This window comes from uncultured Comamonas sp. (assembly GCF_964277875.1).
GTDB classification, from domain to species: Bacteria; Pseudomonadota; Gammaproteobacteria; order Burkholderiales; family Burkholderiaceae_C; genus Comamonas; species Comamonas sediminis.
Map to the genome: position 1 here is coordinate 112280 of NZ_CAXYJV010000041.1, position 56700 is coordinate 168979.

50 protein-coding genes and 1 tRNA gene (2 of these 51 only partly in view) are annotated in these 56700 nt (G+C 64.5%); 30 read left to right on the plus strand and 21 right to left on the minus strand.

What is annotated here, in order from left to right; translation table 11 throughout:
• The 9 genes from ACHWUQ_RS16015 to ACHWUQ_RS16055 all read left to right on the plus strand — a co-directional run.
• Positions 1-843 carry the 3' portion of an IscS subfamily cysteine desulfurase gene (locus ACHWUQ_RS16015; protein ID WP_312408985.1) on the plus strand. 378 nt of this gene lie to the left of the window's left edge, so the window shows 843 of its 1221 coding nt (coding positions 379-1221); its start codon lies beyond the left edge, outside the window; the stop codon is at positions 841-843.
• Between the two features lie 36 nt (positions 844-879).
• Entirely contained in the window at positions 880-1278 is a 399-nt protein-coding gene (iscU, locus tag ACHWUQ_RS16020) for a Fe-S cluster assembly scaffold IscU (protein WP_021025849.1), read from the plus strand.
• A gap of 6 nt (positions 1279-1284) precedes the next feature.
• The gene (iscA, locus tag ACHWUQ_RS16025; protein ID WP_021025848.1) at positions 1285-1608 is read left to right on the plus strand and encodes an iron-sulfur cluster assembly protein IscA; all 324 of its coding nucleotides are present in this window, start codon (positions 1285-1287) and stop codon (positions 1606-1608) included.
• Between the two features lie 115 nt (positions 1609-1723).
• Complete coding sequence (gene hscB, locus ACHWUQ_RS16030) at positions 1724-2242, plus strand: Fe-S protein assembly co-chaperone HscB (RefSeq protein WP_394681836.1); 519 nt, start codon at positions 1724-1726, stop codon at positions 2240-2242.
• Between the two features lie 123 nt (positions 2243-2365).
• Positions 2366-4231: a Fe-S protein assembly chaperone HscA gene (hscA, locus tag ACHWUQ_RS16035; protein ID WP_394681734.1), complete on the plus strand. Its 1866-nt coding sequence runs from the start codon at positions 2366-2368 to the stop codon at positions 4229-4231.
• A 29-nt stretch (positions 4232-4260) separates the two neighbouring features.
• A complete protein-coding gene (fdx, locus tag ACHWUQ_RS16040) occupies positions 4261-4599 on the plus strand; it encodes an ISC system 2Fe-2S type ferredoxin (protein WP_239811831.1) in 339 nt (112 codons plus the stop codon).
• Between the two features lie 71 nt (positions 4600-4670).
• Complete coding sequence (gene dnaQ / locus ACHWUQ_RS16045) at positions 4671-5387, plus strand: DNA polymerase III subunit epsilon (protein ID WP_312408987.1); 717 nt, start codon at positions 4671-4673, stop codon at positions 5385-5387.
• Between the two features lie 58 nt (positions 5388-5445).
• Positions 5446-5520, plus strand: a tRNA-Val gene (locus ACHWUQ_RS16050).
• Positions 5521-5870: 350 nt separating this feature from the next.
• Positions 5871-6842 carry a hypothetical protein gene (locus tag ACHWUQ_RS16055; RefSeq protein WP_394681735.1) on the plus strand — a complete coding sequence of 324 codons (972 nt, stop codon included), beginning with the start codon at positions 5871-5873 and terminating at the stop codon, positions 6840-6842.
• 42 nt (positions 6843-6884) lie between these two features.
• Here ACHWUQ_RS16055 and ACHWUQ_RS16060 read toward each other — a convergent pair whose 3' ends face one another.
• From ACHWUQ_RS16060 to ACHWUQ_RS16085, 6 genes are all read right to left on the minus strand, one after another.
• Positions 6885-8306 carry a TolC family outer membrane protein gene (locus ACHWUQ_RS16060; RefSeq protein ID WP_394681736.1) on the minus strand — a complete coding sequence of 474 codons (1422 nt, stop codon included), beginning with the start codon at positions 8304-8306 and terminating at the stop codon, positions 6885-6887.
• Between the two features lie 80 nt (positions 8307-8386).
• Positions 8387-8722 carry a rhodanese-like domain-containing protein gene (locus ACHWUQ_RS16065; protein WP_394681737.1) on the minus strand — a complete coding sequence of 112 codons (336 nt, stop codon included), beginning with the start codon at positions 8720-8722 and terminating at the stop codon, positions 8387-8389.
• A 53-nt stretch (positions 8723-8775) separates the two neighbouring features.
• Complete coding sequence (locus ACHWUQ_RS16070) at positions 8776-9489, minus strand: protein-L-isoaspartate O-methyltransferase (RefSeq protein ID WP_230776831.1); 714 nt, start codon at positions 9487-9489, stop codon at positions 8776-8778.
• A 59-nt stretch (positions 9490-9548) separates the two neighbouring features.
• Entirely contained in the window at positions 9549-12713 is a 3165-nt protein-coding gene (locus tag ACHWUQ_RS16075; RefSeq protein WP_394681738.1) for an efflux RND transporter permease subunit, read from the minus strand.
• Between the two features lie 3 nt (positions 12714-12716).
• A complete protein-coding gene (locus ACHWUQ_RS16080) occupies positions 12717-13922 on the minus strand; it encodes an efflux RND transporter periplasmic adaptor subunit (protein ID WP_394681739.1) in 1206 nt (401 codons plus the stop codon).
• Entirely contained in the window at positions 13919-14593 is a 675-nt protein-coding gene (locus ACHWUQ_RS16085) for a TetR/AcrR family transcriptional regulator (RefSeq protein ID WP_394681740.1), read from the minus strand. Before ACHWUQ_RS16085 ends, ACHWUQ_RS16080 begins: the two co-directional genes overlap by 4 nt.
• Positions 14594-14796: 203 nt before the next feature.
• On the opposite strand from ACHWUQ_RS16085, the gene msrA reads away from it, so the two are divergent.
• The gene (msrA, locus tag ACHWUQ_RS16090) at positions 14797-15348 is read left to right on the plus strand and encodes a peptide-methionine (S)-S-oxide reductase MsrA (protein ID WP_230776847.1); all 552 of its coding nucleotides are present in this window, start codon (positions 14797-14799) and stop codon (positions 15346-15348) included.
• A gap of 76 nt (positions 15349-15424) precedes the next feature.
• A complete protein-coding gene (locus tag ACHWUQ_RS16095) occupies positions 15425-15922 on the plus strand; it encodes a Fur family transcriptional regulator (protein WP_394681741.1) in 498 nt (165 codons plus the stop codon).
• Between the two features lie 2 nt (positions 15923-15924).
• On the opposite strand, the gene ACHWUQ_RS16100 is transcribed toward ACHWUQ_RS16095, so the two are convergent.
• Positions 15925-16875: a DMT family transporter gene (locus tag ACHWUQ_RS16100; protein WP_394681742.1), complete on the minus strand. Its 951-nt coding sequence runs from the start codon at positions 16873-16875 to the stop codon at positions 15925-15927.
• Positions 16876-17173: 298 nt separating this feature from the next.
• Between ACHWUQ_RS16100 and ACHWUQ_RS16105 the strand changes: the two genes are divergently transcribed.
• Together ACHWUQ_RS16105 and ACHWUQ_RS16110 are read left to right on the plus strand one after the other, a co-directional pair.
• Positions 17174-18562, plus strand: coding sequence for a phosphomannomutase/phosphoglucomutase (locus ACHWUQ_RS16105; protein ID WP_230776853.1), 1389 nt, complete (start codon positions 17174-17176; stop codon positions 18560-18562).
• A gap of 15 nt (positions 18563-18577) precedes the next feature.
• Positions 18578-19927: a 3-deoxy-D-manno-octulosonic acid transferase gene (locus ACHWUQ_RS16110; RefSeq protein WP_394681743.1), complete on the plus strand. Its 1350-nt coding sequence runs from the start codon at positions 18578-18580 to the stop codon at positions 19925-19927.
• 13 nt (positions 19928-19940) lie between these two features.
• On the opposite strand, the gene ACHWUQ_RS16115 is transcribed toward ACHWUQ_RS16110, so the two are convergent.
• A complete protein-coding gene (locus ACHWUQ_RS16115; protein WP_394681744.1) occupies positions 19941-21209 on the minus strand; it encodes a purine-cytosine permease family protein in 1269 nt (422 codons plus the stop codon).
• A 159-nt stretch (positions 21210-21368) separates the two neighbouring features.
• Between ACHWUQ_RS16115 and ACHWUQ_RS16120 the strand changes: the two genes are divergently transcribed.
• Positions 21369-22301 (plus strand): pseudouridine synthase, encoded by a 933-nt coding sequence (locus tag ACHWUQ_RS16120; protein ID WP_312835979.1) that lies wholly within the window; start codon positions 21369-21371, stop codon positions 22299-22301.
• A gap of 55 nt (positions 22302-22356) precedes the next feature.
• Here the strand turns inward: ACHWUQ_RS16120 and asd are convergent, their stop codons facing one another.
• Positions 22357-23205 carry an archaetidylserine decarboxylase gene (gene asd, locus ACHWUQ_RS16125; RefSeq protein WP_394681745.1) on the minus strand — a complete coding sequence of 283 codons (849 nt, stop codon included), beginning with the start codon at positions 23203-23205 and terminating at the stop codon, positions 22357-22359.
• A 229-nt stretch (positions 23206-23434) separates the two neighbouring features.
• On the opposite strand from asd, the gene ACHWUQ_RS16130 reads away from it, so the two are divergent.
• Positions 23435-24631, plus strand: a complete 1197-nt coding sequence (locus ACHWUQ_RS16130) for an HPP family protein (RefSeq protein ID WP_394681746.1) — start codon at positions 23435-23437, stop codon at positions 24629-24631.
• Positions 24632-24800: 169 nt separating this feature from the next.
• On the opposite strand, the gene lptG is transcribed toward ACHWUQ_RS16130, so the two are convergent.
• Together lptG and lptF are read right to left on the minus strand one after the other, a co-directional pair.
• A complete protein-coding gene (gene lptG, locus ACHWUQ_RS16135) occupies positions 24801-25895 on the minus strand; it encodes an LPS export ABC transporter permease LptG (RefSeq protein WP_239811846.1) in 1095 nt (364 codons plus the stop codon).
• On the minus strand, positions 25892-26992 hold the full coding sequence (gene lptF, locus ACHWUQ_RS16140) for an LPS export ABC transporter permease LptF (RefSeq protein ID WP_239811847.1): 1101 nt from the start codon (positions 26990-26992) through the stop codon (positions 25892-25894). Before lptF ends, lptG begins: the two co-directional genes overlap by 4 nt.
• Before the next feature lie 23 nt (positions 26993-27015).
• On the opposite strand from lptF, the gene ACHWUQ_RS16145 reads away from it, so the two are divergent.
• The 7 genes from ACHWUQ_RS16145 to ACHWUQ_RS16175 all read left to right on the plus strand — a co-directional run bounded on the left by ACHWUQ_RS16145 (position 27016) and on the right by ACHWUQ_RS16175 (position 33868).
• The gene (locus tag ACHWUQ_RS16145; RefSeq protein ID WP_394681747.1) at positions 27016-28590 is read left to right on the plus strand and encodes a leucyl aminopeptidase; all 1575 of its coding nucleotides are present in this window, start codon (positions 27016-27018) and stop codon (positions 28588-28590) included.
• 14 nt (positions 28591-28604) lie between these two features.
• Positions 28605-29057, plus strand: a complete 453-nt coding sequence (locus ACHWUQ_RS16150; RefSeq protein ID WP_239811849.1) for a DNA polymerase III subunit chi — start codon at positions 28605-28607, stop codon at positions 29055-29057.
• Between the two features lie 3 nt (positions 29058-29060).
• Positions 29061-29798: a hypothetical protein gene (locus ACHWUQ_RS16155; protein WP_394681748.1), complete on the plus strand. Its 738-nt coding sequence runs from the start codon at positions 29061-29063 to the stop codon at positions 29796-29798.
• 161 nt (positions 29799-29959) lie between these two features.
• Complete coding sequence (locus ACHWUQ_RS16160) at positions 29960-31012, plus strand: methionine ABC transporter ATP-binding protein (RefSeq protein ID WP_239811851.1); 1053 nt, start codon at positions 29960-29962, stop codon at positions 31010-31012.
• A gap of 20 nt (positions 31013-31032) precedes the next feature.
• Positions 31033-31698, plus strand: coding sequence for a methionine ABC transporter permease (locus ACHWUQ_RS16165; protein ID WP_239811852.1), 666 nt, complete (start codon positions 31033-31035; stop codon positions 31696-31698).
• A 141-nt stretch (positions 31699-31839) separates the two neighbouring features.
• Positions 31840-32958 carry a DUF6817 domain-containing protein gene (locus ACHWUQ_RS16170; RefSeq protein ID WP_394681749.1) on the plus strand — a complete coding sequence of 373 codons (1119 nt, stop codon included), beginning with the start codon at positions 31840-31842 and terminating at the stop codon, positions 32956-32958.
• Between the two features lie 112 nt (positions 32959-33070).
• Positions 33071-33868, plus strand: coding sequence for a MetQ/NlpA family ABC transporter substrate-binding protein (locus ACHWUQ_RS16175; RefSeq protein ID WP_133856038.1), 798 nt, complete (start codon positions 33071-33073; stop codon positions 33866-33868).
• A 79-nt stretch (positions 33869-33947) separates the two neighbouring features.
• Here ACHWUQ_RS16175 and ACHWUQ_RS16180 read toward each other — a convergent pair whose 3' ends face one another.
• On the minus strand, positions 33948-34772 hold the full coding sequence (locus ACHWUQ_RS16180) for a PP2C family protein-serine/threonine phosphatase (RefSeq protein WP_394681750.1): 825 nt from the start codon (positions 34770-34772) through the stop codon (positions 33948-33950).
• Positions 34773-34946: 174 nt separating this feature from the next.
• On the opposite strand from ACHWUQ_RS16180, the gene ACHWUQ_RS16185 reads away from it, so the two are divergent.
• Entirely contained in the window at positions 34947-37010 is a 2064-nt protein-coding gene (locus ACHWUQ_RS16185; protein ID WP_394681751.1) for an ATP-dependent DNA helicase, read from the plus strand.
• Positions 37011-37085: 75 nt separating this feature from the next.
• Here ACHWUQ_RS16185 and ACHWUQ_RS16190 read toward each other — a convergent pair whose 3' ends face one another.
• Positions 37086-37895: an outer membrane protein assembly factor BamD gene (locus tag ACHWUQ_RS16190; protein ID WP_239812684.1), complete on the minus strand. Its 810-nt coding sequence runs from the start codon at positions 37893-37895 to the stop codon at positions 37086-37088.
• A gap of 228 nt (positions 37896-38123) precedes the next feature.
• On the opposite strand from ACHWUQ_RS16190, the gene dnaE reads away from it, so the two are divergent.
• The 5 genes from dnaE to sbcB all read left to right on the plus strand — a co-directional run bounded on the left by dnaE (position 38124) and on the right by sbcB (position 47640).
• Positions 38124-41669 (plus strand): DNA polymerase III subunit alpha, encoded by a 3546-nt coding sequence (dnaE, locus tag ACHWUQ_RS16195; protein ID WP_394681752.1) that lies wholly within the window; start codon positions 38124-38126, stop codon positions 41667-41669.
• A 113-nt stretch (positions 41670-41782) separates the two neighbouring features.
• Entirely contained in the window at positions 41783-42157 is a 375-nt protein-coding gene (gene clpS / locus ACHWUQ_RS16200; protein WP_021025816.1) for an ATP-dependent Clp protease adapter ClpS, read from the plus strand.
• Positions 42158-42220: 63 nt separating this feature from the next.
• The gene (gene clpA, locus ACHWUQ_RS16205) at positions 42221-44563 is read left to right on the plus strand and encodes an ATP-dependent Clp protease ATP-binding subunit ClpA (protein ID WP_312409004.1); all 2343 of its coding nucleotides are present in this window, start codon (positions 42221-42223) and stop codon (positions 44561-44563) included.
• Between the two features lie 111 nt (positions 44564-44674).
• Positions 44675-46129, plus strand: coding sequence for a cardiolipin synthase (gene cls / locus ACHWUQ_RS16210; RefSeq protein WP_394681753.1), 1455 nt, complete (start codon positions 44675-44677; stop codon positions 46127-46129).
• Positions 46130-46182: 53 nt separating this feature from the next.
• Entirely contained in the window at positions 46183-47640 is a 1458-nt protein-coding gene (gene sbcB / locus ACHWUQ_RS16215) for an exodeoxyribonuclease I (protein ID WP_394681754.1), read from the plus strand.
• A gap of 60 nt (positions 47641-47700) precedes the next feature.
• Here sbcB and ACHWUQ_RS16220 read toward each other — a convergent pair whose 3' ends face one another.
• Positions 47701-48930 (minus strand): nucleoside recognition domain-containing protein, encoded by a 1230-nt coding sequence (locus tag ACHWUQ_RS16220; protein WP_239811861.1) that lies wholly within the window; start codon positions 48928-48930, stop codon positions 47701-47703.
• Positions 48931-49183: 253 nt separating this feature from the next.
• Here ACHWUQ_RS16220 and ACHWUQ_RS16225 point away from each other — a divergent pair, with 253 nt between their 5' ends.
• Positions 49184-51088, plus strand: a complete 1905-nt coding sequence (locus ACHWUQ_RS16225; protein ID WP_394681755.1) for a propionate--CoA ligase — start codon at positions 49184-49186, stop codon at positions 51086-51088.
• Positions 51089-51327: 239 nt separating this feature from the next.
• Entirely contained in the window at positions 51328-51828 is a 501-nt protein-coding gene (locus tag ACHWUQ_RS16230; RefSeq protein ID WP_239811863.1) for a pyridoxamine 5'-phosphate oxidase family protein, read from the plus strand.
• A gap of 65 nt (positions 51829-51893) precedes the next feature.
• Here the strand turns inward: ACHWUQ_RS16230 and ACHWUQ_RS16235 are convergent, their stop codons facing one another.
• From ACHWUQ_RS16235 to ACHWUQ_RS16265, 7 genes are all read right to left on the minus strand, one after another.
• Positions 51894-52244: an antibiotic biosynthesis monooxygenase family protein gene (locus ACHWUQ_RS16235; protein WP_394681756.1), complete on the minus strand. Its 351-nt coding sequence runs from the start codon at positions 52242-52244 to the stop codon at positions 51894-51896.
• Between the two features lie 109 nt (positions 52245-52353).
• The gene (fdxA, locus tag ACHWUQ_RS16240; RefSeq protein WP_230776950.1) at positions 52354-52683 is read right to left on the minus strand and encodes a ferredoxin FdxA; all 330 of its coding nucleotides are present in this window, start codon (positions 52681-52683) and stop codon (positions 52354-52356) included.
• A gap of 117 nt (positions 52684-52800) precedes the next feature.
• The gene (locus ACHWUQ_RS16245; RefSeq protein WP_394681757.1) at positions 52801-54162 is read right to left on the minus strand and encodes a sulfate adenylyltransferase subunit 1; all 1362 of its coding nucleotides are present in this window, start codon (positions 54160-54162) and stop codon (positions 52801-52803) included.
• Positions 54162-55094 (minus strand): sulfate adenylyltransferase subunit CysD, encoded by a 933-nt coding sequence (gene cysD, locus ACHWUQ_RS16250; protein ID WP_239811866.1) that lies wholly within the window; start codon positions 55092-55094, stop codon positions 54162-54164. The genes ACHWUQ_RS16245 and cysD overlap by 1 nt, the downstream gene beginning before the upstream one ends.
• A 37-nt stretch (positions 55095-55131) precedes the next feature.
• Positions 55132-55770, minus strand: coding sequence for a phosphoadenosine phosphosulfate reductase family protein (locus ACHWUQ_RS16255; RefSeq protein WP_394681758.1), 639 nt, complete (start codon positions 55768-55770; stop codon positions 55132-55134).
• Positions 55767-56168, minus strand: a complete 402-nt coding sequence (locus tag ACHWUQ_RS16260; RefSeq protein ID WP_230776971.1) for a DUF934 domain-containing protein — start codon at positions 56166-56168, stop codon at positions 55767-55769. Before ACHWUQ_RS16260 ends, ACHWUQ_RS16255 begins: the two co-directional genes overlap by 4 nt.
• 18 nt (positions 56169-56186) lie before the next feature.
• Positions 56187-56700, minus strand: partial view of a nitrite/sulfite reductase gene (locus ACHWUQ_RS16265; RefSeq protein WP_394681759.1) — the final stretch only. Its footprint extends 1286 nt past the window's final position; 514 of the gene's 1800 nt are visible here — the last part of the coding sequence; its start codon lies beyond the right edge, outside the window — the gene reads right to left on this strand; its stop codon occupies positions 56187-56189.

Sequence of the window (56700 nt, forward strand, 5' to 3'; positions counted from 1 at the left end):
GACGTCAAGGAAGATGGTCTGCTGGACCTGGACGTGTTCAAGGCGGCCATTCGTCCCGACACGATTCTGGTCAGCGTCATGTTCGTGAACAACGAAACCGGCGTGATCCAGGACATCGACACCATCGGGAACATCTGCCGCGAAAAGGGCATCATTTTCCACGTGGATGCGGCGCAAGCCACCGGCAAGGTCGAGATCGATGTCACCGCGCTGAAGGTGGACCTGATGAGTCTGGCCTCGCACAAGACCTATGGTCCCAAGGGCATTGGTGCGCTGTACGTGCGCCGCAAGCCACGTGTGCGCATTGAAGCGCAGATGCACGGCGGTGGCCATGAGCGCGGCATGCGTTCGGGCACGCTGGCTACGCACCAGATCGTCGGCATGGGCGAGGCTTTCCGCATCGCCAAGGAAGACATGGCCAAGGACTACGCCCATGCCAAGGCGCTGCAGCAGCGCATGCTCGACGGCCTGCTGGACATCGAGCAGGTGTTCGTCAACGGCGACCTGACCCACCGCGTGCCCCACAACCTGAACATCAGCTTCAACTTCGTCGAAGGCGAATCGCTGATCATGGGTATCAAGGGCCTGGCCGTGTCCTCGGGTTCTGCTTGCACCTCCGCCAGCCTGGAGCCCAGCTACGTGCTGCGCGCGCTGGGCCGCAGCGATGAGCTGGCGCACAGCAGCCTGCGCATGACGTTTGGCCGCTTCACGACGAATGAAGACATCGACTACGCCGTCGCATCGATCCGTGAGAACGTGACCAAGCTGCGCGAGTTGAGCCCCCTGTGGGAAATGTACAAAGACGGTGTTGATCTGAGCACCATCCAGTGGGCTGCCCACTAAAGCCGGCGCAGCCGATAACTGTTAAGAGGTACCAAGATGGCATATTCCGACAAAGTGATTGATCATTACGAGAACCCCCGTAACGTGGGCTCTTTTGACAAGGGTGATGAATCCGTGGGCACCGGCATGGTCGGCGCTCCGGCCTGCGGCGACGTGATGAAGCTGCAGATCAAGGTCAATGCCGACACCGGCGTGATCGAGGATGCTCGCTTCAAAACCTACGGTTGCGGCTCGGCGATTGCATCGTCGTCGCTGGTGACCGAATGGGTCAAGGGCAAGACGCTCGATGAAGCCGCTGCGCTCAAGAACGCCCAGATCGCCGAAGAGCTGGCTCTGCCACCGGTGAAGATCCACTGCTCGATCCTGGCGGAAGACGCGATCAAGGCTGCAGTCAACGACTACAAGGCCAAGCACACCGCCAAGGCGGAGGCTTAAGGCGCCATGGCTGTCACGCTTTCTGAATCGGCTGCGCGCCATATCAACCGCTACCTGTCACGCCGTGGCCACGGCGTGGGTGTGCGTCTGGGCGTGAAGACCACCGGCTGCTCGGGCCTGGCCTACAAGCTCGAGTATGTGGACGAGGCAGCGCCCGAAGATGTGGTGTTCGAGGACCACGGCGTCAAGGTGCTGGTCGATCCCAAGAGCATGGCCTATATCGACGGCACCGAGCTGGACTTTGTGCGTGAGGGCCTCAACGAGGGCTTCAAGTTCCACAATCCCAATGAGCGCGATCGCTGCGGTTGTGGCGAGAGCTTCAGAATCTGAGGCCTCAGGTTCAGGCGCCCGGTTGGCCATCCCTGGCCGGTCTGGCCTTGTTTGTCGGCATCGCTGATGCCAAAACTGCAAACCGCCTGCGCTTTTGCCAGGCGGTTTTTTCATGATGATTCTGCAATCCAACGATTTCGAACTGTTCGCCGTGCCGCTGCAGTTTGCGCAAGACGCCCAGCAATTGGCCGAGCGCTGGAAGGCCTTGCAAAAGCAGGCCCATCCGGACCGCTTTGCGTCGCAAGGTGCTGCTGCCCAGCGCGTAGCGATGCAGTGGTCGGTGCGCATCAATGAGGCCTACCAGCGCCTCAAGGACCCGCTCAAGCGCGCCGCCTATCTGTGCGAGCTGCATGACGCACCCATCCGTGCCGAAGACAACACCGCCATGCCCACCGCTTTTCTGATGGAGCAGATGGAGTGGCGCGAGGCGCTGGAAGAGGCGCAGTCCCAAGCCGATGTGGACGCGCTGGACGACCAGGTGGCCAGTGCCCGCCGCGCGATGCTGGAGCGCTGCCAGCGACTGCTGGATGTGGAGCGTGACTACGCACAGGCGGCCCAGCAGGTGAGAGCCCTCATGTTTGTTGCGCGATTTAGCGGCGACATCGACCGCCGCCGCGAGCAACTGGGACAATAGGCTTTTGACCAAGGCAGGGTGGCCCACCAGGCCGCACAGCATGCCTTGGCGCCCCCCGTTGAGACCGCTGCGCCCGCATCCCTTGCGGGCCGCAGGCAAGAGAACACAAGATAGATCGCATCCATGGCATTGCTCCAAATTTCAGAACCTGGCCAATCTCCCGATCCCCACCAGCGCCGCATCGCCGTGGGCATTGATCTGGGCACCACGCATTCCCTGGTCGCTGCCGTACGCAACGGCGTGGCCGAATGCCTGCCGGATGATGAAGGCCGGGTGCTGCTGCCATCGGTGGTGCACTACCACGCCAATGGCAAGCGCGACATCGGTCATGCGGCGCTCGCCCATCCCGGTGTGGATGCCGCCAACACCATTGCCTCGGCCAAGCGCCTGATGGGCCGCAACCTCGCCGATATCCACGCGCCCGAGCAACTGGCCTATGCGCTGGTGCAACCCGAGGGCAGCGGCATGGTGGCCATCGAGACGGTGGCCGGCCGCAAGACCCCGGTGGAGATCAGCGCCGAGATCCTGGCCACCTTGCGCTACCGCGCAGAAGACACTTTCGACAATGACCTGTATGGCGCGGTGATCACCGTGCCGGCCTATTTTGACGATGCACAGCGCCAGGCCACCAAGGATGCGGCCCAGCTTGCCGGTATCAAGCTGCTGCGCCTGATCAACGAACCCACGGCTGCGGCCATTGCCTATGGCCTGGACAATGCCTCTGAAGGCATCTACGCCGTCTATGACCTGGGCGGCGGCACGTTCGACATCTCTGTGCTGCGCCTGGCGCGCGGCGTGTTCGAGGTCATTGCCACCGGCGGTGACTCGGCGCTCGGCGGGGACGACTATGATGCGGCGCTGGGCCAATGGGTGCTGGAGAAAACCGGCGCCGCGGTGCAGACCGCGCAGGACAAGGCGGTACTGCGACTGGCCGCCAAGGCCGCCAAAGAAGCACTGACCGATGCCGAGCAGGTCATCTTCTCGGCGCAACTGTCGGGCCAGACCATCTCGCTGCCCCTGAGCCGTGCCGATTTTGATGTGGCCACCCAGGCCTTGACCGCCCGGACCCTGACGGCCGTGCGCCGTGCGCTGGCCGATGCCCAGCTCGCCAAGGACGAGGTACAAGGCGTTGTGATGGTGGGCGGCTCCACGCGCATGCCCCAGGTGCAGACGGCTGTCGGCAACTTCTTTGGCAAGCCGCCGCTGACCAACCTGAACCCCGACGAGGTGGTGGCCCTGGGTGCAGCGATCCAGGCCAACCAGCTGGCCGGCAATGACACCAATGGCGACTTGCTGCTGCTCGATGTGATCCCGCTGTCGCTGGGCATCGAGACCATGGGAGGCCTGGTCGAGCGCATTGTCAGCCGCAACGAAACCATTCCGACCGCACGCGGCCAGGACTTCACGACCTACAAGGACGGCCAGACGGCCCTGGCCATCCATGTGGTGCAGGGCGAGCGCGATCTGGTGGCCGACTGCCGCAGCCTGGCGCGCTTTGAGCTGCGCGGCATCCCGCCGATGGCCGCGGGCGCGGCGCGCATCCGCGTGTCCTTCACCATCGACGCCGATGGGCTGCTGAGCGTGGGCGCGCAAGAACTGGTGAGCGGTGTAGAGGCGCATATCGATGTCAAGCCCTCGTATGGCCTCTCGGACGAGCAGATCGCGAACATGCTGCGCGACAGCTTCAGCACCGCCCAGGCCGATATGCAGGCACGCGCGCTGGTCGAGGCGCGGGTCGATGGCGACCGCCTGCTGATCGCCACCCAAAGCGCGCTGGACGCCGATGGCGACCTGCTGGCCGACGCCGAGCGCAGCCAGGTCGATGCGCTGATGGACCAGCTGCGCCATGCGCTGGCCAACAGCGAAAGCGCCGCCGAGATCGAGGCCAGCACCGACGCGCTGGCCAAGGGCACCGAGGCCTTTGCCGCCGAGCGCATGAACCGTGGCATCCGCCAGGCCCTGGCCGGCAAGAACGTGCAATCCATTTAACCGACTACAGCAAGAAGAACCACACTCCCATGCCTATCATCAAAATCCTGCCCCATGCCGAATACTGTCCCCAAGGCGCCGAGATCAAGGCGCCTACCGGTACATCGATCTGCGAGGCGCTGCTGGACAATGGCATCAACATCGAGCACGCCTGCGACATGAGCCGTGCCTGCACGACTTGCCATGTGATCGTGCGCCAGGGTTTCGATTCCATGGAGCCTTCCGAGGAGGAAGAAGACGATTTGCTCGACCGTGCCTGGGGCCTGGAGCCGCAGTCCCGCCTGTCCTGCCAGGCCATTCTGGCGCGCGAGGATGTGACCGTGGAGATTCCCAAGTACTCGATCAACCACGCCAAGGAAAACCACTGAGCATCTGCCGGGCCGGGCGTATCGAAGCGCCCGGCTTTTACAATCGCTGTTTTGAGTCGAGGAAGTTGTAGATGTCGCGCCAAATTGTTCTGGATACGGAAACCACGGGTCTGTCTGTCGTCGATGGTGACCGTGTCATTGAGCTGGGCTGCGTCGAGCTGCTCAACCGCAAGCTCACCGGCAACAATCTGCACCTGTACTTCAACCCCGACCGGGAAAGCCATGAAGACGCGCTGCGTGTGCACGGCATCACCAGCGAGTTTCTCGCTGACAAACCACGCTTTCACGAGAAGGCCGAAGAGATCCGGGCCTACCTGGAAGGCGCCGAGCTGATCATCCACAATGCACCCTTCGACATGGGCTTCCTGAACAAGGAGTTCGAGCGGGTGGGCATGCCTGCGCTATCGAGCATGGTCAGCGGTGTGCTCGACTCGCTGTTGATGGCGCGCGATCTGTTTCCGGGCAAGCGCAATTCGCTCGATGCCTTGTGCGATCGCCTCGAAGTGGACAATTCCGGCCGCGACCTGCATGGCGCTTTGCTCGATGCCGAGCTGCTGGCCGACGTCTACATCAACATGACGCGCGGGCAGGAGCAACTGCTGTCATCCGACAGCATGGCATCCAACAACAAATCCGGCTCGGCGGTGGTCATCAAGAAGGTGGACTTTGCGCAGTTTGATCTGCCGGTGATCCTGCCTTCCGATGCGGAGCTGGCAGCCCATGAGGACGTGCTCGCGCAATTGGACAAATCCAGTGGCGGTAAAACTATTTGGAGAAAATTGGCCTAATTTTTACGGCCAGCAAATATTTGCTGTCATAATAGAGGGCTTGACGGCGAGAGATTTCGGGTGATTAGCTCAGCGGTAGAGCACTGCCTTCACACGGCAGGGGTCACATGTTCGATCCATGTATCACCCACCACTCAACAAGCCTCTTGAATGTGATGTTCAAGAGGCTTTTTGTTTTCTGTGCGCTGCGCCGCCGTCCACCATGTCGTGCAGGTCTCCGGCCTGTCGCTGCCAGGTAAATCCCGCCCCAATGCTGCACCGCTGGGCTGCAAAGGCCTACGATGGCAGGTCTTGGCATACAACGGTACCGACATGACTGCTCGCACGCTCGCTTCTGGTGTTGGCCTGGCCGCCTTGCTGGCCTGCAGTGGCTGGGCGGCCTCTGGGCCGCCATCCAGCCCGCCATCCGCCCCGCAGACTTGTACCGAACAGGCATCAGACGCCTGTTACCACGGTTTTGCATTGCCAGGCCAGGCCGGGCGCATGCATTTCTATGCGTCACTGGCGCCGCAAGGCGAAAAGGCGGATGGATTCGGCGGGCCGGCAACGGCGCTGCTGATCATGCATGGCTTTCCGAGGGATGCCAACCGCAGCTTCAACGCTGCGCTGGACGCTGCACGCAGCGCAGGGCGCCTGGACACCACCCTGGTCATTGCGCCGCTCTACCAGGTGGCCAGCGACAAGGCCCAGCGCTGCCGCACCCAGGGCACTCCCGCGCCGGAGCCGGGAGATGCGCTGTGGACCTGTGGCAGCTGGCTGGCCGCGCAAAACTCCCAGCCCGGTGCGGGCAACACCCCGATCAACGCGATTGCCGCGCTGGACGCCTTGATCGCCCATATCCATCAACGCTGGCCCAGCGTGCGCCAGATCACGTTGGCGGGTTTTTCCGCTGGTGGGCAAATGCTCCAGCGCAGCATCGGCTTTGCACAGCAACCGCCCGCCGGGGTATCGCTGCGCTATGTGGTGGCCGACCCTGGCACCTGGCTGTATTTTGATCCGCTGCGCCCGCAGCCCCAGCGTGCGGGCAGGGATGTGGACTGGGCCGCTTGCAGCGATGCAGGTTGCAGCTACCGCATGCAGGTGCCTGAAGCGCAATCCTGCCCGGGCTATGACCACTGGAAGTACGGCACCCAAGCGCTGCCGTCCTACCTGGGCTCGAACGCCGCCCAAGCCCGGGAGCGCTACCGCCAGGCAGATATCCATTACCTGGAAGGGGCACTCGACAACCACGCCGGCAAGGGCACCAGCTACGGTGCACTCGATAAATCCTGTGCCGCCATGCTGCAAGGGCCGTTTCGCCGCCAGCGGGGGGACGGCTATGCCGCCTATGTCAACCAGGTGCTGCAACCGCCGCGCCCGCAGCCTCTCTACACCGTGCCGGGCTGCGCCCATGATGTGGCCTGTGTGCTGCCCTCGGATGCCGCGCGGCCGGCCTTGTTTGGCACTGCGCCTTGATGGCAGCAGTGTGCAGACCGATGCCGAAGGCGGGTTGGCGCTTTAGCGTGGGCTTGCGGGCTGGGGTGCTGGCAGCAGCGGCAGGGCTGGTGTGGCCGCCGCAGTGGGGGCTGCGCTGGTCAGCATGCTGCGGTCCAGTACCTCGATGTCGTTCAGCGTCAGCGTGCCGGCGGCCTGCTTGAGCTTGAGCTGGCCCAGCAAGGTGTTGTAGCGGGCCAGTGCCAGATCACGCTTGGTCTGGTAGAGCTGGCTTTGTGCGTTGAGCACATCGATATTGATGCGTACGCCCACCTGGTAGCCGGTCAGGTTGGCATCGAGTGCAAGCTGGCTCGATGCCTCGGCTGCTTCCAGCGCCTTGACCTGGCTGGCGTTCGACTGCAGGCCAAAGAAGGCACTGCGCACGTTTTGTGCCACGGTGCGGCGGGCGTTGTCCAGATCGGCCTCGGCCTTGGTCTCCAGCGCCAGGGTTTCCTTGACCCGGTTTTGCACCGAAAAACCGGCAAACAACGGCACGTTGAGCACCACACCGACGGTGGCCTGGTTGGCGTTGTAGCCATGGGTGGGCATGGTGACGCTGCCCTTGGGGTAGAGCTGGCGGCCCACGGTGGCTTGCAGGTCGACGGTGGGCAGGTGGCCGGTTTCGGCCTTCTTCGTGTCCAGCCTGGCGTTGTTGGTGGCCAGCTGGGCAATGCGGATCTGCGGCTGTTCGCTCTGGGCCTGGTCCACCCACATCAGCACATTGTCGGGCATGGTGACCGGCAGCAGCACCGGCTGCTTCAGCGGCCAGGGCTGGTTGCCGGGCGTGCCCACGGCATTGTCCAGCGCCAGGCGTTTGACGGTGAGGTCGTTCTCAGCGGCGATTTCCTGGGCGCGCACCAGATCATAGCGGGCCTCCGCTTCGCGCGAATCGGTGATGGTGGCCGTGCCCACATCGAAGTTGCGCTTGGCGGCCGCCAGCTGCTCCTTGACCGCGGCTTTTTGCGCCTGCACGAACACCATGCTGTCCTGCGCGGCCAGCACGTCAAAGTAGGCCTGGGCCACCCGCACCAGCAGGTCCTGGCTGGCGGCATCGAGCTGCAGCCGCGCGATATCGCCGCCCAGCCGGCCCTGCTCCAGCGCGATGCGGTTGGCCGGGCGGTAGAGCGGCTGGCTGGCAGTAATGCCGATCTGGTGGTTGGGGCCATTCAGGCGCAACTCGGGGTTGCTGATGGCCGTGTGGCTGTACTGGGACTGCGCCTGCAGCCCCACCTGCGGCAGCAGGCCGGCGCGTGCCTGCTCGCCCCGGGAGATGGCCGCATCCAGGTTGGCGCGGGCCGATTGCCATTGGGCGTCATAGCCACTGGCCTGCTCCACCATCTGCAAAAGGCTCTGGGCCTGAACGGGCAACTGGGCCAGCCCCAGCAGCACCGCAGCGGCTGCGGCGCAGATTGATCTCGGACGGGGCAGGGCGGGGGCTTGGCGCATGGTGCAGAAGGTGGTGGTAAGAAGGTTGGCACGTGAAGGGCGGTTGCCCACCCCGTGCCGCAGACGACGATGACCGGTGGTCAGTAGCGGGGCACCGAAGGGTCGCGCTCGGCTGTCCAGAGGTCGATGCCGCCGGTCAGGTTGCTGACCTGGGTGTAGCCCTGGCGCTCCAGGAACACGGCAACCTGCATGCTGCGCATGCCGTGGTGGCAGAGGCAGGCGATGGCGCGGTCTTCATCGAGCAGGTTCAGCGACGCCGGAATCTGCTGCATCGGGATGTTCAGCAGCTCGAAACCTTCAGGCTTGACCGAGGCGGTCTGCAGCTCCCAGGGCTCGCGCACATCGAGCACCAGGGGGTTCTGGTCTGCATGCTGGGCCAGCCATTCATTGAGTTGCGCGGGACGGATTTGCTCCATACATCACTTTCTGCAGCGCAGCCGGCCCCCAGGCCGCCGCGCTGCGGGGGTCATCAGAACTTGAAGCGGGGTGCTTCGGCAAAGCCCTTGAGGCGGGCCACCACGGTGTCCCAGGGCTGGCTGATCGTCAGCCTGCCTTGCGTGCGTGTGTAGACGGTGGTGCGCATCATGGGTTCGGTGCCCACGAAGGCGATCAGGCGGCCGCCTTCCTTGAGCTTGTCGAGCAGCGCTGCCGGCACTTCGTAGACCGAGCCGCTCAGCACGATCACGTCATAGCTGCCGCCGATGGCCTGCGCGTTGGAGCCGTCTTCCAGCACCACATCGACATTCTTGATCTGGGCGCGGTGCAGGTTGGCGCGGGCCAGCTCGACCAGCGCAGGCTCGATCTCCAGCGAGGTGACCTGCTTGGCCAGGCGCGACATCAGCGCTGCCATGTAGCCCGAGCCGGTGCCGATTTCCAGCACGTTTTCATGGGCTTGCAGCTTCAGGTCCTGCAGCACGCGTGCTTCGACGCGGGGTGGCAGCATGCAGTGGCCGTTGGCGATGGCTTCTTCACCGTCATCGCCCAGCAAGGGCAGCTGGATATCCATGAACGCCATGTCCTGCAGGCCATCGGGCACAAACTCTTCGCGGCGCAAGGTGCCGATCAGCTCCAGCACCTGTTCGTCGCCCAGGCTCCAGGGGCGCACCTGCTGCTCGACCATGTTGTAGCGTGCTGCGCGGTACTTATCATCCGTGCTGGGGGACATGTTCAGTGGCAAACTCATTGCAGACTCCGGTTGGCTTGTTGGGGTGGGGCAAGAAAAAACCCCCTATTTTAGGCCGCTTAGCGTTCCATAGCGGGGTGCCGCCACTTTTGGGCGGCCCATTTCGCAAAATCATCGAGGTAGCAGTAGACCACCGGCACCACCACCAGGGTCAGCAGCGACGAGGTGATCACCCCGCCGATGACCGCCTGGCCCAGTGGCGCGCGCTGCTCGGCGCCTTCGCTCATCGCAAAGGCCAGTGGCACCATGCCAAACACCATGGCCAGGGTGGTCATCAAGATCGGGCGTAGCCGCACCTGGGCGGCCAGCAGCAGCGCCTGCTCGCGCGGCAGGCCCGGCACGGTCTGGCCGTCCTCTGCCAACTGCGGCTGGCGGGCCCGTATCGCAAAGTCCACCAGCAAAATTGCATTTTTCGTGACCAGGCCCATCAGCAAGATGACGCCGATGATCGAGAACATCGACAAGGTCGTGCCGAACATCATCAACGTGAGCACCACGCCAATGAGGGTCAGCGGCAGCGAGGTCATCAGCGCCAGCGGCTGCAAAAAGCTGCGGAACTGGCTGGCCAGAATCATGTAAATAAAGATCACCGCCAATGCCAGTGCCGACAGCGCGTAGCCGAACGATTCCTGCATGTTCTTGGTGCTGCCGGCAAATTCGTAGCGGTAGCCGGGCGGGAAGGTGGTTTGCGCCAGCACCGCGCGGATATCGGCCGCCACCTCGCCAGCGCTGCGCTGGTGGGCGTTGGCATTGAAGGCGACTTCGCGGTTCATCGCCCGGCGGTTGATGCGGTTGGGGCCGGTGGTTTCGGTCAAGGTCGCCAGCTGGCTCAGGCGCACGGTATGGGGCTGGCCATTGGCGCCCATCGCCGTCAGCGGCAACTGGGCAAGCATGTGCGGGTTCTCGCGCGCCTCGGGCGCCAGGCGCACCCTTACGTCATAGGTCTGGTTGTCGCCGGCGCGCCAGTTGCCGACGGTGTCGCCTTCCACCAGGGTACGCAGCGCGGTGGCTACCTGGCCCATCGGCAGGCCCAGGTCGGATGCGGCATCGCGGTTGAACTGCAACTGCACGATGGGCTCGCGCTCGAGCACGCTGCTGTCCAGGTCCACCAGGCCAGGGATGTGCTGCAGGCGCTCGCTCACCTGGCGCGCCAGGCGCTCGAGCTCCCGCAGATCGGGGCCTTGCAGCGAGAACTCCACCTGCTTTTGGCCGCCCACGGCCTCCAGCAGGCCCACATGCGTGACCTGGATGCCGGCAATCTGGTTGAGCTCGGCACGCAGACTGGCCGATATTTGCTGCACATCCTGGCTGCGCTGGCTGCGATCCACCAGGCGCACGTACATGCTGGCGTAGTTCTTGCCGTTGGCATTGCCGGTGTTGATCGTCGTCAGGGTGTAGCGCACGGCCGGGTTGCGGCGCACCACGTCCTCGACCTGGCGGGCGCGGGCCTCGGTCGCCTCTACCGAGGCGCCCACCGGAACATTGAAGCGGATCTGGGTTTCGGAGAAATCGGCGCGCGGCACAAACTCGGTACCCAGCAGCGGCAGCAACAGCAGGCTGAGGATGAAGATGGCCAGCGCCACTAGCAGGCTGGCCAGGCGGTGGCGCAGCGCCCAGGCCAGCAGGCGCTGGTAGCCAGCGCTCAGCTGCTCGGTCGCCGCCTCGAAGCCGGCCAGTGCCCGGCCCAGCGCGCGTGCGAACCGGTTGCGCGCAGGCTTGCCGCCGGGGTGCACGCTGGGGTCATGCCAGACGCTGGAGAGCATCGGATCCAGCGTGAAGCTGACAAACATCGACAGCAGCACGGCGACCACGATGGTCAGCCCGAACTCATGGAAGAACTTGCCGATGATGCCGCCCATGAAGCCGATGGGCAGAAACACGGCGACGATCGACAACGTGGTGGCCAGGACGGCCAGGCCGATCTCCTGTGTGCCCTCCAGCGCAGCACGGTAGGCGGACTTGCCCATCTGCAGATGGCGCACGATGTTTTCCCGCACGACGATGGCGTCATCGATCAGCAGGCCCACGCACAGCGACAAGGCCATCAGGGTCACCATATTGATCGTGAAGCCAAAGGCATACATGAAGAAGAAGGTGCCGATGATGGAGATCGGCAAGGTCAGGCCGGTGATGACGGTGGAGCGCCAGGAGTGCAGGAACAGAAACACGATCAGCACGGTGAGCACGGCGCCTTCAACCAGGGTCTGGCGCACGTTGTCCACGGCCACGCGGATCGGGCGGGAGGCATCGGCAATGGGCTCCAGCCGCAGGCCCGGCGGAAGCTCGGGCGTGATTTCGGCCACCGCGCGGCGCAGGCCGTCCACCACCTCGATGGTGTTTTCCTCCTGCGATTTCTGGATCGACAGCAGCAAGGTGCGGGTGCCGTTGTACAAGGCCAGGTTTTTGAGCTCCTGCGCGCCATCCTGCACCCGGGCGACCTGGTGCAGGTAGATGGGCGCGCCGTTGCGGCGGGCCACAATGATCTGGTTGAAGTCCTCGGGCCGCTTCATGCGCGAATCGATCTGCACCAGCCGGTCCTGCTCGCGCGAGCGCACCGAGCCCAGCGGCAGGTCCTGGTTCTCGCGGCGCACCGCGTCGGCCACTTCGCTGGCCGAGATGGACAACGCCTCCATCTGCTGCGGGTTCAGGTAGACATTGATCTCGCGCGGTGTGCCGCCCACCAGGCTCACGGCACCCACGCCGCGCACATTCTCCAGCCGCTTCTTGAGCACCTGGTCGGCCCAGGAGGTCATCGCGATCGCGCTGGGCGGCGTGCCCCGGCTGGGGTCAGGCAGCAGCGCCACTGACCAGACGGCGGCATCGGCCGGGTCAAAGCGGATCACGCGCGGGTCTTTGACCTCGTCGCGCAGCAAGGGGCGCACGGCGGCGATCTTCTCGCGCACATCCTCGGCGGCCCGGCGCCCGTCCACATAGATCTGGAACTCCATGATGATGACGGCCGTGCCTTCGTAGCTGCGCGAGGTGAGCGCGCTGATGCCGGCCACCGCGTTGACGGCTTCCTCGATCTTTCTGGTGACTTCGCTCTCGACGATCTCGGGCGCGGCACCGGGATAGTCCACCGTGATGACAACCACCGGAAAATCGATGTTGGGGAACTGGTCGACCTTGAGGCGCTGCAGCGAAAACAGGCCGAGCACCACCAGTGCGGCCATCATCATCGTGGCCAGCACCGGGTTGTTCAGGCTGAGGCGGGTGAACCACATGGATCAGGACGCGGGCGACGCGGGCGAGGCGGGTACGGCTTCGGGCGCCAGCCGCACCGGCGTGGCCTCGCGCAGCTGGCCCACCTGGCCGCCCAGAATGCGCTGGCCGGCCTGCAGGCCTTGGCTGATGGCCACCCAGGTCTTGCCATCACGCTGGCTGCGCGTGCCCAGCAGCACGGGCTGGTGCTGCACCCGCAGCGATTCGCCCGATTCGCCTTGGGGGCTGAGCAGCTGCACATAGGGCTCGGGCTTGTCCGTGCGCACGGCGGCCAGCGGCACGGCAAGGGTCTGCACCTGGCCGGTGGCCAGTTGGCCTTGCAGGTACAGGCCCTGGCGCAGCGCTGGGGTTGCAGCGCCTGCGGGCGCGGCTGGCGGCGCAATGCGCAGGTACACCGTCACGCTGCGGCTGTTGGCATCGGCCTGGGGGTTGATGCGCACCACCTGGGCGCTGATGGTCTGGCCGCTGCCATCGATCTGCAGCTGCGCCGTCTGACCGAGGCGCAGTTGCAGCGAATCGGCGGCGGGTATCTGGGCCTGCAGCTCCAGCTCACGCAGGTCGACGACCTCCAGCACATTGGCGTCGGGGCCCACCTTCTCACCATTGCTGACCCATTTGCGGGCCACCTGGCCCTGGATGGGGCTGCGCAGCACGGTATCGCTCAGGTTTTTGCGCAGCACATCGGCCGCCGAGCGCGCTGCCTGGTAGTTGGCCTGCGCGGCCTGCAGCTGCGACTGCGACGATTCCAGCGCCGTGGCCGAGATGAATCCCTGGTTGGCCAACGCCCGGTTGTTGTCGTACTGGCGCTGCTGGATATCTTGCTGCGCACGGGCGGCATCGGCCTGCTGCTGGGCCTGCGCCAGTCGGGCCTGGCTCTCGGTGCTGTCTACGCGTGCGACGACCTCGCCGGCCCGCACCGGGTCGCCTTCGCGCAGCTGCAGCTGCTGCAGCTCACCGGCGATGCGGGCCTTGATGGTGGCGGAGTGCACCGCCTGCACCGTGCCGCTGATGGGCAGGCTCAGCACCAGGGTCTGCGGCGCCACGGTGATCGCGTCGCTTGCGGCCAGTTGGTAGACGGCCTGCGCCTTGGCCTGTTCGGCCTGGGCCAGCGCTTGCTGGCGCTGCTGCTGGGTTTTGACGCCACGCCACAGCCCGCTGGCAAGCAGCGCGACGACCACGGCGGCGGCCAGCCATGGCAGGAAGCGCTTCATGGGGCACTGCCCTTGGACGGGTGCCCCATGCCATGCATCAGCGCATCGGCCTGCATCTGCAAGAAGCGGGGGATATCAAAATCGTGATCGGGCAAGCAGATACCGCCGGTGCTTTTGACGCTGGCACAGAAGATCAGCGGGGCCAGCACCAGGGTCACGCCATAGTCCAGATCGATGGGGGCCAACTCACCGCGCTCCATGCCCCGGCGCAGCACGCGCTCGATCAGGCGGTTGCCGGGCAGTACCACTTCCTGGCGGTAGAAGGCCGCGATCTCGGGAAAGTTGTGGGCCTCGGCCATGACCAGGTGCGGCAGGCCGCAGGCCTTGGTCGAGCCAATGCGCTGCCACCAGACCTCGTAACAATAATGGATCAAGGTGGCCGTGTCGTGCTGGTAGGTGTCCAGCTCCAGATCCCACTCGGCAAAACGGCTGCTGAGCACATGGCGCACCACCGCCTGGAACAGCTCTTGTTTGCTCGGGAAATAAAGAAACAGCGTGCCCTTGGAGACACCGGCCTGGCGGGCCACTTCTTCGACCTTGGTGGCTGCATAGCCTTTGCTGACAAACAGGTCCAGCGCCGCATCCAGCAGCTCGCCAGGCCGGGCCTCCTTGCGGCGGCTGCGGCGGGGCGCAGGCGTGGCCAAAGCAGGTGGAGAGGGCGGGGTGGACACGGTGGGCGGCGCAATCAAAAAGTTAATGACCAGTGGGTTAGTAATGTAGGCGGCTGCCCGCGACAAGTCAAGCGAACGACCTGAAACATATAGAGCCAGCGTTGGCATCAGGCTGTCTTTTTCTCTGTTAAAAATGGTCCTGTCTCACGGCTTGCTTCTCAGCGCCGGAGCCGATGTTTTGCCTTAATGTTGCCGGAGTCATCATGTCCAGTGAAAGCCAGTCCCCCGTGGAAAAAATTTATCTTGCCGGAGGTTGTTTTTGGTGCACCGAGGCGGTGTTCGGGCGTGTGCGGGGCGTCGTCAAGGTCGTCAGCGGCTATGCCAATGGCCAGATCGCCAACCCCAGCTACGAACAGGTGTGCACCGGCACGACGGGCCATGCCGAATGTGTGGAACTGACTTTCGAGCCGCAGGTGCTGCCGCTGGACAAGGTGCTGCACATCTTTTTTGCAACCCATGATCCGACCACGTTGAACCGCCAGGGCAATGATGTGGGCCCGCAGTACCGCAGCGGCATCTACACCACCACGCCCGAGCAGCTGGCCCAGGCCCAGGCCTTCGTCGACAAGCTCAATGCCTCCGGCCAGATGGGTGCGCCGGTGGTCACCGAGGTGGAGCCGCTGCAGCACTTCTGGAATGCCGAGGCCTACCACCAGGACTATTTCGACAACAACCCACGCCAACCCTATTGCACCTATGTGGTGGCGCCCAAGGTCGACAAGCTGGAAACCCGTTTTGCAGACTGGTTGAAGTAGCGCTGCGTGGGTGCCGGGCGCGGGCGATGGGCATAATGCAACACAATTGCATCAAAGCCATTCCGCCCCGCCACCGATGTCCGCCCGTACCCCATCCCCTGCCACTGCCGCCTTGAGCGTGCAGTCCCTGCCGCCCGGCATGCGTGCCACGCGCGCTACCAAGGCTTTGCTGGCCCTGGTCGGTGGCCAGCCGGGCGTGCAATGGTCTGTGGCCGAGGTGCAGGCGCGGCTGCAGAAGATGGGCGTCGAGGTCAACCGGGTCACCAGCTACCGCTTGCTCGATCGCTTGGCCGCTGCCGGCAAGCTGGTCAAAAGCGTCGATGCCGAGCGCCTGACGCGCTATGCGCTGCGTGCGAACGCGCCGGAGCCGCTGCAGGTGCGCTATGAATGCACCGATTGCCATTCGGTACAAAGTCTGGCCGAGCAAGCCGGGGACGCGGCCACGGCGCAGGTCAACCAGGCCATGGCGCAGTACCTGCAGGTGCTGCAGGAGCAGGGGCTGGCACCGGAGCAGACCGAGTTGCGCCTGCAGGGCCTCTGCGCCGACTGCAAGCACGAGCACAAGAAAGCCTGATCTCAGCGCAGTTTGCGGCCAATCAGCCCCGTAGACAGCATGGTGCCGCCAATCACCACGGCGCCGCAGCCCAGCATCCAGGCGGTGATGGGCTCCGCCAGAAACCAGTTGCCATAGACCAGCGCAAATACCGGCGCTAGAAAGGTGACCGCAATCGCGCGGCTGGGCCCGGCGGTCTGGATGATCTGGAAATACAGGATGTAGGCCACGCTGGTGCACAGCAGCGCCAAGGCGGCAACGGCCAGCCAGGAGGTCCAGGACGGCGTCTGGCTGGGCCACATCGCAACCGTGGGGACCAGCAGGCACAGGCTGGCACCGACCATGCTGCCGGTGGCCGTGGCCAGTGGCGGCACGCCCACCAGGTAGCGCTTGGCAAAGCTGGCCGCCACGCCATAGCTCAGCGACGCACACAGGCAAGCGGCGATGGCGGCGTAGGCGCTCCAGCTGGCCGCGCCTGCGGTGGCCGGCTTGTCATGCAGCGCGAGCAGGGCCACGCCGGTGAACCCGATCAGCAGGCCGGTGACGCGCAGGCCGGTGATGCGGTCACCCAGCCAGAGCCAGGCCACCAAGGCCCCAAACAGCGGAGCACAGGCGTTGAGCACCGAGGCCATGCCGGTGGGCATGTAGACCACCGCGTAGGCAAACAGTGAAAACGGAATGGCCGAATTGATGATGCCGGAGAACAACACAGGCTTCCAGTGCTGGCGCAGCGCAGGCCATTCGCCACGCATCAGCATCACCGGCAGCAGGAACAGCGCCGCCAGAATCACACGCAGGCCAGCGGTAGGCACCGCCCCGAACTGCGAGGCGCCCAGGCGCATGAAAAGAAAGGACGCGCCCCACAGCACCGCCAGCAGCACAAAAGGGGGCAGCCAGCGGCTGGCGCTGGGCGCCGCCGACAGGTGGGAAGGACCAGGGGCGGAGGCAGCCGCTGAGGAAGGGTTGGGGCGCATAGGTTCTCGCAAGGGCAGACAGCATGCTAGCGGGCGCCGCGCTGGCCATTGGTGACATTCTTGCGGTGTATTGATGCGTGCCGTGCAAAGGGCAGTGAAAGGGCCGCAGCGGCGCGGCCCATCCGCCTGTACGCGGGCCCGGTGGCGCGTCTGGCGGCGCTGCGCCCTGGCCGCCAAATGGGCAACTGGCTGGCCCTGGCCCGGAGCGTGCCTACAATAGCTGTCTCGCAGTGATGGCGCGGCTTCTCCAGGAGGCCGTTTTTCATGCCTGTTCTGCGCCAACAACAAGGTGAGTTCTGTGCCGATTTCTTCGACAATCTTCAAAGCCTATGACATCCGCGGCGTCGTGCCGAGCACGCTCAACGAGAGCGTGGCACTGAAGCTGGGCCGCGCATTTGGCCAGCAGGCGATTGCCGCTGGCGAGCTGGTCGTCGCGGTGGGGCGTGACGGACGGCTGTCCGGCGATGCCTTGAGCCGCGCGCTGATGCAGGGCCTGGTGGAGGCCGGTATCGAGGTGATCGATGTGGGCCGTGTGACCACGCCCATGCTGTACTTTGCCGCCAGCACCTTGTGCCACAGCGGCATCCAGGTGACCGGCAGCCACAACCCCAAGGACTACAACGGCTTCAAGATGGTGCTGGCCGGCCGCGCCATCTATGGCGAAGAGATCCAGAAGCTGCGCCAGATCATGGAAAAGGAATGCTGGCGCTTCCAGGGCGGCGGCAAGCTGCGCGAGGAGGATGTGACGGCAGCCTACGTCGAGCGCATCGTCTCCGACATCAAGCTGGCCCGCCCGATGAAAATCGTCGTGGACAGCGGCAACGGCATTGCCGGCGCCACCGCGCCGGGCATCTTCCGCGCGCTGGGCTGCGAGGTGACCGAACTGTTCTCCGAGGTGGATGGCAACTTCCCCAACCACCATCCGGACCCCAGCAAGCCCGAGAACCTGCGTGACCTGATTGAGGCACTGCAGACCGGCGATGCCGAGCTCGGCCTGGCCTTTGACGGCGATGGCGACCGCCTGGGCATCGTGACCAAGGACGGCCAGAACATCTACCCGGACCGCCAGATGATGCTGTTTGCCCAGGACGTGCTCTCGCGCGTGCCCGGTGGCGAGATCGTCTATGACGTCAAGTGCTCGCAGCGCCTGGCGCCGGCGATCGAGGCCGCAGGCGGCAAACCGGTGATGTACAAGACCGGGCATTCGCTGATCAAGGCGCGCATGCGCGAGACCAATGCGCCGCTGGGCGGCGAGATGAGCGGCCATATCTTCTTCAAGGAGCGCTGGTACGGCTTTGACGACGGCACCTATGCCGGCTGCCGCCTGCTGGAGATCCTCAGCAAGGCGCAAAATCCTTGCGCACTGCTGCATGCGCTGCCCAGCAGCTACAGCACGCCAGAGCTCAATGTGGAATGCCAGGAGGGCGAGCCGCACAAGCTCAGCGCCCAGCTGCAGGAGATGGCGGCCGATGTGTTCAGCGAACCCGCCCAGATCAATACGATTGACGGGCTGCGGGTGGACTGGCCCGATGGTTTTGGTCTGATCCGTGCGAGCAACACCACGCCGGTGCTGGTGCTGCGCTTTGAAGGCCACACGCAGGCAGCGTTGCACCGCATCCAGAACGAGATGAAAGCGCTGCTGCTCAAGGTCAAGCCCGATGCCGTGGTCGGCAGCGCGTCGCACTAAGGCGCGGCCAAGTCGATGGGTCTGAGCCTGATGCTCTACGGCTGGGTGGCACGGCTTGCCCGCCCGCTGGTGCGGCGCAAGCTGGCGCGCCGCGCGGTGCAGGAGCCCGGCTACGCCCAGATGGTGGAGCAGCGTTTTGGCGATTACGGCGATCTGCCGCGCTACCGGGCGGTGCCCGAGATGCCGCTGGTCTGGATCCATGCGGTATCGCTGGGCGAGACCCGCGCTGCGGCCATCCTGCTGCGCGAGTTGCGGCTGCAGATACCCGCATTGCGCCTGCTGCTGACCCACGGCACGGCCACTGGCCGTGAGGAGGGGCAAAAGCTGCTGCTGCCTGGCGATATCCAGGTCTGGCAGCCCTGGGATGACCGCGCCAGCGTGAACGCGTTTTTGCGCCATTTCCGGCCCTCGATCGGCATTCTGATGGAGACGGAGATGTGGCCGGGCCTGGCTGCTGGCTGCCAGCGCGAGCATGTGCCACTGGTGCTGGCCAATGCCCGGCTCAACGAAAAATCCCTGCGCGGTGCCCAGCGCCTGGCCTGGCTGGCGCGCCCGGCCTACCAAAGCCTACGCTCGGTGATCGCGCAGACCGAGGCCGATGCCGCCCGCCTGCGCGCCGCAGGGGCCGAGGTCACTGCCGTGCTGGGCAACCTCAAATTCGATGTCGAACCCGATGCGGCGCAACTGGCCCAGGGCCAGGCCTGGCACCATGCGGCAGGCAAGCCGGTGGTGATGCTGGCCAGCAGCCGGGAGGGCGAAGAGGCCCTGTGGCTGCAGGCGCTGGCACAGCTGCGCAGCAGCGACCCGGAAGCCGCTGCGAAGGTGCAATGGCTGCTGGTGCCGCGCCACCCGCAGCGTTTTGACGAGATTGTGCAACTGCTGCAGCGTGCCGGTTTGCAGATATCACGCCGCAGCCAGTGGCATGAGGGGCCGCAGCCTGCCGATGTGTGGCTGGGCGACAGCATGGGCGAGATGCAGCTGTACTACGGCCTGGCCGATGTGGCGATGCTGGGCGGCAGCTTTGCGCCCCTGGGCGGCCAGAACCTGATCGAGGCGGCCGCCTGCGGCTGCCCGGTGGTGATGGGCCCGCACACCTTCAACTTTGCGCAGGCGGCCGACAGCAGCGTGCAAGCCGGTGCCGGGCTGCGCGTGCCAGGCATGGACGAAGGTCTGCAGCAGGCCGTGGCCATTGCCACCGACAGGGCCAGCCACAGCCGCATGCGCCGCGCAGCGCTGCAGTTTGCGCAGGCGCACCGGGGTGCGGCCAAGGCGAGCGCGCAGCTAGTGGCTGCCGTGCTGGAGTCGACGGACGGTTTTGTCAACTCGAGCTTCGAGGCCTCGCTGTTCGACGAGGATCCTGCCTAGCCAGACCAGGCTTTCAGGCCCTGGAGCGGGTGGCAAATGCCAGCACAAAGGTCAGCGCCAGGGTGGGCAAGGCCGATCCCGCTTGGGGCGCCCAGGCGGCCAGGCCGTGGTAGAGCGCAATGCCACCCAGCCACAGCGCCAGGGGCAGCAGGTGCACGGCAGCCTGCGCATTGCCAGGCTGGTAGCCACCCCAGGACAGGCGGCCCAGAATCACGCCAAACAGCGGCACAAAGATGGAGCTGAGGGTCAGCAAAAAGGGCTCGAGGCTGTGCATCGGCAGCACCACGGCCAGCGCAGTGCTGGCTACAGCCATCGCAATGCCCCAGCCGCGCACGCCCCAGCGCGGCAGCAGGCTGTGGGCCGATACTGCGCCCGAGTAGGCATCGCCATAGGCATTGTCCACCTCATCGAGCAGCACCAGCGACAGCGCAATCAAGCCGCCCTGGGCCAGCAGCAAGGCAGCGACCAGGTCGGTGCTGGGCAGCACCAGGGCCACCAGCACACCCAGTGCATAGCACCAGATATTGGCAATGCCAAAGCCGATCCAGGTGCCGGCCAGGGCGCTGCGGCCATCGCGCCCGTAGCGGGCATAGTCGGCCACCAGCGGCAGCCAGGAAATGGGCATGGCCACCACCAGGTCGAGTGCGGGCATCACGCCCATGCCGCCGGCGCCGGCGCGGCTCCACAATGCAGGCAGGCCCTGCTGCACTGCCATGCCCACAAACTGCCAGCTCAGCCACAGCAGCGACAGCACCACCAGCGGCAGCGCGATGCGCGAGATCAGCTGGCGCACCAGCCGCACCATGGAGCCGGTCATCAGCGCCACCAGCAGCCCGCCCCAGAGCAGGGTCGCCAGCCAGGGCCAGTACGCCGCCTGCATGCCGCCGGCCTGGCGGCCAATGGCCACCGTGGATTCGCGCATCACGACCAACTCGAAAGCACCCCAGCCCAGCAGTTGCACGATATTGAGCAGTACCGGCAGCTTGGCAAAGTGGCGGCCATAGACATGGTGGATCAGCGCGGCGCTCGACAGCCCCGTGTCGCATCCGATCTTGCCCACCCAGGCCAGCAGACCCGCTCCCACCACCGAGCCGCCGATGATCGCCATCAGGGCCTGCTGCGTGGACAGCGCGGGCATCAGATAGGCGCCGACCTGCATCACCAGCAGTCCCACGCCCAGGCTGAACCACAGCGAGGCCAGATGCCAGCCGTTGAAAACACGCTCTTGCGCAGTGACGGGATGGAGGGCGAGGTTGGAGGCGGACGATGCGTTGGCAGTCATGGTCTGTTATTTTTTGGAGTGCTGCGAAAGAGGCGGTTGCGCAGGGCGGCCCCGGGCGCCTAGAAGTGCCGCTATTGTGCCCAGCCTGCAAGACCCTGGGCGCATATGGACGATCTCTGCCAGGTTGCCGCGCGCGCAGGCCGCCCACCCTCGCTCGGGATGACTACAATCGCCTCCGAGATGACGATACAGACCGACCCGACTACCTGGATGCGCGAGGGCGTGAGCCCCAGCTGCGTGGTGCTGCCTTCGCGCGGCGGCGGGCTGCTGCTGGATTTTCTGGCCCAGCGCCTGCCCCTGGTCACCGCTGCGCAGTGGCTTGAGCGCATGCAGGCGGGCGATGTGGTCGATGGAACACGCCGGACCTTGGGGCCGGCGCAGGCCTTTGTACCCGGCATGCGGGTGTACTACTGGCGCAAGGTGGAGCGCGAGCTGCCCATCCCTTTCGATGCCGATGTGCTGTACGAAGACGAGCGCCTGCTGCTGGTGGACAAACCGCATTTTCTGCCGGTGCTGCCCACCGGCAAGTATGTGCAGAACTCATTGCTGGTGCGGCTGAAGAATGCGACCGGCAATGCCCATCTCTCCCCGCTGCACCGCATCGACCGCGACACTGCCGGGCTGCTGCTGCTGTCCAAGGATGCGGCCACGCGTGGCCAGTACCAGGCCTTGTTCCGCGACCGGGCGATGGACAAGACCTATGAGGCGGTGGCGCCGTGGCGGGCAGACCTGGTGTTTCCGCGCGAGCACCGCAGCCGCATGGAAGAGAGCCAGCGCTTTTTTCTGATGCACGAGGTGGCTGGCGTGCCCAACAGCCACAGCCATATGGAACTGCTGGAGCAGCAGGGCGCCTGGGCGCGCTATGGGCTCAAGCCCGTCAGCGGCAAGCGCCACCAGCTGCGTGTGCACATGGCGGCCTTGGGGCTGCCGATCCGCAACGATGCCTTCTACCCCGAGGTCAATGATCCGCCGGAGGGTGATTTCTCGCGGCCCTTGCAGCTGCTGGCACGCGAGCTGCGCTTTACCGATCCGGTGACCGGGCAGGCGCATGTGTTCCGCAGCCGGCGCCAGTTGCTGCCGCTGGTGGGCTGAAAAACAAAGCCGCCTGGGCGGCGGCTTGGTGGGGTATGGACCAGATCGCTCCGCATCAGCGGCTGAGCGTACCCATGGCCTCGCCCAGCCGCACGGGCTTAGCCGCTGCCCAGTCGGGGTTGAACGTGCTCTTGCCTTCGGGCAGCAGCAGCACGATGGTCGAGCCCAGCAGAAAGCGGCCCATCTCATCGCCTTGCTCCAGCACGATCGGCTGGGTCTGGTAGTCCCAGCTGCGCACCTTGCGCGAGCGCGGGGGATTCACCTGGCCATGCCAGGTCGTGTACATGCTGCCCACGATGGTGGCGCCGACCAGCACCATGACGACAGGCCCGATGCGCGATTCAAACACGCAGACCACGCGCTCATTGCGTGCAAACAGGCCGGGCACGCCACGCGCGGTGACCGGGTTCACCGAGAACAGATCACCCGGGACATAGAGCATCTTTTGCAGCTTGGCGCGCAACGGCATATGGATGCGGTGGTAGTCGCGGGGGCTCAGATAAATGGTGGCGAACTGGCCGTTGGTGAACTGCGCGGCCAGCTGTGCATCGCCGCCGAGCAACGCCGTGGTGCTGTAGCTGTGGCCCTTGGCCTGGAAGATCTGGTCCTGTGCGATGGCGCCGCACTGGCTGATGGCGCCGTCGACCGGGCAGACCAGATCGGCCTGGGCCATCGGCCGCACGCCTTGGCGCAGCTCCCGGGTGAAGAAGTCGTTGAAGCTCTTGTACTGCGCGATATCGGGCTGCGCTGCCTCATCCATGTTGACCTGGTACTTGCCGACAAACCAGCGGATGAAGCTGGCGGTTGCGCCGCCCAGCTCCGCCGATGCCAATGAGCCGGCCAGCGCGGTCATCCATTTCTTGGGCATCAGGTATTGGGGCAAAACAGCAATTCGATCGCGCATGGTCAGGGCCGTCACAGTAAACCGCCGATTCTATCGACACTGTGTCGTTCGAATGACAAATTGCGTTGTGAAATGCAGCTTTTGTCGGTCATGTGCTGACAATTTGTCGCCAAATGCCTGGTGGCGATGACGATGCCGCCAGCAGGGGTGACAGCCGCGGCTGGGTCTGTAGTCCGGGGCCTGATTATGATGGCGGACCTCCCGCCTTCATCTCGACTTCTGCCGCGCCATGTCTTCTGCACGTCCGCCATCGCCACCCAGATCTTCGCCGGGCACCACCAGCCGCCGCGCGCGGCTGCAGCTGTGGTTGCGCAACTTTCTGCCATCGGCCGCGCATGTCAACGGGCTGGAGCTGGCGCGCATGGTGGTGGGCGCGATGGTGGTGCTGTGGCTGACCGGTCTGGCCAGCCAGACCTGGGGCCAGCATGACCACACCCCCTGGCTGTTTGCCGCGATGGGGGCCAGCGCCTTGCTGCTGATAGGCACGCCATCCAGCCCGATGGCGCAACCCTGGCCGGTGATTGGCGGCTCGCTGCTGTCGGCGCTGGCGGGATGGGTCGCGGTGCTGGTGTTTCCGGATCCGCTGCTGGCTGCGGCGGTGGCGGTGGGTCTTGCCATCATGGTGATGGTGGTGCTGCGTTGCCTGCACCCGCCGGGCGCTGCGCTGGCCATGTGGATGGCCATCCAGGGCTGGCACGATGTGTCGATCCTGCTCAACCCGGTGGCGCTGAACCTGGTCGTTCTGGTGCTGCTGGCCACCGCCTACAACCGCATGACCGGCAAGCGCTACCCCGCGCCCCAGCACAGCCAGAAGCCGCAGGCAGTGCAGCCATCGCGCGCGTCCAGCGCACGCATCGAGGGCAGCGATCTGGACGACGCGCTGGAGCATTTCAATGGCGTGCTTGATGTGAGCCGTGCCGATCTGGAAGCGCTGCTGCAGGGCGCAAGCCAGGCGGCCTTCAAGCGCACCCTGGGCAATGTGCGCTGCGAGGATGTGATGTCCCATCCGGTGCATGCGACGCGGCCGGAGAGCAGCATCAAGGATGCCTGGTCGCTGATGCAGCAGCACCGGGTCAAGGCCTTGCCGGTGGTCGATGCTGCGCAGCGGGTGGTGGGCATCATCACCGCCACCGATCTGCTCAACCATGCGCTGACCGCCACCCCGGCCGCGCTCAGCAGCAAGCTCAAGCACTGGGTGCTGCGCAAGAAAGACGCCGGCCAGTTGGTGGCCGACCTGATGACGGCCGAGGTCTCCCAGGTAGGCAGTTACGACCGCATGGTGGACCTGATTGCGGTCTTCTCGCGCGCCAAGCTGCACCATGTGCCGGTCGTCAACCAGCAGGGCAAGCTGGTGGGTATCATCTCCCAGACCGATCTGATGCGCGAGATGGCAGCGGCGCTGTCGCTGCCGCGTGAGGATGCCTGAGCGGAAGTTTGAGTAATTGCCAAGAATTAGCAAAGCCCTGCAGTAGCGATGCTGCAGGGCTTTGCTCTTCAGAACGGGGACTCCGACCTGGGGCTTGATCACGGGGCTGGAAAACCTCTGCAGAACCCTCGCCCGACGCAGGGAGTTTGCAGAGGGTTCCCAAGCCCCGCTACCTTCGCAGCACCAGCCAGCTGAAGGCGCCCAGTGACAGCAGCGAGTAGATCAGCCCCGGCGCAGCAGCAGTCAGCATCGGGTGCCAGTTCTGCAGGTTGCCGGCAAAGCCGAACACGTTGTTCAGCAGGAAGAAGCTGATGCCGGCCATCACGCCGCCAAACACATAGCCGGTGATGCCGCCCGAGCGGAAGTGCAGGTAGGCAAAGGGCAGGGCGAGCACGACCATCACCAGGCAGCTGATGGGGTAGAACACCTTGCGCCACAGCTCGATCTCATAGCGCTGCGCACTTTGGCCGTTGGCCTGCAGGTGGCTGACGTAGAGGAAAAGGTCGTAGGTACTCATCTGGTCGGGCTTGAGCACGGCGGCGGCCACCATGCTGCTGGTCACCGACGTCGGCCAGTCCATCGTCTCCAGGTTCTTGACTTCGACACGCGCCTGGCGCTGGTCGCCCAGGTAGTAACGCTGCTCCTGGATGTGGTGCAACTGCCAGACGCCATTGCCAAACTTGCCACCGGCAGCGGTCAGCTGCATCTGGATGCGGCCCTGGTCATCGAAGCTGTAGACCCGCACACGCTGCAGATCGCCTTCGGGCGAGATGGCGCGCACGTTGATGGCGGCCATGCCGTCCTCGCGCTTCTCGCGCAGCCAGGCGCCGGTGCGGCCGGTGCTCAGTTGGCCAAAGCGCTGGGCACGCACCAGCTGGCTCGCCTGCTCGCCGGCGGGCGCCACATAGTCGCCGATCGCAAAGGTCAGCACGACGAAAGCCAGGCCAATGCTCAGCAGGCTGCCCAGTGCCTGCCAGGGGCCCAGGCCACTGGTGCGCAGGATGGTGAACTCCGAGGTCTGCGCCATGCGCGCCATCACAAAGATCGTGCCGATCAGCACGGTGATCGGCAGCAGCTCGTAGATGTGGTTGGGGATGTTCAGCGCCACGCTCAGCAGCGCATCCTTGAGCTCATAGGTGCCGGTGCCGATCCAGCGGAACTCGTCGACGAGGTCAAAGAAAAAAAACAGCGCCAAGAAGGCGAGGGTGACAAAGCCGACGGTCACGGCGATGTCCCGGTAGATCATTTTGCGGAAGGTCTTCATGCGCGGCTCCCCTTGCGGCGTACCCATTGCAGGAGCGAGAACTGCTGGTTGCGGCTGAGCAGCAAGGTCCAGGCGAGCAGGGCTGTCAAGCCGTGGATAAGAACGAATGAGAGCGGCAGCGAGGCTTTGCCCGAAGACACCCAGTTCTGGGCAAAGGTCATGAGGTTGTAATAGACGATGAAGGCAAACAGCGCAAACACCAGGCTGCTGCTGCGGCCCGCCCGCGGGTTGACGCTGGCCATGGCCAGGCCCAGCACGACAAAGTTGATCGCGGCAATCGCCAGACCCAGGCGGTAGCCCAGCTCGCCCAGCAGGCGGGGCTCCTCACTGGCCATCAGCTGGCGGGTGGGGATGTTCTTGACGGCGCCCATATCATTGGGGTCGATCGTGGCAGCACTGCCGATGCGGGTGCCGTATTCCTTGAAGTCACTGACCTTCAGCCCGGGGTTGTCCTTGGTCTTCTCGACGCGCTGGCCATCATTGAGCACGGCGACGCGCGCATTCTCCTGCACTTCCAGGTGTGCGCTCTTGGCGGTGGTGACGGTGTCCTTCTTCTCCTCGTTGGTCACGATGAAGACATTGCTCGCTTCGAGGTCCGAGTTGCGATCGCGGTCGATGAAGAACACGCGGGAGCCGTCCGACGATTCCTGGAATTCCCCTGGCGCGATGCGGTCGACGTCGCCGCGCTGTTCATACTGGGCGCGAAGCTGCACAATCTGCTGGTTGGCCCAGGGCCATACCAGCAGGGCCAGCACGGCGATTACCACCATGATCGGCCAGGAAAAGCGCATCAGCGGACGCAGAAAGCTGACCAGGCTTTGCCCACTGCTGAACCACACGGCCATTTCGCTGTCGCGGTACATGCGCGACAAGGTCGCCACCACGGCGATGAACAGGCAGAGGCTCAAAATGGTCGGCAGCTGGCCCAGCACGGTATAACCCATCACCAGCAACACATCGGAAGGGTTGACGCTGCCGCGCGAGGCCTGGCCCAGCACTTTGATGAGCATCATCGTCATCACCACAGTCACGAGCACCACCAAGGTGGCGCCAAAGCTGCGGGATAGCTCTTTACGGATCGAGGAATCGAATAACATTGGCGAGAAGGAAAGCACCGATTATGAACTTTGAACTCAAAACTCTGGATTTGGCTTCGGCCGCATTGCAGTCCGGCGATCTGCTGATCGTGCTGGTAGCCGACAAGCAGCCCAAAACCAGTGATGCATTGTCCACCCTGATTGCGCACGCGCAGAAAAATGGTGATTTTGAGGCAAAAACCGGCAAGTTGCTGGCCATGTATGCGGTGCCCGCCATTGAAGCCCGCCATTTGTTGCTGTTGGGCGTGGGCGACGGTTCGCCCCAGGCCGTGCGCCAGGCGCTGGCGGCCGTTTCCGGCCCGCTGACGCGCGAGGGCATCGGGCGCGCCGCCGTGGTCAGTGCCCAGCCGTTGGCCGACGCCGCTTTGCACGCGCTTGTGCAATGCCTGGCCGACAGCACCTATCTTTACCGCACCACCAAGCCGTCGGCCAAGGCGGTGGGACTCCAGTCCGTGGTGCTGGGCGCGCCCAATGCTCCGGCGCTGGGCCAGGCGTTTGAAGTGGCCAAGGCCACCGCGCAAGGCGTGGCCTTTGCCCGCGAATGGGCGAACCGCCCCGCCAACTACGCGACCCCCAAGCTGCTGGCCGAGGCCGCTGAGTCGCTGGCTGCTGATCACAAACGCATCAAGTGCAAGATCCACAAGCCTGAGGACGTGGCCAAACTGGGCATGGGCTCATTCATGGCCGTGGCCCAGGGCTCCAAGGAGCCGCTGCGCTTCATCGAGCTGCACTACCACGGCGCCAACAAGGACAGCCAGCCGGTGGTGCTGGTCGGCAAGGGCATCACCTTTGATACCGGCGGCATCTCGATCAAGCCTGCGGGCGACATGGACGAGATGAAGTACGACATGGGCGGCGCCGCCAGCGTGCTGGGCACCTTCCGTGCGCTGGCCGAGTTGAAGCCCGAGATCAATGTGGTCGGCCTGATTCCCGCCTGCGAGAACATGCCTGATGGCGCGGCGGTCAAGCCCGGTGATGTGGTCACCAGCATGAGCGGCCAGACCATCGAGATCCTGAACACCGATGCCGAAGGCCGCCTCGTGCTCTGCGACGCGCTGACGTATGCCCAGCGGTTCTCGCCCAGCGCCGTGGTCGATATCGCCACCTTGACTGGAGCCTGCGTGATCGCGCTGGGTGCGCAGCGCAGTGGCCTGTTTTCGAACAACGACGCACTGGCCCAGGCGCTGCAGACTGCCGGCGACCAGGCGCAGGACCACTGCTGGCGCATGCCGCTGGATGACGAATATGCCGAAGGCCTGAAGACCAACTTTGCCGATGTGGCCAATGTGGGTGGCCGCCCGGCGGGGGCCATCACGGCCGCCAAGTTCCTGCAGCGCTTTGTCGGCACCATGGCCTGGGCGCATCTGGACATTGCCGGCACCGCCTGGCGCGGCGGCGCCAAGAAGGGCGCCACGGGCCGCCCCGTGGGCTTGCTGCTGCAGTACCTGCTGAACAGCGCCCAGAGCGCAGCGCCTGCCGAGCAAGCCAAGACCGTCAAGCCTGCCAAGGCCAGCAAGACAGACAAGCCTGTGGTGCTGGACAAGCCGGGCAAGGCGGCGGTCAATATCGACGGCGCTGACAAGGCGGACGCCCAGTAAGCACAGCCTGCCTTATGACGACCTCGACGACGGTAGCGTTTCACTTCAACGCGCCCAGCAAGCTGGCCTATGCCTGCAAGCTGGCGCGCAAGCTCCAGCGCATGGACATTCCGCTGGTGGTCCTTGGTGAGCCGGCCATGGTAGCCCAGCTCGATGAGGCCCTGTGGTCCTTTGGCGGTGCCAGCCAGTTTCTGGCCCACTGCCGGGGAGACGCGGAGATGGATGTGCTGCAGCGCTCGCCGACGGTGCTGGTCAGCGATCTGGCGGGCAGCCTGCCGCACACCAGGGTGCTGCTCAACCTGGGCACGCAGATGCCTGCTGACGTGACCCGCTTCGAGCGGGTGATCGAGGTGGTCAGCGCCGACGATGAGCAGGACCGGCAGCAGGCCCGGGCGCGCTGGCGCGCCTATGCCGCGATGGGGTACGACATCGAGCGCCGCGATCTGGTGATGAAGACGGAGGACTGAGCCATGACCGAGTCCCGCATTCCCCCGAAGTTTGTGCCCACGCTGACCGAGGAAGCCGCACAGGACGCGGCCGACGCGCTGGCCCAGGGGGTGCCCGCTGGGCCAGCCGCTGCCGCTGCCGCAGCGGCAGACAGCACACCGTCCAGTGTCGACGTGTTGCGCAGGCGCCGCGATACCGATGCACCGGCCTCTGGCGCATGGGCAGCGCCGGTGCCTGCTGACGATATTGCCGATCTGCCGACCTACAGCGGCTGGGCGCAACAGACCGATGCGGCGCTGCCGCTGGGCAGTGGCGCGCAGGCCTGGGCAGCGCCTGAACCCGTGCAAGGCGAGCGTGCAGACATGCATGACCTGGTGCCAGCCTTGGCGCCAGCACCGTTCACCGCTCCGCTGGCCGGGGCCGGGGCGGTGGTGGATGACAGCGCGGGCCTGGCGGCACCCGGCCATGTGCAAAGTTCGCAAGGGGCCGAAGGTGCCGGGGTGACCGATGCCGCCAGCCAACTGGTTGAATCGGCTGCCGAAACGGCCCAGGCGCTGGAAGACGCCATCACCCGCCGGGTGACGCGGCGTGTGCAGGAGACACTGGATACGCGGCTGTCGGCTGCGGTGCTCAAGGTGGTGGTGCAGCAGACGGCGTTGCTGCAATCGTCGCTGCAGCTGGAGATCGACACGACCATCCGTGAGGCAGTGGCGGACGCCGTGGCTGGCATTTTGCGCGAATCCCGCGGAAATGGCGGATAGCCATCTGCTTTTTGATATCAAAAATGACCTGCTGAAATAACCGGCGGTTGTAAAGAACTAAAATTTCGTTCTTTGCTGCTGTCTGTTGCATCGCTTACAGTACGGCTATTCACGGTTTTTCAAGCGCCCGCTTCAAGCTGCAGGGCGCTTTCTTTATTCCAATGATTGAACTACGGGGTATCACCCAAACCTATCCGGGCAAAAATGGTCCGGTCCAAGCACTGCGCGGTGTCGATCTGAGCATTGCCGCTGGTGAAGTGTTTGGCATCATCGGACGCAGCGGGGCGGGCAAGAGCTCGCTGGTGCGCAATATCAACCTGCTCAACCGCCCGACCACGGGCCAGGTGGTCGTCAATGGCAAGGAACTGACGGCGATGGACGATGCGCAACTGCGCGCCGCGCGCCGTGAGATCGGCATGGTGTTCCAGCACTTCAACCTGCTGTCGTCCCGCACGGTGTTTGACAACGCCGCGCTGCCACTGGAGCTGGCCGGCATGGGCAAGGCCGCGATCAAAAAGCGCGTGGACCCGTTGCTGGACCTGGTGGGCCTGGCGGCGCTGAGCGACCGCTACCCCGCGCAATTGTCTGGCGGCCAGAAGCAGCGCGTGGGTATTGCACGCGCTTTGACCAGTGAGCCCAAGGTGTTGCTGAGCGACGAGGCCACCTCGGCGCTCGACCCGGAAACCACCCGCTCGGTGCTGGCCCTGCTCAAGCAGATCAACAAGGACATGGGCCTGACCGTGGTGCTGATCACGCACCAGATGCAGGTCGTCAAGCAGATCGCCGACCGCGTGGCGGTGATGGAGGCGGGCAAGGTGGTGGAGATGGGCTCGGTCATCGACGTCTTCACCCGCCCCCAGCAACCCATCACCAAGAGCCTGATCGACGAGATCGTGCCCCAGGAGCTGCCCGCCAGCGTCATCGACCGGGTGCGCAGCCTCAATGGCGCGCTGTCCAGCGGCCAGGGCAAGCTGCTGCGCCTGTCCTATGCCGGCAACCTGGCCTACCAGCCCATTCTCTCGCGCCTGATCCGTGACTTTGGCCTGGATGTGAGCATTCTCAACGGCCAGGTCGATGAGATCCAGGACCAGACCTTCGGCTTTCTGGCGGTTTACGCCAGCGGCGATCTGGCCCAGCTCAACGCCGCAGTGGAAGCGCTGCGCGCCTCGGGCGTGATGGTGCAGGAAGTCAATACCGAGGCCTCGGCCGCCTAACACCCGCAAAGAGGTCATCGATGTTTGAGAATTTTTCTGAAATGATGCTGCAGCTGTTTGCCACCTCGTTGTGGGAAACGCTGATCATGGTCGGCATATCCGGCGTGGCCGGCGCGCTGATCGGCATTCCGCTGGGTGTGTTCCTGCGCCTGACGGACCATGGCGGCATCCTGCAAAACGGCGCCGCCAACAAGATCGTCGGCTGGCTCGTGAATGCCGTGCGCTCCACGCCCTTCATCATCTTGCTGGTGGCGATCATCCCGTTCACCCGCTTCATCACCGGCTCGTCCATCGGCACGGCCGCGGCCATTGTGCCGCTGACCCTGGCTGCAGCACCTTTCATCGCCCGCCTGGTGGAGACCTCGCTGCGGGAAGTGGACCATGGCCTGGTCGAAGCCGCGCAAGCCATGGGTGCGACCTCCTGGCAAATCGTCTGGAAGGTGCTGCTGCCCGAGGCATTGCCGGGCATCGTCGCAGGTCTGACGATCAGCTTTGTCTCGCTGACAGGCTACTCGGCGATGGCCGGGGCCATTGGCGGTGGCGGCCTGGGCGACCTGGGTATCCGCTATGGCTACCAGCGCTTCCTGCCGGACATCATGCTGGCTGTGGTCGTCATCCTGATCGTCTTTGTGCAGCTGGTGCAAAGCCTGGGTGACTGGGCGGTGCGCCGCCTGAGCCACAAGTAATCCGCTGTTCCAGGCGGTGGCCCACGCCCATGTGCATTGCGCATGGGCTTTTTTCATCGCCAGCGGCGGCTGTCGCCCAAGGGCGTTGCGCGCGGTGGGCTCTGCCTACAATGCGGCATTGCCCACGCTTTGGAGACCGCCATGAATGCCGCCTTGCCCACTGCCACCGCACATGCCTTGCCGCTGCAGGCGCTGGACCCGGCGCAATGGCTGCGGGCCAAGCCCTTGCTCGACGAGAACTGGATCCATGCCCACCCGGCGCTGGCGCGCGCCTTGCCGGTGGTGCTGGCCCGCGACGTGGGCCAGGACTGGCACAAGGCCGGCACCTTTCGCCACCATCTGCTGGGGGTGACGCGCACCTTGCAGCTGTGGCAGCAGCCCGAGGATGTCAAGCTGCTGGGCCTGCTGCACAGCGTCTATGGCAATGCCTTTGTGGACCTGGTCAAGTTCGATGCCAGCAGCGAACGCAGCCAGCTCGCGGCGCTGGTGGGCGAGCCGGCCGAGCAGCTGGTCTACGAGTTCTGTATTCTCTCGCGCGCCCAGTTTGTACAGAAGGTGCTGGCCGGTGCCATCGAGCCCGATGGCGCCGTGCTGCTGGACCACCAGGGCGCGCCACGCCGCGTCGAACCCTATACCGTGGCGGCCTTCATCATCGTCAGCATGGCCGACACTATTGAGCAGTGGTTCAGCTGGCAGGACGATATTTTCTCCAGCTTTCCGCAGGTGCCCCAGCGCCCGCAAAAGGCGCACTGGATGGCCTCGCTCTGGCCGGGCCCGATGCGGCCCAGCGGGCGCATGCTGTCGCAGATTGCCAGCCTGGGCCTGGCCTTGCAGCACCCGGCCTTGCAGGGCCTGCTGCCCACGCCGCCGGTGTTTGCCCACTGCAGCCAGGGCCTGAGCCCATCGGCCGATGCGGCGGCCGCGTCGCTGTACTGGTCGGTGATCCAGCAGGACCAGCCGCTGACCGATCTGGATGTGGCCACCGGCGTGCTGGAGCAGGCCGTGCAGCTCAATCCCTGGGTGGGGGAGCCGCAGATGGTGCTGGCCCAGCTTTATCTCAGCGCCGGGCGCGAAGCCGATGCGCTGGCCGCTGCCGATAGCGCGCTGCAGTGTTTCAGCCAGTGGGGTAATGCCTGGGACAAGCGCGTGCAATGGGATGCCTGGGTGGCCTGGACCCGCATCCTGCAGCAACACGCCAGGAACGGCAACTGGCCCGAGCGCCTGGACAAGCTTAACAACGTCGCACTGCGGCCCGAGTAAACAGCGCCCCGCCAAGGGCGGCGGGAGGTTGTAAGCAAATGGCAAAAAGTTCTTTGTTGCGTTGCAAAATCGGGCGTACAGTTCGGTATCGCATTTGAAAGGTATCGCTCCCGTGCAAAAACGTACATTGCTGCAATCCGTGCTGGCCCTGGCTCTGGCCGCTGGTGTCTCTGGCGCCGCAGTCGCACAAGACAAGGAAATCAAGATCGGCGTGACCGCTGGCCCCCACGGCCAGATCATGGAGCAGGTCAAGAAGATCGCTGAAAAAGACGGCCTGAAGATCAAGGTCATCGAGTTCAGCGACTACATCCAGCCCAATGCCGCGCTGCAGTCCGGTGAGCTCGATGCCAACAGCTACCAGCACAAGCCCTATCTGGACGCCCAGATCAAGGACCGTGGCTACAAGTTCGTAGTCGCCGCCGATACCGTCAATTTCCCAATCGGCATCTACTCCAAGAAGATCAAGAAGATCGAGGAGCTCAAAGAGGGCGCCCGCTTCGGTCTGCCCAATGACCCCACCAATGGTGGCCGCGTCTTGCTGCTGCTGCAGGCCAATGGCCTGATCAAGCTCAAGGAAAGCGCCGGCCTGAAAGCCACGCCGCTGGACGTGGTCGAGAACCCCAAGAAGCTGCGCTTTGTTGAGCTGGACGCTGCCCAGCTGCCGCGCTCGCTCGATGACCTGGACGCTGCGGCGATCAACACCAACTTCGCGATCTCGGCGGGCCTGAACCCCAAGTCCGACGCCATCGTGGTTGAAAACGCCAAGAACCCCTATGTCAACATTCTGGTGATCCGCGAAGCGGACAAGAACCAGCCATGGGTGGCCAAGCTGGTCAAGGCCTACCACAGCGAAGAGATTCGCAAGTTTGTCGACACCCAGTTCAAGGGTGCAGTGATGCCTGGCTTCTAAGCCCAGTACGCACCAGCAAAAAGCCTCGCAGTTATCGCTGCGAGGCTTTTGCTTTTTGGGGTGTATACGGCTCTGCGCCTCAGCTGCGTACCGGTGGTTTGGCCTTGGCGCGTTTGCTGCCGGGCACGACAGCCTGGGTCGCTTCTGCCGGCAGGGGCTCGACCTTGACGATGGCCAGCGACATATTGTCGCCCGAGCCCGAGGCGCGCATGCGGGCGCGCTCGATCAGGAACTGGCTGGCCTCGCGGGGCGAGAGCAGGCGGGTGATCGAAGAGAGCTCGTCGGGCGAGAAGTAATGCCAGATGCCATCGCTGCAGGCCAGCAGCACATCGCCTTGCTTGAGCATGGGGATGCGGTGGTGGATCAAGGGCGGGTCATCGGCGGTGCCCAGGCAGTGCAGCAAGATATTCGATTGCGGGTGGTAGCGCGCTTCTTCCAGCGTGATCTGGCCCTGGTCGACCAGGGTCTGCACATAGGAGTGGTCGCTGGTCTGGTAGAGCAGCTGCCCATCGCGAAAATGGTAGATGCGCGAATCGCCCGAATGCACCCAGGCGCAGGCGCTGTTGGGCAGAATCAAAAAGGCTGCAATGGTGCTGTGGGGCTCTTGCTCGGCGGCAATGGCCACCAAGCGGATCAGCAAATGGGCTTCGCGCACCAGGTTGCCCAGCATTTCTTCGGCGTTGTCGGTCTCTGGCGAGTAGCGCTCGAACACCTGCTTGGCTGTCAGCATCACCTGATCCGAAGCGGCACGCCCGCCGCTGCGGCCACCCATGCCATCGGCCACCACGGCCAGCACACAGCCTTTGGCGCGCGGGTGGGCGAGCATGATGACCTGGTCCTGCTGGTAGGGCCGGTCGCCTTTGTGGAGGCCGGTGGCGGCAGAGAGGCGGTAGCTGGTGCTCATGCGCGAAGGGGGTGACGTATGCAAGCGGGGTGATGGAAGGGGAATCATAGAGCAGATTGCCCGGCGGGCCGCCAAAGCGGGCGGGATTACGCTGCCAACCGATGTTTGTATACCAACGCCCGGGGCGTTGCGGGCCGGCAGCCCAGGCCAGGGCGCTGAACGCGCTAGACTGCCATGCCTCCGAACCCGATCCCATCGATGCCCTTGTCCGCCGCCTTTGCCAGTGATGCCCCGCTGCGCCTGCGCCCGCAGCAGGAGCAGATGATTGCGGCCATCGAGGCGGCCTGGGGCCAGGGCCAGCGGGTGGCGATCGAGGCGCCCACGGGGACCGGCAAAACCTATGCCTATCTGATAGCGGCCTTGGCCCGCCAGGAGCGCTTTGTGGTCAGTACTGCCACGCGGGCGCTGCAGGACCAGCTGGTGGAGCGCGACATTCCGGCGCTGCTGGCCCACCAGGGCATGCAGCGCAAGGTAGCCGTGCTCAAGGGGCGGGAGAACTATGTCTGCCTGCATGGCCTGGAGCAGGCGCGCAGCAAGCTGCAAGGCCAGCATGCCGGTGCGCTGGCCCAGGTGGAGCGCTGGGCGCAAAGCACCCAGGGTGGTGACCTGTCCGAGCTGGACGACATCAGCCACCTGCCCAGCCTGGTGCCGCATATCACCGCCAGCCATGACGAATGCCTGGGCCAGCGCTGCAGCCACTTTGAGCGCTGCTTCTCCAACCAGGCCCGGGCCCGCGCCGCCCAGGCAGATATTTTGGTGATCAACCACCATTTGTTTTTCAGCGAGCTGCGCCACCGCCAGATGCTGGGCGTGGGCCATGGCTTTGTGCCGCTGGCGCAAACCATGGTGATGGACGAGGCCCACCAGCTGCAGGCCATTGGCCTGAAGGTGCTGGCCAAGGGCCTGAATGTGGGCGATATGCGCGACTACCTGCAGACGGTGGAGCGCGAAACCCGCGTGCATGCGCGCGGCTTTGCGCCGTGGCAAGCGCTGCAGCAGCAGGTGCAGCAGGCCATGGCGCAGTGGATGGATGCCGAGCAGCAGGCGCTGGGGCCGGCAGAGGCGCCCGCGGATGCGGCGGCCCGCGCCACCAGCCGCCAGGCGCTCATCCATTTGCACAACGCGCTGTCGGCCCTGGTCGCTGCGTTGCAAGGCGTGGCCGGCAGTGCGGCCGTGGTGGCCCAGCTGGCCGGCCAGGGTGATGGGATGCTGCAGGCCTTGCGCCAGTGGGCCCAGGGGGCCGCCAAGGATCTGGTGCGCTGGTGGGATTCGCCCGCTGTGGTACGCGACGGCCCTGCCGGCGACCTGCAGGCCTACGGACGCTATGCCTGGCGCCAGGGCTTCCGGGAATCGCCGCTGTGGCTGTGGCAGGCGCTGCAGGCGCTGAGCCCCCAGGTGCAGGCCAGCAGCTGGCTGGGCCAGGGGGTGCAGCGCTGGCTGTTCACCTCGGCCACGTTGGGCGATGACGATGCGCTGACCTGGTTTGCGCAGGGCCTGGGCTTGCGCAGTGACAGCAGCCAGGCCGGCGATGCGCCTTTGCTCGCGAGCCTGCGTTTGCGCAGCCATTTTGACTGGGCGCAGCAGGCCCGGCTGGTGGTGCCCCAGGGCCTGCCCGGCACGGATGCACCGGCCGCCGAGCGCGCACAGGCGCTGGCGCAATGGCTGCTGCCACACCTCAAGACGCTGGGCGGGCGCTGCATGGTGCTGTGCACATCGACGGCTGCCGTGCAGGCCCTGGCCCAGGCCTTGCGCCAGGGCCTGCAGGGCCAGGCGATCAGCGTGCTGCAGCAGGGCGAGCAGCCCAAGCGCCGCTTGCTGCAGACCATGCGCACGGCCCCCGGCAGCAAGACCGGGCGGGTGCTGGTAGGTACCTTGGGCCTGTGGGAAGGGGTCGATCTGCCCGGCCAGGCGCTGCAGCTGTTGGTGATCGACAAGCTGCCGTTCCCGCCGCGCCATGATGTGCTGCATGCGGCGCGGGTACAGGCGCTGCGCGCTGCGGGCCGCGATGCGTTTGAGCGCTATGTGCTGCCCCAGACCGCCATGCAGCTGCGCCAGGGCGTCGGGCGCCTGATCCGCTCTGCCAGCGACGAGGGTGTGGTGGTGATCGCCGACGAGCGCCTGCACAGCCGCAGCTATGGCGCAGCCTTGCTGGCGGCGTTGCCGCCGCTGCCCAGCCTGGACGACGCGGCTTTGCCTGCGTTTTTGCGGGCGTTGGCGGAAAAAGAGATCCGCCCATAAGAAAACGGCTGCCGCAGTTTTTAACTTGCAGCAGCCGCTTGGCTGTCAACGCACACGCGCATCAGGCGCGCTGCATCACCACATCTTCCACCAGGGGCGGTCTTCCTTGCGGAAACCATTGGCCAGCAGGCGGGTGTTGGGGTAGCTGGCTTCCAGTACGCGCTTGGTGTCAGCGGCCATGTCGGCCATGTTCAGGCGCTCGTAGGACAGCATCAGGATATAGAGCGCGTCCTCCTGGGCGGGCACTTCCTTGTAGTCGGCGATGGCGCTTTGGGCGCGGTTGATCGCGGCCACATAGGCGCCGCGCTCGTAGTAGTAACGGGCCACATGCACTTCGTACTGGGCCAGCGAGTTCACGATGTAGCGCATGCGCTTTTCAGCATCGGGCGTGTACTTGGACTCGGGGAAGCGCGTGGTCAGCTCACGGAAGGACTCGAACGAATCCTTGGCGGCCTTCTGGTCGCGCTCGGACAGGTCCTGCTTGGACACCCAGGAGAAAAGACCCAGGTTCTCGTTGAAGTTGACCAGGCCCTTCAGATAGAGCGCATAGTCCACCCCTTCGCTGGCGGGGTGGAGCTTGACGAAGCGGTCCAAGGTGGCGATGGCCTGGGCCTTCTCGCCGCTCTTGTACTGGGAATAGGCCTTCTCCAGCTGCGCTTGCTGCGCCATCGCGGTGCCGGCAGCGCGGCCTTCCAGCTTTTCATACAGCGGAATGGCCTTGTCGAACGAGCCCGAAGAGGCCTCGTCGCGGGCTTCGGAATAAATCTTGTTCGGGCTCCAGCCGGCGGTGGGATCCACATCGGTCGATGAACAGCCTGCCAGCAAAGCGGCAAGTGCTACGGAAGCGATAGCGGGAACCTTCGATTTGGGGTACGCAAACAGCATTTTTGGCTTGAAATCCATGGACGGAAAGCTGAAGAACTGCGAGCAGCCGCAAGGCCTGCCGCGCAGCGGGGCAGCCCGTGCCGCGCCCTCTGATCTGGGCCATTGTAATCGGCGCGGGGCCTGCGCACACCATGCCGGACTTGCAGGCAGTAGGGCTGTGTAACATTCGGCCGCCGATATGCCATGGTTTGCACAGACGGTGCTGCGGCTTTCCTACAATGCAGGGATATGTTCGTACACCTTCGCATCCATTCCGAGTTTTCCATCATCGACAGCACCAATCGCGTAGGCGATCTGATCAAGTTTGCTGCGGGTGATAGCCAGCCGGCGATGGCGCTGACCGACCTGAACAGCCTGTTCGGCGCCATCAAGTTTTACAAAGCGGGCCGGGGTGCAGGTGTCAAACCCCTTCTGGGCGCCGAGCTGACCCTGGAGCCCGAGGTGGCAGGCGGGCCGCTGTCGCGCATCATCGTGCTGATCCAGAGCCAGCAGGGCTACCTGAACCTGTCGGAACTGCTGGCGCGGATCTGGATGGCCGATACCATCAAAGCGCAGCCGCAGTGCACCTGGGCCTGGCTGGAAGAGCTGTCGGACGGCCTGATCCTGCTGTCGGGCGCCCAGGGCGGCCCCGTCGGCCAGGCGCTGATGCGCGGGGACGAAAAGACCGCGCGCAGCGTGGCACTGCGCCTGGCGGGCCTGTTCCCGCACCGTTTCTACATCGAGCTGCAGCGCGCCGGCCGCGCTGACGATGAAAGCCATGTAGCCGCCGCCGTGGCGCTGGCAGCGCACCTCAAGCTGCCGGTCGTGGCTACGCACCCGGTGCAGTTCACCAAGCCTGCCGATTTTGAATCGCACGAGGCCCGTGTCTGTATTGCCGAGGGCGAGACCCTGGGCAACAAGAAGCGCGTCAAGCGCTTTACCCGCGACCAGTACCTGAAGTCTGCTGCCGAGATGGAGGCCCTGTTCGCCGACCTGCCCAGCGCCATCGCCAACACGGCCGAGATCGCCCGCCGCTGCAGCGTCACCCTGCAGCTGGGCAAGTATTTTCTGCCCGATTTCCCCACGCCCAATGGCATGCCGATCGACGCGTATTTCCGCCAGGCCTCGTTCGAGGGGCTGGAGGACCGCCTGCAACTGCTGTTCCCGAACGAGGCCAAGCGCGAGGCCGAGCGGCCCAAGTATGTCGAGCGGCTGGAGTTCGAGCTGGGCATCATCTTGAAGATGGGTTTCCCCGGCTACTTCCTGATCGTGGCGGACTTCATCAACTGGGCCAAGAACAATGGCTGCCCGGTGGGACCAGGCCGGGGATCGGGGGCCGGTTCGCTGGTGGCCTATGTGCTGAAGATCACCGATCTGGACCCGATTCACTACAACCTGCTGTTCGAGCGCTTCCTGAACCCAGAGCGCGTCTCGATGCCCGACTTTGACGTGGACTTCTGCCAGGCCAACCGCGACCGGGTGATCGACTATGTGAAGGACCTGTACGGCCGCAATGCAGTGAGCCAGATTGCCACCTTCGGTACGATGGCCGCGCGCGCGGCGATTCGCGACGTGGGCCGGGCGCTGGACATGAGCTATGGTTTTTGCGATGGCATCTCCAAGCTGATCCCGAACAAGCCGGGCCTGCATGTGACCTTGAAGTACCCGCCCAACCCACCGAAGGACGGCGACAAGTACACCTACGCGATCAAGGAAGAGCCGATCCTGGCCGAGCGCATCGAGAAGGAAGAGGACGTCAAGACCCTGATCGAGATGGCCCAGAAGCTCGAAGGCATGACCCGCAACATCGGCATGCACGCCGGTGGTGTGGTGATCGCCCCGGGCAAGCTGACCGATTTCTGCCCGCTCTACCAGCAGCCGGGCAGTACCTCGGCGGTGGCCATGTATGACAAGGACGACGTCGAGGCTGTGGGCCTGGTCAAGTTCGACTTCCTGGGCCTGGCGACGTTGACGATTCTGGAGATCGCGCGCGAGTTCATCATCAAGCGCCACAAGGGGCAGGAAAACTTCAAGTTCGAAGAGATCCCGCTCGACGACGCCCGCACCTACCAGCTGTTCTCGGCTGGCAAGACCGAAGCGGTGTTCCAGTTTGAATCGCGCGGCATGCAGCAGATGCTGAAGGAGGCCAAGCCCAGCCGCCTGGAAGACCTGATTGCGCTGAATGCGCTCTACCGTCCGGGCCCGATGGACCTGATCCCCAGCTTTGTGGCGCGCAAGCACGGCAAGGAAGTGGTGGAGTACCCGCATCCGCTGGTCGAGAAGGTGCTGTCCGAGACCTACGGCATCATGGTCTACCAGGAGCAGGTGATGCAGACGGCCCAGGTGCTGGGCGGCTACAGCCTGGGCGGCGCCGACTTGCTGCGCCGCGCGATGGGCAAGAAAAAGGTCGAGGAGATGGTGCAGCACCGCGCGACTTTCCGCGAAGGGGCCTCCAAGATCGGCATCGACGAGGCCAAGGCCGACGAAGTGTTCGACCTGATGGAGAAGTTTGCAGGCTACGGCTTCAACAAGTCGCACGCCGCTGCCTACTCGCTGCTGGCCTACCACACCGGTTGGCTCAAGGTGCACTACACGGCAGAGTTCTACTGCGGCAATATGACCGTGGAAATGGACAACACCGACAAGCTCAAGGTGCTGTACGAAGACGCGCTGAAGATGGGCATGACCTTCGAGATGCCCGACGTGAACCGCGGCCACCACCGATTCGAGCCGGTGACCGACAAGGTGATCCGCTATGGCCTGGGCGCCATCAAGGGCACCGGCCAGGCCGCCATCGAGGCCATTGTGGCGGCGCGCGAAGGCAAGGGCACGGGCCCCCAGGGCGATACCAAGGGGCCGTTCAAGAGCCTGTTCGACTTCTGCCTGCGCGTGGACCGCAGCAAGCTCAACAAGCGCACGGTCGAAGCGCTGATCAAGGGCGGCGCCTTTGACAGCATCCAGCTCAACCGCCGCGCGCTGATCGAATCGGTCGATGTGGCCTTCGAATTTGCCGCCACCACCCATGCCAATGCCAACCAGGGCGGCCTGTTTGACATGATGGGTGATGACGCCGTGGGATCGAGCACGCAGGAGCCGCCGCTGGCCGATGTGCTGCCCTGGGGCATCAAGGAGCGGCTGGTGCAGGAGAAGACCGCCATCGGCTTTTACCTGTCGGGCCATTTGTTTGACGAGGTCGAGCTGGAGGTGCGCCAGTTCGTGCGTACGCCCATCTCCCAGCTCAAGGACAGCCGCGAGCCCCAGACGGTGGCGGGCATCATCAGCGACATGCGCGTCATCAACGGCCAGCGCGGCAAGCTGGTGCTGTTCAAGATCGACGACAAAACCGGTGTCATCGAAGGATCGCTGGACGAGGCCACCTGGAACCGCCACAAGGAGCAGCTCAAGGACGATGAATTCGTCATTCTAAGCGCCCGCATCGGCCAGGACCATTTCAGCGGCGGGCTGCGCGCCAAGGCCCAGCATGTCTGGGGTCTGGCCGATGCGCGGGCCCGCTTTGGCCGCTACCTGCTGGTCAACACCGACCGCCACCAGCCCGATGTTGCGCGGCTGATTCAGGAGTTTCCCGCAGTCGAGGAGCATACCGACGAAGGTGTGCTGCGCCACGGCCTCAAGATCCGCCTGGGCGTGGTCTGCGGCCAGGGCGAGGCACGGGCCGGCGTGGAGCTCAATCTGGGCGATGCGGCGCGCTTCTTCCCCAGCGACCAGGCGATGGCTGCCTGGTCCCAGGAAGCAGGCCACGAAGCCATCAAAATCGTTTACGAAAGCACTGTCTAGGAAGATTTTGCCGGGGCTGACAATACGGCTGCGCCAGTGGTTGCTGGCGCAGCCGTATTGAAGTTCATAAAAGCATCACCATCTTTGTGCATGTGGAAATTTAGCCTTATAGAATGATCTCAATGGCCACGAAACCTGTTGTTCCTCCCTCGCCGAATCTGCCTGCAACGCCCCAGCCACCGGAGGACGGTGGGGGTGCGCTGGTTGTGGAGCGCATCGCGCAGCGTGTGGAGCCACCGAAGATGTACCAGGTGGTCATGCTCAATGATGATTTCACGCCGATGGAGTTTGTGATTGAGGTGCTGCAGCATTTTTTTGGCAAAAGCCGCGAGGCGGCCACGCAGATCATGCTGAAGATCCACCTGGATGGGAAAGGCGTCTGCGGGGTGTACTCGCATGAAATCGCTGAAACCAAGGTGGCACAGGTGATGGATGCCGCCAACGGAGCAGGCCATCCGCTTCAAGCCGTATCGGAGCCTGTTGAATAACGGAATATGGTCCTCATCTAGAAGCAAGTTGAGTGTATTTGGCAAGCAATAAAGGAGTTTCAAATGATTGCTCAGGAACTGGAAGTCAGCTTGCACATGGCTTTTGTAGAAGCCAGGCAGCAGCGCCACGAATTCATCACCGTGGAGCACTTGCTACTGGCCTTGCTGGATAACCCGAGTGCTTCCGAGGTGTTGCGCGCATGCTCTGCCAATATTGACGACCTGCGCGCGTCGTTGACCAATTTCATCAAGGACAATGCCCCGCAGGTGGCCGGCGAAGACGAGGTGGACACCCAGCCCACCCTCGGTTTCCAGCGCGTGATCCAGCGCGCCATCATGCATGTGCAGAGCACCGGCAATGGCAAGAAGGAAGTGACTGGCGCCAATGTGCTGGTGGCCATTTTTGGCGAAAAGGACTCGCATGCCGTGTACTACCTGCACCAGCAGGGTGTCACGCGCCTCGACGTGGTCAACTACATCGCCCATGGCATCAAGAAGAACGACACGCCCGAGCTGCCCAAGTCCGAGTCCAGCTCGGATGCGGAAGAGGTCGGCAGCAACAACGCCGAGCGCGCTGAAAAGGCCTCGCCGCTGGAGCAGTTCACCGTCAACCTGAACCAGCAGGCCAAGGACGGCAAGATCGATCCGCTGATCGGCCGCCAGTACGAGGTCGAGCGCACGATCCAGATCCTGTGCCGCCGCCGCAAGAACAACCCGCTGCTGGTGGGTGAGGCGGGTGTGGGCAAGACGGCGATTGCCGAGGGCCTGGCATGGCGCATCACGCAAGAAGATGTGCCCGAGGTGCTGGCCGAGGCCACCGTCTACTCGCTGGACATGGGCGCGCTGCTGGCAGGCACCAAGTACCGGGGTGATTTTGAGCAGCGCCTCAAGGGCGTGCTCAAGGCCCTGAAGGACAAGCCGCATGCGATCCTGTTCATCGACGAGATCCACACCTTGATCGGTGCCGGAGCTGCGTCGGGCGGTACGCTGGATGCGTCGAACCTGCTCAAGCCAGCGCTGTCGAGCGGCCAGCTCAAGTGCATTGGTGCGACCACGTTCACCGAGTACCGTGGCATCTTCGAAAAAGATGCAGCGCTGTCGCGCCGCTTCCAGAAGGTCGATGTGGTCGAGCCTACCGTGCCCGAAACCATCGATATCCTGAAGGGCCTGAAGTCGCGCTTTGAAGAGCACCACAACGTCAAGTACGCGGTGGCCGCTTTGCAGGCAGCCGCTGAGCTGTCGGCCAAGTTCATCAATGACCGCCATCTGCCCGACAAGGCGATTGACGTGATCGATGAGGCCGGTGCCGCGCAGCGCATTCTGGCGCCTTCGAAGCGCAAGAAAACCATCGGCAAGACCGAGATCGAAGAGATCGTCGCAAAGATCGCCCGCATTCCGCCGGCCAACGTCAGCAATGACGACCGCGGCAAGCTGCAGACCCTGGAGCGCGACCTCAAGAGCGTGGTGTTTGGCCAGGACAAGGCACTCGAAGTGCTGGCATCGGCAGTCAAGATGTCCCGCTCCGGCCTGGGCAAGGTGGACAAGCCGATCGGCTCCTTCCTGTTCTCCGGCCCGACCGGCGTCGGCAAGACCGAAGCGGCCAAGCAGCTGGCCTATATCCTGGGCATCGACCTGATCCGCTTTGACATGTCCGAGTACATGGAGCGCCATGCGGTGTCGCGCCTGATTGGTGCGCCTCCCGGCTATGTCGGTTTTGACCAGGGTGGGTTGCTCACCGAGGCGGTGACGAAGAAGCCCCATGCGGTGCTGCTGCTCGACGAAATCGAGAAGGCGCATCCGGATATCTTCAATGTGCTGCTGCAGGTCATGGACCACGGCACCTTGACCGATAACAACGGACGCAAGGCGGACTTCCGCAACGTGATCATCATCATGACCACGAATGCGGGCGCCGAGACGATGAACAAGGCCGTCATCGGCTTTACCAACCCGCGCGCGGCGGGCGACGAGATGGGCGACATCAAGCGCCTGTTCACGCCCGAGTTCCGCAACCGGCTGGACGCCATTGTCAGCTTCAAGCCGCTGGACGAGCAGGTCATCCTGCGCGTGGTCGACAAGTTCCTGCTCCAGCTGGAGCAGCAACTGGCCGAGAAGAAGGTCGAGGTCACGTTCAGCGACAAGCTGCGCAAGCACCTGGCCAAGACCGGTTTCGATCCGCTGATGGGTGCACGCCCGATGCAGCGCCTGATCCAGGACACGATCCGCCGATCGTTGGCCGACGAGCTGCTGTTTGGACGCCTGACCGAAGGCGGACGCCTGAGCGTCGATTGGGATGACAGCAGTGCCGACAAGCCCGAGGTGCTGCTGGACATCCAGCCGCTGCCCAAGAAGGAGCGTGCCAAGCAGGAGCCTGCCGAGCCAGAGGAAGAGCTCGCTGCCGATTGAGGCCGCACCACCCAGAGAACGAGAACAGCCGCTTGCGGCTGTTTTTTATTGCGTCTGTTCGTCACGGGGGCAGGCTACACTGAGCGGTCCCATCAACAGGAGCGCGGTGCTGTGGCGTCGTTATCTCAGTATCTGACCAAAGAAAACATTGTCGCGTTGCTGTCCGTGATCTGGCCGATCTATCTCGGCGTAGTGGGTATCTGGATTCTGATGCAGCGCCGCGCGCCCGTGGCTACCTTGGGCTGGTTGCTGTCCATGGGTTCGCTGCCGGTGGTGGGGCTGATCGTTTACTACTTCATCGGTCCGCAGCGCATGAAGCGCCAGCGCATCAAACGCCTGCGCGCCCGCAACAAGAACCATGTGCGCGAGACCACGCGCCGCATCCGCGATGGCCAGCCCGAGGCGCCGACCAAGTTGCGCGAGATGGTCAAGCTGGTCGAAGCCACCTGCGGTTTCCCGATCACCTCGGCCGAGAGCGTGGAGCTGCTCAGCGGCGGCGCAGCCACGTTTGACCGCATTCTGGAGGATGTCGCCCAGGCCCGCCACCATGTGCACCTCGAATACTATATTTTTGAGCCTGACCAGACCGGCACACGCCTGCGCGATGCGCTGGTCGAGCGCGCCAAGGCGGGGGTCAAGGTGCGCATGCTGGTCGATGCGCTGGGCTCCAAGCGGGTCAACCGCAAGTTCATCGCCCCGTTGCTGGCGGCAGGCGGCGAGTTTGCGGTGTTTCACCCCACACGCATCGGCAGGCGCCTGCGGCCGGTGATCAACTTCCGCAGCCACCGCAAGATCCTGGTGGTCGATGGCCAGATCGGCTTTACCGGCGGCGTCAACATCACCGACGAAGAGGACCGCCGCGTCAATACCCATGCCTACCATGATGTGCACCTGCGCATGGCCGGCCCCATCGTCACCTGGCTGCAGACGACGTTTTTGGAGGACTGGGCCTATGCGCTGGAAAAATCTGCCCAGGACATGCCGGCCAACCTGGACTTGCTGCTGCCCGACATGCCCGATGGCAGTCATGCGATGCAGCTGGTCAGTTCAGGCCCGGACAACCCCACCGAGCCCATCCACCGCGCCCATGTGGCCGCCATCCAGTCGGCGACCGTGCGGGTCTGGTTGACCACGCCATACTTCGTGCCGACCGAGCCCGCGATGTATGCGCTGACCAGCGCCGCACTGCGCGGCGTCGATGTGCGGCTGCTGGTGCCGGAGAAGTCCGATTCGATCTTTGTGACCGCTGCGGCCCGCTCCTACTACGAAGAACTGATCAGCGCCGGCGCCAAGGTCTACGAATACAGCGCCCGGATGCTGCACTCCAAGACCCTGGTGGTTGATGACGACCTGACCATCATCGGTACCGCCAATTTCGACAACCGCAGCTTTCGCCTGAACTACGAGGTCTGCGCGATTGGCTACGGGCCGGAGCTCAATGCCCGGCTGCAGGACCAGTTCAACACCGATCTGATGCGTTCCAAGCAGGTGGCCACGCGCCGCAAGCAGCGCTTTTTGCTGCGGCTGGGCGATTCGATTGCGCGCCTGTTCTCACCGCTCTTGTAGTTGCGCGCCCAGGTTGCTCGGCGCTGGCTACCAGAGCAGGCATACTAGCGGGCATGCAGAATTCCCCGTCCGCCTCCGCCAGCTTTTTCTGGCATGACTATGAAACGTTTGGCGCCGTGCCGCGCCGTGACCGCCCCGCGCAGTTTGCCGGCATCCGCACGGACATGGATCTCAACGAGATTGGCGAGCCGGTCATGCTGTACTGCCAGCCTGCGCTCGACTACCTGCCCAGCCCCCAAGCCAGCCTGATCACCGGGTTGACGCCCCAGCACTGCCTGGAGCAGGGCGTGCCCGAGCACGCGTTTGCAGCGGTGGTGGAGGGCGAGCTGGGCCGTCCCGGCACCATCGGTGTGGGCTACAACACCATCCGCTTTGATGACGAGGTGACGCGCTACCTGCTGTGGCGCAACCTGCGCGACCCCTATGCCCGCGAATGGCAGAACGGCTGCGGCCGCTGGGATCTGCTCGATGTCGTGCGCATGGTCCATGCGCTGCGCCCCGAAGGCATCCAGTGGCCCACGAAGGACGATGGCTCGGTCAGCTTCAAGCTCGAAGACCTGGCCCGCGCCAACGGCATCCTGCATGCATCGGCGCATGATGCGCTCAGCGACGTGCGCGCCACCATTGGCCTGGCCCGGCTTATCAAGCGCCTGCAGCCGCGCCTGTTCGATTTTGCGCTGGGCCTGCACAAGAAGGACCGCGTCATGCAGGAGCTGGCCCTGCCGGCCACCGCTGCACAGGCCCGGCCCTTTCTGCATGTATCGGGCATGTACGGGGTCGAGCGTGGCTGCATTGCGGTGGCCTGGCCGCTGGCCCAGCACCCGACCAACAAGAACGAGATCATCGCCTGGGACCTGTCGCAGGACCCGAGCCACCTCGCAGAGCTGTCGGTCGACGAGATGCGCCTGCGCATGTTCAGCGCAGCGGCCGATCTGCCCGAAGGCATGACGCGCCTGCCGATCAAGACCGTGCATCTGAACAAGTCGCCGATGGTCGTCAGCAGCCTGCGCACCTTGAGCCCCGAGCAGGCCCAGCGCTGGCAGATCGACATGGACCAGGCCCTGCGCCATGCCGCGATTGCCCGCGATCTGCCCGATATGAGCGCCACCTGGGCCGCCGTGTTCGAGCGCCCGCCGCTGCAGGACGTGGATGTGGACCAGGATCTGTACGGCGGCTTCATCGGCCAGGCCGACCGCCGCCGCCTGACCCAGCTGACCGGCATGCACCCGCAGGAGCTGGCCGTTGCCAAGCCTGGGTTTGATGATGCGCGCCTGCAGGAGTTGCTGTTCCGCTACCGCGCGCGCAACTTCCCCGATTCGCTGAACCCCGAAGAGCAGCAGCGCTGGCTGGAGCTGCGCATCGCCTTCCTGCAGGAAGGGCGGGGCGGCGCGCGCACGGCCGAGCAGATGTTTGCCGAGATTGACCAGCTGCAGGAAACCGCCGATGAGCGCGCCGAAGAGATTCTGGGCACCCTCTATGACTGGGCCGACGCGATCATGCCGGATGCCTGACGGCAGCTACATCCCTCAGCAGCAGACGCCTGCAGCCCGTGCAGGCCGCTGCTGCAGGCATCAGCCAAAGAACTGGTAGCAGACCACAATCGCAGCCACCACGCCCGAGAACTCGGCCAGCAGCGCGCAGGGCACCGCATGGCGGGCGCGCTGTATGCCGACGGCGCCAAAGTACACCGCCAGCACATAGAAGGTGGTCTCGGTGCTGCCCTGGATGATGGCGGCTGCCAGCGCAGGGAAGCTGTCCACGCCATGGCTTTGCATGGTCTCGATCAGCATCGCGCGCGCAGCGCTGCCGGAGAAGGGTTTGACCAGCGCGGTAGGCAGCGCATCGACAAAGCGCGAATCCATGCCGCTCAGGTCTACCAGCCAGCGGATGCCGTCGAGCGCATAGCCCAGCGCCCCCGAGGCGCGGAACAGACCCACGGCGCAGAGCATGGCCACCAGGTAGGGCAGCAGCCCTTTGGCCACGTCGAAGCCTTCCTTGGCGCCTTCGATAAAGCTCTCATACACAGCGACCTTGCGCAGCGCCCCCACCACCACAAACAGCACCACCAGGCCAAACAGGGTCAGGTTGCCCAGCAGCGATGAAACCTGCGCCATCGCGGTCGACGTCAGTGTCGCCAAAAAAGCCATGAAGCCAGCCAGCACCAGGCCTACCGGCAGCAGATAGGCCAGCACCACCGGGTGCCACAGCGGCAGGCGCTGCACGATGGCCACTGAGATCAGGCCGACCAGGGTAGAGACCGAGGTGGCCAGCAGGATCGGCAAAAAGACCAGGGTCGGGTCGGGCGCGCCTTGCTGCATGCGGTACATGAAGATGGTCACCGGCAGCAAGGTCAGCGACGAGGCATTGAGCACCAGAAATAGAATCTGTGCATTGCTGGCCGAGGTGGGCGAGGGGTTGATGTCCTGCAGCGCACGCATGGCCTTAAGCCCGATGGGGGTGGCAGCGTTGTCCAGCCCCAGCGCATTGGCGGCAAAGTTCAGGGTCATCAGGCCCAGCGCAGGGTGGCCGCGCGGCACCTCGGGCATCAGCCGGGCAAACAGGGGGGCGAGCCAGCGGGCCAGCATATCGACCAGGCCGGCTTTTTCGGCAATCTTCAAAAAGCCCAGCCACAGCGTGAGCGTGCCAAACAGCAGCACCATCACCTCGACCGAGAGCTTGGCCATCGCGAACAGCGCCTGCACCATGTCGCCAAAAATCTGGGCATGGCCGCCCACCAGCCACTGCGCGAATGCGGCAAAAGCCGCCACCACAAAAAAACCCAGCCACAAACCATTGAGCATGGGACACCCTTCGTCATCCGGCACGCCACAGCACCGGGGTGGTGCGCCATGCCGCTGATTGTGCGCGATGCCGCAGCCCGCCCGGGCCGGCCGGCGCCGAAACTGCGCCCGGTGCCGCAAAAGCCCCTCTGGGCGGCCCGCATGTATGCGGGAAAACCACAGGGTAGGCCGCGCAGCCGGGCGCGCATTTGTCAGCGGTATGCAAGACAAAGGGAAATAATGGCTCCACAACAAAAGATGGAGACAGACTTCGATGAGCCGTTTTGCCGACTTCTACGACCGCTCGATCAATGACCGCGATGCCTTCTGGGCCGAGCAGGCGCAGCGCATCGACTGGCAGGTGCCGCCCCAGCAGATCTGTGACTACAGCAACCCGCCGTTTGCGCGCTGGTTTGCCGGTGGCCTGACCAATCTCTGCCACAACGCCATCGACCGCCATGTGGCAGAGCGCGGCGACCAGGCCGCGCTGATTGCGGTATCGACGGAGACCAACACCGAGCGCAGCTACAGCTATGCCGAGCTGCACCGCGAGGTGCAGCGCATGGCCGCCGCATTGCAGGCCCTGGGCGTCAAAAAAGGCGACCGCGTGCAGATCTATATGCCGATGATTGCCGAGGCCGCCATCGCGATGCTGGCAAGCGTGCGCATCGGCGCCATCCATTCGGTGGTGTTTGGCGGCTTTGCCTCGGGCTCACTGGCCACGCGCATTGATGACGCCCAGCCCACCGTCATCATCAGCGCCGATGCAGGATCGCGCGCCGGCAAGGTCGTGCCCTACAAACCCTTGCTGGACGAGGCCATTGCGCTGGCCAGCCACCAGCCCCAGGCCGTGCTGATGGTGGACCGGGGCCTGGCCCCCATGCAGCTGGTGGCGGGCCGGGACCACCTTTGGGCCAATTTGCGTGCCCGGCATCTCGATGCACAGGTGCCCTGCGAATGGGTGGAGTCCACGCACCCCAGCTACACGCTCTACACCAGCGGCACGACCGGCAAGCCCAAGGGCGTGCAGCGCGACACCGGCGGCTACACGGTGGCGCTGGCCGCCAGCCTGCCGGCGATCTTCGATGCCAAGCCCGGCCAGACCTTTTTCTGCACCAGCGATATCGGCTGGGTGGTGGGCCACAGCTACATCATCTATGCGCCGCTGATCGGCGGCATGGCCACCCTCATGTATGAAGGCGTGCCGGTGCGGCCGGACCCGGGCATCTGGTGGAGCCTGGTCGAGAAATACAAGGTCACGCACATGTTCTCGGCGCCCACCGCCATCCGGGTGCTCAAAAAGCAGGATCCGGAGTACCTGCGCAAGTACGACCTGAGCAGCCTGCAGGCTCTGTGGCTGGCCGGTGAGCCGCTGGACGAGCCCACCGCCAGCTGGATCAGCGGTGCCATCCAGCGTCCCATCATCGACAACTACTGGCAGACCGAGACCGGCTGGCCCATCCTCACGCTGTGCAATGGCGTCGAGCCCCAGCCATCGCGCTTTGGCAGTCCGGGCAAGGCGGTGTTTGGCTACCACGTCAAGCTGATCGACGGCGACACCGGCGCCGAGCTGCAGGAGCCGATGCAAAAGGGTGTGATCGCCATCGAAGGCCCCTTGCCCCCTGGCTGCCTGATGACCATCTGGCGCGACGACCAGCGCTTCGTCAACACCTACTGGAAGAGCATCCCCGGCCGCCTGGTCTACAGCACCTTTGACTGGGGCGTGCGCGACAAGGACGGCTACTACTTCATCCTCGGCCGCACCGATGACGTGATCAACGTTGCCGGCCACCGCCTGGGCACGCGCGAGATCGAGGAAAGCATCTCCGGCCACCCGGACATTGCCGAGGTCGCCGTGGTGGGTGTGGCCGATGCGCTCAAAGGCCAGGTCGCGCTGGCCTTTGCCGTTGCGCGCAGCAATGCGGTGGCCGGTGACCTTGCCGCCTGCAATGCGCTGGAGAAATCCGTCTGCAACCATGTCGACACGCAGCTGGGTGCCGTGGCCAGGCCGGCGCGGGTGTACTTTGTGGCCAGCCTGCCCAAGACCCGCAGTGGCAAGCTGCTGCGCCGCGCGCTGCAGGCCGTGGCCGAGAAACGGGACACCGGCGATCTGTCGACGATGGAAGACCCGGCGGCACTGCAGCAGGTGGTGGCGGCCATGACAGCGGCGCAGCGCTGAAGCCACCCGGGCCTGCGTGGAGGCCCCCAGGCGCTCTGCGCAGAGGCACCGCAGCCTTGGCGCAGCGGGTCAGCACGTGTTGCCGTAACTGCGATCACCCCCATCGGTAGCCTGGGAGGGGTGCGAATCCTTCACAGACGGATCATGGAAACGCCGATCCCCGGGGAGGCATTTGCCTTACAACGGCGGCCAAGACCCATCGATACAGTGAAATTTTCCAAATCGACAGGAGTCTCGCCATGGCCCAAGAAAATCCGCGTGAAAAATTGTGGGAACTGATCAAGGACATTCGCTTTGCGATGATTACCCACCGCCATGAGGATGGCAGCCTGCATGCCTGCCCCATGACGACAGCCAACCGTGAAGGCATGAATGAGGACAAGCATCTGTATTTCCTGCTCGGCAAGGATTCAGATCTGTCGCGCTGTCTGCAGCATTCCAGCGATATCAATATCTCTTACGCAGACCCCGATAAAGACAGCTATGTGTCGATTTCGGCCAAAGCGTCGGTCAGCGATGATCTGGCGATCAAGGAGAAGTTTTACGGCCCGATGGCCAAGGCCTGGTTTCCGGACGGCCCCAACGATCCCAACCTGCAAATTCTAATTGCCCGCGTTGACTTCGCCGAATACTGGGATGTCAAGGAAAACAAGCTGGTGCAGCTGTTCAAGATGGCCAAGTCGGCAGTCACCGGAGAGCGGCCCGAAGGCATGGGCGAGCACCGCGAGATCCGGCTGTAAATCCCCGGCCCTCACCCTCCAACTGCCAGCCCTGTGCCATGTCCCATGGCGCAGGGCTTGTCACATCAGCCTGCGCTCGCGTGCTGCATGCCATAAGACCGTTCCACCTTCGCCACCCGCACCTGGTAATGCGCATACCAGCGCTCGGCACCGATGCGCTGGGCAATCAGGTGGTCGCTCTGGGCCTTCCAGCGGCGGATGTCTTCTTCACTTTGCCAGTACGACACGGTGATGCCCAGGCCGTCACTGCCACGCGTGCTTTCGGCGCCCAGAAAGCCAGGCTGCTGCGCGGCCAGCGCCACCATGGCATCGGCCATCTCGGCATAGGGCTGGTGCTCGGTGTCGCTACGCTGCGAGGTGAAGATCACGGCGTAGTACGGCGGCTGGGGGGTGTTGGCAAAGGCGGCACTGTGCATGGCGGTAGCTCTGGGTGGGCGCGAAGCATAAAAAAGCCAGCCCAGAGGCTGGCTTGGCGGATTCAGGGACTGGGCATCAAAGCGCGGTATTCCTGCATAGGGACTGGGCTCAGCGGATCAGGTCCTTGAGCTTGCCCGGCTGGCCGTTGGCCTCGTCGGCGCCTTCGAGCGGTGCCTTGCGCTTGGTGATGCTCTTCCAGCCGTCGGCCAAGGCCAGTTCGGCATTGAGCTTGATGAAGGCCAGCTGGTCTGCGGGCACATCCTCTTCGGCATAGATGGCGTTGGCAGGGCACTCGGGGATGCAGACGGCGCAGTCGATGCATTCGTCCGGATCGATGGTCAGGAAGTTCGGGCCTTCGCGGAAGCAGTCAACAGGGCAGACGTCCACACAATCGGTGTATTTGCACTTGATGCAGTTTTCGGTGACGACGTGGGTCATGGAATGGTTTTCGCCAGTGATTCAGACAAACAAACAGCGGAGGATTTTACGGTTTTTGTGCACAAGCACCTAGCCTGCCTCCGAATAACGTGGTTTTTAGCTGCGGGACTGCTTGCTTTATTCCACCAGCACCGCAGCAGCCGTGCTGTTGGAAGCCGTGTCCACCAGGATCAGCGAGCCCAATTCACGCGAGCGCACAAAGGCAGCCGCCGGAATCGCTTCCTGCAAGCTGATCTCCACGCGGCCAATGGCATTGGGTTCGAGCTGCTCGGCATCCTGGCGCTCCAGCGAGTGGATGTCCAGACGGTTGAGCACCTTGCGCACCTTGGCCTTGATCCAGCGGCGGCCATGCAGCGCCCAGTACACGCGGCCGGGCAGCAGAGGCTCGTTGTCCATCCACGCGATGGTGGCGGTGATCTCGCGCGTTGCGGGCCAGGCGGGCCGTTCGCTGGGGGTGTCAAAGTCATCGTCGGCAGCGCTGGTCACCGCAGGCGCGGGGGCTGCAATGATCCAGTCACCGCGCGAGACATCCACCTCGCGGTCGAGCACAATGCCGGCGCTCTGCCCGGCGCCGCGCGCTACGGGCTGGCGGACATGGTCCAGAACCTGGGCGACGGTAGCGCGCTGGCCGCTGGGCAGGATCTGCACGGCGGTACCCACTGCCACATCGCCTGTACCAACGCGGCCCCAGAAAATGCGGCGGCCCTGGTGGGTGTCGGCCGACGCGGAGAACTTCTCGACCCATTGCACGGAAAACGCCAGAGGCTGGCCGCCGTCGGCGGGCGTGGTCGGCAGCTTCTCCAGCAGCTCCAGCAGGCTCGGGCCCTGGTAGCCGGCCCAGTCGGGATGCGAGGTCACCACGTTCCAGCCCTTCAAGGCCGAGACCGGGATGGTGGCAGCGACGGTGATGCCCGCTGCCTGGGCAAAGGCGGCCAGCGCATTGCGGATATTGGCAAAGGCCAGGGCCGGGTCGGTGACGGCGTCGAGCTTGTTGATCGCAAACACCAGTGAGTGCACGCGCAGCAGATGGGCCAGCAGGCTGTGGCGGCGGGTCTGGGGCAGCAGCGCGAGCTGCGGGTTCTGCCAGTCCAGCTTGGTCGCGTCCACCAGCACGACGGCGGCGTCGGCGCTCGATGCGGCGGTCACCATATTGCGGGTGTACTGCTCATGGCCGGGTGCATCGCCAATGATGAACTTGCGCGTCTCGGTGGCGAAGTAGCGGTAGGCCACGTCGATGGTGATGCCTTGCTCGCGCTCGGCAGACAAGCCATCGGTGAGCAGGGCCAGGTCGGTCTCGCCACTGCGCTGTACGCCGGCGAGCTGGTCCTGCAGCACCGATTTGCTGTCCACCAGCAGGCGGCCGATCAACGTGGACTTGCCATCATCGACCGATCCGCAGGTGATGAAGCGCAGCGCCGATGCGGTGCGCTGGTTGTCGTGGGCGGGGGGGCGCACGGCGCTCAGGGTATCGGTAGTCATCAGAAGTATCCGTCTTTCTTGCGCTTTTCCATCGAGGCGTCGCTGGTCTTGTCGTCCATGCGGGTGGCGCCACGCTCGCTCACATCGGCAGCCAGGGTCTCCAGCACGATGTCGTCGGCCGAGGCGGCGTCGCTGCTCACCGGGCAGGTGCAGGTGATGTCGCCAACGGTACGGAAGCGCACGGTGCGGTTTTCAATGGTTTCGCCTTCGCGGGCGGGGGTCAGCGGCGTCACGGGCACGAGCAGGCCCTTGCGCTCCACCACATCGCGCTGGTGGGCGTAGTAGAGGCTGGGCAGCGCGATGTTTTCGCGCGCAATGTACTGCCAGACATCGAGCTCGGTCCAGTTGCTGATCGGGAACACACGGAAATGCTCGCCGGGGGCCAGGCGGGTGTTGAACAGGGTCCAGAGCTCGGGGCGCTGGGCCTTGGGCTGCCACTGGCCAAAGCTGTCGCGGTGGCTGAAGATGCGTTCCTTGGCGCGGGCCTTTTCCTCGTCGCGGCGCGCGCCGCCAATCAGCGCGTCAAAGCGGAACTCCTCGATCGCCTCGAGCAAGGTCACCGACTGGTGCACATTGCGCGATTCGCCGGGGTGGGCCAGGCGCACGGTGCCGCGCGCCATCGAATCTTCGACGCTGCGCACGATCAGATCGGCGCCCAGTTCCTTGGCGCGCAGATCGCGGAAATCGGTCACCTCGGGGAAATTGTGGCCGGTGTCGATCATCAGCAACGGGTAGGGGATGCGGCCGGCGCCAAAGGCTTTTTCGGCGCATTTGAGCATCACCAGCGAATCCTTGCCGCCGGAAAACAGAAGCGCAGGGCGCTCGAAGGCGGCTGCCACTTCGCGCAGGATAAAGATGGTTTCTTCTTCCAGCGCATCCAGGTGCTGGTTGCTCAGGTGGTTGAGCACATCGGTTTCGACACGGGCGTTCATAGCTGAGGGACTTTCTTGTCGGGCGGGCTGCATACGGTCAGTGGGCGATGTGCAGGCCGCATTCGCGGTTGTCTTCGCCCTTGGTGGGATCCACATAGTCGAAGTTGTTGGGCAGACCGTGTTTTTCGCAGTATTCGTAGAGATCCTTGGACGACCAGTGCAGCAGCGGCGCTACCTTGATGAGGCCATCGGGGTTGAGGCTCACGGCCTCCATCTGCGCACGCACGGCGGTATCGGTCGCGCGCAGCGCGGTGAACCAGACCTGGGGCTGGGTTTCGCGCAGCGCACGGGCAAAGGGCTCGAGCTTGACCTCTTCGGTGAAGGCGGCGTGGCGCGGGTCATCCAGCGCGGGCGTTGCGCCTTCAACGGCCTCACGGTGCGCACGCGAACGGCGTGGCAGGTAGATCTGCAGGTTCAGCTGGAGCTGGCGCGTCACCTCGTCGGCAAAGCGGTAGGTGGCCTCGGTGTTGTAGCCGTTGTCCATCCAGACCACGGGCACATCGGGCTGCACTTGCGTGACCAGGTGCAGGATCACCGCTTCAAACGGGCGGAAATTGGTGGTCACGATGCTGGTCTGGCCCAGCGACAGTGCCCAGCGCACCAAGCCGGCGGCGTCGTTGCCCAGCTCGGCATTCACGCGGGCCAGTTCTTGGGGGGTGAGGGTGGTCGTGCTCATGCGGCGGCCTGGTCAAAATGGGGCTTGGCTTCGACGTCGCCTTGGTAAAAACCGGCAAAACGCTCAAACTGGCGCGCGGCATCGGCCACGTCCACGCCTGCTTTCAGCACCGCACTGCTGAAACCGGTGCGGTGCATCTGCACCAGCTGGTCGATCAACACATCGCCATGGGCGCGGATATCGCCCTTGAAGCCCCGGCGGCGGCGCAGCAGGTAGGCCTGGCTGAACGCGCGGCCATCGGTGAAGGCGGGAAAGTCGAGGTCGATGCGCTCCACGCCATCGAGCGAGACTTGCAGTGCATCGGCATCATTGGCCAGCCGCAGCACGCTGCGGTCGCCTTCGGCAGCGGGCTGGTGGTCACCGGCGGCCAGGATCTGGAAATCGTTGGGAATGCTCATCGTTGTTCTTCTCAATGCTCAGGCTTCGGTGGTTTCTGCAGCCGTATCAGCCGCTTCCGGCAGGCGGGCGGACTTGCCGGCTTCCTTGAAGGGATCCAGGCCGACACGGCGCACCGTATCGATAAAGCGTTCGCCGTTGCTCCGCAGATCGCGGTAGGTGGACAACACCGCTTCGATCACACCCGGCACTTCGGCGGCGCTGAACGAGGGGCCGATCACCTTGCCGGCCTGGGGGGCGCCCGACAGCAGGGCGCCGTCGGAGCCGCCCACGGTGATCTGATACCACTCCTTGCCGTCCTTGTCCACGCCCAGAATGCCGATATGGCCGCTGTGGTGGTGGCCGCAGCTGTTGATGCAGCCGCTGATATGCAGGTCGATGTCGCCGATGTCGTCAAGCTCGTCCAGGTCCTGGTAGCGCTCGGTGATGGCCGCGGCAATCGGCAGGCTGCGGGCATTGGCCAGTGCGCAGAGGTCACCGCCGGGGCAGGCGATCATGTCGGTCAGCAGGTCCACATTGGTGCTGGCCAGGCCC

What these genes read in the sequence shown, in the direction of transcription:
- iscU (WP_021025849.1), top strand. Translation starts at nt 880, where the DNA reads ATGGCATATTCCGACAAAGTGATTGATCATTACGAGAACCCCCGTAAC.
- iscA (WP_021025848.1), top strand. Translation starts at nt 1,285, where the DNA reads ATGGCTGTCACGCTTTCTGAATCGGCTGCGCGCCATATCAACCGCTAC.
- hscB (WP_394681836.1), top strand. Translation starts at nt 1,724, where the DNA reads ATGATTCTGCAATCCAACGATTTCGAACTGTTCGCCGTGCCGCTGCAG.
- hscA (WP_394681734.1), top strand. Translation starts at nt 2,366, where the DNA reads ATGGCATTGCTCCAAATTTCAGAACCTGGCCAATCTCCCGATCCCCAC.
- fdx (WP_239811831.1), top strand. Translation starts at nt 4,261, where the DNA reads ATGCCTATCATCAAAATCCTGCCCCATGCCGAATACTGTCCCCAAGGC.
- dnaQ (WP_312408987.1), top strand. Translation starts at nt 4,671, where the DNA reads ATGTCGCGCCAAATTGTTCTGGATACGGAAACCACGGGTCTGTCTGTC.
- ACHWUQ_RS16055 (WP_394681735.1), top strand. Translation starts at nt 5,871, where the DNA reads ATGCATTTCTATGCGTCACTGGCGCCGCAAGGCGAAAAGGCGGATGGA.
- ACHWUQ_RS16060 (WP_394681736.1), bottom strand. Translation starts at nt 8,306, where the DNA reads ATGCGCCAAGCCCCCGCCCTGCCCCGTCCGAGATCAATCTGCGCCGCA.
- ACHWUQ_RS16065 (WP_394681737.1), bottom strand. Translation starts at nt 8,722, where the DNA reads ATGGAGCAAATCCGTCCCGCGCAACTCAATGAATGGCTGGCCCAGCAT.
- ACHWUQ_RS16070 (WP_230776831.1), bottom strand. Translation starts at nt 9,489, where the DNA reads ATGAGTTTGCCACTGAACATGTCCCCCAGCACGGATGATAAGTACCGC.
- ACHWUQ_RS16075 (WP_394681738.1), bottom strand. Translation starts at nt 12,713, where the DNA reads ATGTGGTTCACCCGCCTCAGCCTGAACAACCCGGTGCTGGCCACGATG.
- ACHWUQ_RS16080 (WP_394681739.1), bottom strand. Translation starts at nt 13,922, where the DNA reads ATGAAGCGCTTCCTGCCATGGCTGGCCGCCGCCGTGGTCGTCGCGCTG.
- msrA (WP_230776847.1), top strand. Translation starts at nt 14,797, where the DNA reads ATGTCCAGTGAAAGCCAGTCCCCCGTGGAAAAAATTTATCTTGCCGGA.
- ACHWUQ_RS16095 (WP_394681741.1), top strand. Translation starts at nt 15,425, where the DNA reads ATGTCCGCCCGTACCCCATCCCCTGCCACTGCCGCCTTGAGCGTGCAG.
- ACHWUQ_RS16100 (WP_394681742.1), bottom strand. Translation starts at nt 16,875, where the DNA reads ATGCGCCCCAACCCTTCCTCAGCGGCTGCCTCCGCCCCTGGTCCTTCC.
- ACHWUQ_RS16110 (WP_394681743.1), top strand. Translation starts at nt 18,578, where the DNA reads ATGGGTCTGAGCCTGATGCTCTACGGCTGGGTGGCACGGCTTGCCCGC.
- ACHWUQ_RS16115 (WP_394681744.1), bottom strand. Translation starts at nt 21,209, where the DNA reads ATGACTGCCAACGCATCGTCCGCCTCCAACCTCGCCCTCCATCCCGTC.
- ACHWUQ_RS16120 (WP_312835979.1), top strand. Translation starts at nt 21,369, where the DNA reads ATGACTACAATCGCCTCCGAGATGACGATACAGACCGACCCGACTACC.
- asd (WP_394681745.1), bottom strand. Translation starts at nt 23,205, where the DNA reads ATGCGCGATCGAATTGCTGTTTTGCCCCAATACCTGATGCCCAAGAAA.
- ACHWUQ_RS16130 (WP_394681746.1), top strand. Translation starts at nt 23,435, where the DNA reads ATGTCTTCTGCACGTCCGCCATCGCCACCCAGATCTTCGCCGGGCACC.
- lptG (WP_239811846.1), bottom strand. Translation starts at nt 25,895, where the DNA reads ATGAAGACCTTCCGCAAAATGATCTACCGGGACATCGCCGTGACCGTC.
- lptF (WP_239811847.1), bottom strand. Translation starts at nt 26,992, where the DNA reads ATGTTATTCGATTCCTCGATCCGTAAAGAGCTATCCCGCAGCTTTGGC.
- ACHWUQ_RS16145 (WP_394681747.1), top strand. Translation starts at nt 27,016, where the DNA reads ATGAACTTTGAACTCAAAACTCTGGATTTGGCTTCGGCCGCATTGCAG.
- ACHWUQ_RS16150 (WP_239811849.1), top strand. Translation starts at nt 28,605, where the DNA reads ATGACGACCTCGACGACGGTAGCGTTTCACTTCAACGCGCCCAGCAAG.
- ACHWUQ_RS16155 (WP_394681748.1), top strand. Translation starts at nt 29,061, where the DNA reads ATGACCGAGTCCCGCATTCCCCCGAAGTTTGTGCCCACGCTGACCGAG.
- ACHWUQ_RS16160 (WP_239811851.1), top strand. Translation starts at nt 29,960, where the DNA reads ATGATTGAACTACGGGGTATCACCCAAACCTATCCGGGCAAAAATGGT.
- ACHWUQ_RS16165 (WP_239811852.1), top strand. Translation starts at nt 31,033, where the DNA reads ATGTTTGAGAATTTTTCTGAAATGATGCTGCAGCTGTTTGCCACCTCG.
- ACHWUQ_RS16170 (WP_394681749.1), top strand. Translation starts at nt 31,840, where the DNA reads ATGAATGCCGCCTTGCCCACTGCCACCGCACATGCCTTGCCGCTGCAG.
- ACHWUQ_RS16180 (WP_394681750.1), bottom strand. Translation starts at nt 34,772, where the DNA reads ATGAGCACCAGCTACCGCCTCTCTGCCGCCACCGGCCTCCACAAAGGC.
- ACHWUQ_RS16185 (WP_394681751.1), top strand. Translation starts at nt 34,947, where the DNA reads ATGCCTCCGAACCCGATCCCATCGATGCCCTTGTCCGCCGCCTTTGCC.
- ACHWUQ_RS16190 (WP_239812684.1), bottom strand. Translation starts at nt 37,895, where the DNA reads ATGCTGTTTGCGTACCCCAAATCGAAGGTTCCCGCTATCGCTTCCGTA.
- dnaE (WP_394681752.1), top strand. Translation starts at nt 38,124, where the DNA reads ATGTTCGTACACCTTCGCATCCATTCCGAGTTTTCCATCATCGACAGC.
- clpS (WP_021025816.1), top strand. Translation starts at nt 41,783, where the DNA reads ATGATCTCAATGGCCACGAAACCTGTTGTTCCTCCCTCGCCGAATCTG.
- clpA (WP_312409004.1), top strand. Translation starts at nt 42,221, where the DNA reads ATGATTGCTCAGGAACTGGAAGTCAGCTTGCACATGGCTTTTGTAGAA.
- sbcB (WP_394681754.1), top strand. Translation starts at nt 46,183, where the DNA reads ATGCAGAATTCCCCGTCCGCCTCCGCCAGCTTTTTCTGGCATGACTAT.
- ACHWUQ_RS16220 (WP_239811861.1), bottom strand. Translation starts at nt 48,930, where the DNA reads ATGCTCAATGGTTTGTGGCTGGGTTTTTTTGTGGTGGCGGCTTTTGCC.
- ACHWUQ_RS16225 (WP_394681755.1), top strand. Translation starts at nt 49,184, where the DNA reads ATGAGCCGTTTTGCCGACTTCTACGACCGCTCGATCAATGACCGCGAT.
- ACHWUQ_RS16230 (WP_239811863.1), top strand. Translation starts at nt 51,328, where the DNA reads ATGGCCCAAGAAAATCCGCGTGAAAAATTGTGGGAACTGATCAAGGAC.
- ACHWUQ_RS16235 (WP_394681756.1), bottom strand. Translation starts at nt 52,244, where the DNA reads ATGCACAGTGCCGCCTTTGCCAACACCCCCCAGCCGCCGTACTACGCC.
- fdxA (WP_230776950.1), bottom strand. Translation starts at nt 52,683, where the DNA reads ATGACCCACGTCGTCACCGAAAACTGCATCAAGTGCAAATACACCGAT.
- ACHWUQ_RS16245 (WP_394681757.1), bottom strand. Translation starts at nt 54,162, where the DNA reads ATGACTACCGATACCCTGAGCGCCGTGCGCCCCCCCGCCCACGACAAC.
- cysD (WP_239811866.1), bottom strand. Translation starts at nt 55,094, where the DNA reads ATGAACGCCCGTGTCGAAACCGATGTGCTCAACCACCTGAGCAACCAG.
- ACHWUQ_RS16255 (WP_394681758.1), bottom strand. Translation starts at nt 55,770, where the DNA reads ATGAGCACGACCACCCTCACCCCCCAAGAACTGGCCCGCGTGAATGCC.
- ACHWUQ_RS16260 (WP_230776971.1), bottom strand. Translation starts at nt 56,168, where the DNA reads ATGAGCATTCCCAACGATTTCCAGATCCTGGCCGCCGGTGACCACCAG.